Source organism: Halomonas sp. C22, from assembly GCF_007655045.1.
In the GTDB taxonomy this organism is placed as follows: Bacteria; Pseudomonadota; Gammaproteobacteria; order Pseudomonadales; family Halomonadaceae; genus Vreelandella; species Vreelandella hamiltonii.
The window spans coordinates 1-57,671 of the sequence record NZ_VBVC01000010.1; the positions used below are offsets into that span (position 1 = coordinate 1).

Here is a 57,671-nt window from a genome sequence, read left to right on the forward strand (position 1 = left end):
GTGTTGCCTCAGCGAGGAAGGCGTATTCTACGCATTCCGTGGTGTTTGTCAAGGGCTGTTTTCAGCGAGTGAAGCGAGCGATCAATCCAACCAACAGATGACGCTAACTTCCTGACAAACCGAAGGTTTTTCGACCTTCTTCACCGCTGGTAACGCTTGGCGTCCCCGGCAGCGGATGCGTACTTTACGGATTCGCTGCCGGGTTGGCAAGGGCTATTTTGAAAAAGTTTTCAAAAAGTTCAAGCAAGCGTCACACGAGCGTAACGTTTCTTGCCTGCCTGGATGACGTACACCTTACCGGTGGCCAGCATGGCATCTTGAGCAACGACCTCGCCATCGACCTTGACGCTGCCATTTTTCAGCATGTCCTTGGCCTGGGCGCTGTTCTTTGTCAGGCCGGAGCGATTCAGAACAGCGGCGATGGGCGCTTGCTCGCTGCCTTCGAAATCCACCGTCACTTCCGGCAGGTCTTCCGGCAGCTCACCCTCGGCCAGCTGGTTGCCCGCCGACTTATGCGCATTCGCGGCTGCTTCATCACCGTGGTAACGGGCGATAAGCTCACGCGCCAGCTCCATCTTCACATCCCGAGGATTGGCACCCTGCTCCACGCTGAGCTTCAGCGCGGCGATCTCTTCGTTGGTTTTCAACGAGAGCAATTCAAAGTAGCGCCACATCAAGCTGTCAGGCATGGAGACCAGCTTGTTGAACATCGACCCAGGCGCTTCGTCCACGCCGACGTAGTTGCCCAGCGATTTGGACATCTTCTGGACGCCGTCCAGCCCTTCCAGCAGCGGCATGGTAATGACGACCTGTGGCTCCTGGCCAAAATGCTTCTGGATTTCACGCCCCATCAGCAAGTTGAACTTCTGGTCGGTACCGCCCAGCTCGATGTCGGCTTCCAGCGCAACCGAATCGTAGCCCTGCACCAGCGGGTAGAGGAACTCATGGATGGCGATGGGCTGATTGGCCTTGTAACGCTTCTCGAAGTCGTCACGCTCCAGCATGCGGGCCACGGTGCTTTGGGCGGCCAGCTCGATCATCTTCGCGGCGGTCAGCTCACCGAACCATTCCGCATTGAAACGGACTTCGGTCTTTTCAGGATCGAGGATCTTGAAAACCTGCTCTTTATAGGTTTCCGCATTCGCTTTGACATCGGCTTCGGTCAGCGGCTTGCGGGTGACGTTCTTGCCGGTGGGATCACCGATCCGACCGGTGAAGTCACCAATCAGGAAGATCACCGTGTGCCCCAGGTCCTGGAACTGGCGCATTTTGGTGAGCAGCACGCTGTGGCCGAGGTGCAGGTCGGGGGCGGTAGGATCGAATCCAGCCTTGATGCGCAGCTTGCGGCCCGACGCCAGTTTCTTGCGCAGCTCGTCTTCTACCAGGATTTCATGCGTACCTCGCGACAGCAGCGCTAACGCCTGATCCACCTCACTCATTGCCTCTCTCCATGTACTATATGCCGTATATAGGCGATTAACCGTGATAGCGGGCGATATTACCACGCCCCAAGGCACTGGTTGAGCCTTCACCCCGTTTTGGATGCATGGCGATATGAAAACTTCACCTCTCGCGTTACCGACCTTGTATGTCGGGCTGATGTCGGGCACCAGCCTGGACGGCATCGATGCCGCCCTCGTCGAAATAACGCCCCATACTCCTCCATCCCTGATCGGTACCACGGCGGTTGCCATGCCCGATGCGCTGCATGGGCAGCTGCTGCATTTATGCCACTCGTCGTCGGTGACGTTTGCCGAGCTGGCCGCTGCCGAAGATGCCTTCTGCCGCTTGCAAGCACAAGCCGTCAACACCCTGTTGGCAGAGCATGGCGTCGCTCACCACCAGATAGCGGCCATCGGCAGCCACGGCCAGACCATCGAACATGCCCCCGAGGGGCACCAGGGCGGGCCACGCTATACCTGGCAACTGGACAACCCGAGCCTGCTGGCAGAACTGACCGGCTGCGCCGTCGTGGCGGATTTTCGCCGTCGAGACCTGGCCGCAGGAGGCCAGGCGGCGCCCCTGGCTCCGGCGTTTCATCAGGCACTGTTCGGAGCACGGGCAGGTGAACAGCTGGTGCTCAACCTGGGCGGCTTTGCCAACCTTACCTGGCTATCGAGCCAACCGGGGCAGGCGGTGGTGGGGTTCGATACGGGGCCGGCCAATGTGCTGCTGGATGCCTGGTTTGGCCAGCATCATGTCGGCCGATTTGACCAACAGGGTGCCTGGGCAGCGAGTGGCTGCGTGGACACCGCCCTGCTGGAGCGACTGCTGCAAGAGCCCTTCTTTCAGCAGCCACCGCCACGCAGCACGGGCCGTGAGCTCTTTCACCTGGATTGGCTACAGCGCCACCTCACCGGCCACGAAGCGCCCTGCGACATTCAGGCAACGCTGGCGGAACTCACGGTGGCCAGTATCGCGCAAGGCATCGCCCAACTGCCGCTGGGCGATCAAAAAGCGACCCTGCTGGTCTGCGGAGGAGGCGCCCATAACGGCCATTTGATGGAGAGGCTGGCGGCTCGCCTACCGCACATGGCGCTGGTATCACCGGCCACGCTGGGCTGGCCAGAAGACTGGATCGAAGCGGGTGCCTTTGCCTGGCTGGCCCATCAGCGCCTGCATGGGCTCCCCGGCAACCTGCCTTCCGTGACGGGTGCCAGCGGCCCGCGTGTACTGGGCGGTATTTACGCCGCCTGATACCGCGCCGCTACTCCTTGACCGACAGCGTTCCCTTGGCTCGGGCCTGAGCGTCGCCCAGTGTGACCACCCCCTCCTTGACCAACCGCGACAAGGAGGCATCCAGCGTTTGCATGCCCAGCGCGCCGCCGGTCTGAATGGCGGAGTAGATCTGAGCCACCTTGTCTTCGCGGATCAGGTTGCGCACCGCTGCCGTGGCAATCAGAATTTCGTGAGCTGCCACGCGCCCGCCCCCCTGTCGCTTGAGGAGCGTCTGCGAGATGACCGCCTGCAGCGACTCGGACAGCATCGAGCGCACCATGGACTTCTCTTCCCCGGGGAACACGTCGATGATCCGGTCGATGGTCTTGGCCGCCGACGTGGTATGCAGGGTGCCAAACACCAGATGGCCGGTTTCGGCGGCGGTCAGCGCCAGCCGAATCGTCTCCAAGTCCCGCAGCTCGCCCACCAGAATCACGTCCGGGTCTTCCCGCAGCGCACTGCGCAGCGCGCCAGCAAAGCTGTGGGTGTCACGATGCACCTCGCGCTGATTGATCAGGCAGCGCTTGCTGGTATGCACAAACTCCACCGGGTCTTCGATGGTCAGGATATGCTCGAAGCGGTGGTCATTGATGTAATCGATCATGGCCGCCAGCGTCGTGCTCTTGCCCGACCCCGTTGGCCCTGTCACCAGCACCAATCCCCGCGGCAGCATGGCAAGACGCTCGAACACCTCACCCATGCCCAGGGTCTGCATCGACAGCACGTCATTGGGAATGGTACGGAACACCGCCCCGGCCCCCCGCGCCTGGTTGAAGGCATTGACCCTGAAACGCGCAACGCCGGGCACCTCGAAAGAGAAGTCGGCTTCCAGATGCTCTTCATAGTCGCGGCGCTGACGATCGTTCATGATGTCGTAGATCAATCGCCGAACGTCACTGTTTTCCATGGCGGGCACATTAAGCCGACGGATATCGCCATCAACACGTATCATGGGAGGCAAGCCTGCAGAAAGATGCAGGTCGGACGCATTCTGCTTTGCCGAGAATGCCAGCAGTTCGGTAATATCCATCTCTCTTTTCCCAGCTGCGGTAAGGTGTTTGAGTATGACAGACAACGCGCTTCCCGAGTCACTGGCCGCTGCGCGCGAACGCCTGGGCCAGGCGCTCGTCCAGGCCGGGCGACCCGCGAACGGTGCAACGCTGCTGGCGGTGAGCAAAACCAAGCCCGCCAGCAGCGTGCGCCTGGCCTGGCAGCACGGCCAGCGGGCGTTTGGCGAAAACTACCTGCAGGAAGCGCTGGACAAGCAGGCGCAGTTGGCCGACCTGGAAGACATTGTCTGGCACTTCATTGGCCCGTTGCAATCCAACAAGACCCGGCCCGTGGCCGAACAGTTTGCCTGGGTCCACAGCGTCGACCGCCTCAAGATTGCCAAGCGCCTGAGCGAACAGCGCCCGGCCCACCTGCCACCGCTGAATGTCTGCCTGCAGGTCAATATCAGTCGCGAAGCCAGCAAATCCGGGGTACTGCCGGAAGATACGCTGGCCCTGGCCCGAGAAATCGCACCCCTGCCCGGCCTCGCCTTGCGGGGCCTCATGGCGATTCCTGCCCCGGCGGAAACGCTGGAAGCGCAGCGCAAACCGTTGGCTGAGCTACGGGCGCTGCTGGAAACGCTGCAGGCAGCCCTGCCCGATGCCCCTCTGGATACGCTCTCGATGGGCATGAGCGATGACCTCGAAGCCGCGATTCTGGAAGGTGCCACGCTGGTACGGCTGGGCACCGCCATTTTTGGCGCTCGGAGTTGACGGCAACCACCCGAACACGGCTTATTTTCTGCTGCACGTCGCAGCCATTTGCGAAAAAGGATCCCCCATGGCGAACAAGATCACCTTCATTGGCGCAGGCAACATGGCCAGCGCCATTATCGGCGGCCTGATCGACAGCGGTGTCGCGCCTGGCGACATCACCGCCACGGCCCCCAACGAGAGCGAGCTTTCAGCCCTGGCCTCGCGCCTGGGCATTCATACCCATACCGATAACAACGCGGCGGTGAGTGGCGCTGACGTGGTCGTCCTGGCCGTCAAGCCGCAAATCATGCGCGGCGTTTGTGAGGCCCTGCGCGATAGCGTCCAGCAGCAGGCACCGCTGGTCGTCTCGATTGCGGCAGGTCTGGACGCTGACACCATCGACCAGTGGCTAGGGGGTGGTAACGCCCTGGTACGCTGCATGCCCAACACGCCGTCCCTGGTCGGCATGGGCGCCAGCGGCCTCTACGCCAATCAGGCCGTCAGCGAGGCCCAGCGCGAACTGGCCACACAGATGATGGAAGCCGTGGGCATCGTCGAGTGGGTCGAAGAAGAGCACCTGCTGAATGCCGTCACCGCCGTGTCCGGCAGTGCACCGGCCTATTTCTTCCTGATGTTCGAAGCCATGGAAGCAGCCGCCGTGGCACAGGGGCTTTCGGCCACCACGGCGCGCCGGCTGGCCATCCAGACCGCGCTGGGTGCCGCCACCATGGCCAAGCACAGCGACAAAGACCCCGCCACGCTGAAACAGAATGTGATGTCGCCGGGCGGCACCACCGAACGCGCCATTGCCCACATGGAAGAGGCCGAACTGAGAACCATCATCGCCGATGCCATGCAAGCGTGCGCTCAGCGTGCCGATGCCATGGCCAAAGAGCTCGGCCAACACACATAATGCCTGCGTTACACACAGGATGACGTGCCTGATACGCCTTTAGCGTTTATTTTGCACACCAATACCAAGATCGAAGGAGAGGCAGCAATGGGAAGCCAACTGGGCAGCGCGGGGCTAATGCTCGTCAACACACTGATCAATATCTATCTGTTTCTGTTGATGCTGCGTTTCTTGCTGCAGGCGTCACGGGCCGATTACTACAACCCCCTGAGCCAGTCGGTGGTCAAGATCACCCAGCCGGTGGTAGGGCTGTTCCAGGGCTTCCTGGGCCCCGTGGCAGGTCGCTTCGACCTGGCCACCCTTGCGGCAGGGTTCGTCTTGAAGGTCGTCAGCATCGTGGCCATCTTCATGGTCATTGGTCTGGGCATGCCGCCGATTCCCGGCCTGTTGATTGCCGGGGTAGCGGCCCTGGCCAATGCCATCCTGAAGATTTACTTCTTTGCCATGATCGTCATGATCATCCTGAGCTGGGTGGCTCCCAATGCCAGTCATCCAGGCGCACTGCTGGTCATGCAGCTGGTAGAGCCCATCATGGCTCCCGTGCGCAAGGTCATCCCGCCGCTGGGCATGATCGACCTGTCGCCCATCGTGGTGTTCATCGCCATCAACCTGGTCGATGGGCTGGTGGTTGGCGCGCTGATCCGCGCGGCGGGAATCTCGGGCGCGCTGGTCGGCCTCTGAGGCTGGTCGTCGCGTCTTTTTGAGCAGGATCCATTTTGCAGGACTAGCGCTTTCGATGCCTGATTCAGACACTCTTGCTTTTGCTGACCGGCCAGCGGACTCCGTGGGTCTGGTCACACCACACGTTGCCAAATTTGATACGCCGCTACCGCTTGCCTGCGGCAAGACGCTGCCGGAATACGAGCTGATCTATGAAACCTACGGCACGCTCAACGCCGAGCGCTCCAACGCGGTACTGATCTGTCACGCGCTCTCCGGCCACCACCATGCGGCGGGCTACCACTCTGCCGAGGACCGCAAGCCCGGCTGGTGGGATGCCCATATCGGCCCGGGCAAATCCATCGACACCAACCGTTTCTTCGTGGTGTCGCTGAACAACCTGGGCGGCTGCCACGGCAGTACCGGCCCCGTCAGCCATAACCCAGACACCGGCCGCCAGTGGGGGCCCGACTTCCCCGTGATCACGGTCAACGACTGGGTGGCCAGCCAGGCACGCCTGGCCGACCACCTGGGCATCGTGCGCTGGGCCGCGGCCGTGGGTGGCAGCCTGGGCGGCATGCAGGTGCTGCAGTGGAGCATCACGTACCCGGAGCGGGTGGCCAATGCGGTCATCATTGCCGCCACGCCACGCCTGTCGGCCCAGAACATCGCCTTCAACGAGGTGGCTCGTCAGGCCATTCGCTCCGACCCGGAGTTCTTCGACGGCTGGTACGCAGAGCACGACACGGTGCCCAGGCGGGGCCTGAAGCTGGCGCGGATGGTCGGTCATATCACTTACCTCTCCGAAGACGCCATGGGCAGCAAGTTTGGCCGCGACCTGCGCAGCGACGACCTGAATTTCGGCTTCGATGTCGAGTTCCAGGTGGAGTCCTACCTGCGTTATCAGGGCGATACCTTCTCCACCGCCTTCGATGCCAATACCTATCTGCTGATGACCAAGGCGCTGGACTACTTCGACCCTGCCGCCAGCCACGGGGGCGACCTTGCCCAGGCGCTGGCCCCGGCCCAATGCCCTTTCCTGATCGTCAGCTTCACCACCGACTGGCGCTTCCCACCCTCGCGTTCTCGTGAGCTGGTGGATGCCCTGACCCAGGCGGGCAAATCGGTCAGCTATGCCAATATCGACTCCCCTCACGGCCACGACGCCTTCCTGCTGCCTGAACCCCGCTACCACGCGCTGTTCAGTGCCTTCATGGGCCGCGTCGCTCGCGAGCTGAAGATCGACGCCGTCGCCAAGAAGGAGGCTCGTTAATGCGCACCGACCTGGAATTGATCTATGACTGGGTGCCCCACGGCGCCCGTATCCTCGACCTGGCCTGCGGCGACGGCACGCTGCTGGAGCGGCTGGCCAACGAGAAACAGGTCTCCGGTTACGGGCTGGAGATCGACCCGGAGGGCATCACCCAGTGTGTGGCCAAGGGGGTCAGCGTGATCGAGCACAACCTGGACGACGGCCTGGCCAGCTTCGGCGACAACAGCTATGACCAGGTCATCATGACGCAGGCCTTGCAGGCACTGCGCCGCCCGGACAAGATGCTCGATGAGATGCTGCGGGTGGCGGAGGAAGGCATCATTACCTTCCCCAACTTTGCCTACTGGCGTCACCGCGTCCACCTGGGGGTGCGCGGTTACATGCCGGTATCGAAGTCGCTGCCCCACGCCTGGTACGACACGCCCAACATTCACCTGTCGACCTTCAATGACTTCGAGCATCTCTGTGGCGAGAAGGGGCTGGTGATCGTGGACCGCGCCGTGGGCGTGGGCGACCACAAAGGGCACTGGACATCCAAATGGTGGCCGAATCTGTTTGGCGAAATTGCCATTTTCAGGGTTCGCCGCCGCCCATCGTAGAGGAGAACCGCCATGGCGATGGCAAGACTGCGCCGCAGCCTCGCGCTGCTGACACTATTGGGTCTGCTGCTGATGTCGACACAGGCCACGGCAGAACAGTGGGTCGAAGTGGGCGATTATGAAATTCACTACAGCGCCATCGCCACGCGGCACCTGAGCTCGGAAGTCGCTCAAGCCCACCGCATCCAGCGCAGCGCCGGGCACGGGCTGGTCAACGTGGCCGTGCGCCAGCGCCAGCCCGATGGCACGACGCGCCCGGTCATGGCCAACGTCCAGGGCAGCGTCGGAGGACTGAATGACGCCGGGGAGTCTCTCGGCTTTCGCAATGTCCGCGACGGCGATGCCACCTACCACATCGCGCTGTTCACCCTGCGCCATGACGAACCCATGCGCTTCGACCTGGAAGTGCGCCACGACCGCAATGCGCCCCCGCAGCCGGTCAGCTTTATCCAGCGTTTCTACATCGAGCGTTAGGCCCGCACCGTCAGCGCCCGGTTCAAACGCGCAGTGAACGGCGCTGCGTCGCGCCACTCGAGACGAATGCCGTAGGCCAGCACATCGACGCCCGCCGCCATGGCCTCGGCCAGCGCGGTCGCGTAAACGGGGTCGATGTGGGCCGCTGGAGCCACGTCCTCGATCCCTTCATGGGCGACGCAAAACAGCAGCACCGCCCGTTCGCCCTGCTGGGCCAGCGCCGTCAGGTGATGCAAATGCCGCGTGCCACGCTCACTGACCGAATCCGGGAAATAGCCGTGGCCATCGTCCTCCTTGAGCGTTACCTGCTTGATCTCGACATAGGCCGCCCCCTTCACCGGGTCGTCGAGGCGAAAATCGAGCCGCGCATCGGCTACTTTCACCTCACGCTTCAGCGTGGCGTAGCCTGCCAGAGGGGGGATGTCTCCCGCCTGTATGGCCGACTCGACCAACCGATTGGCCCGCCCGGTGTGCACCGAGGCCAGCGCCAGCGCGCCGTCCGGCTGGGGCAGCGCAATCCACTCCCAGGTCCAGGCCAGCTTGCGTTTGGGGTTGTCGCTGGGCGATAGCCATACCCGAGCCCCCGGCACGTTGACCGCCTTCATCGAACCGGTATTGGGGCAGTGCGCCACCACCTCTTCGCCGCTGTCCAGCCGCACATCGGCCAGAAAACGCTTGTAGCGGCGCAGCAGCGTACCCGGCACCAGCGTGGGGTAGTGCATCATAAGCGACCTACGAAGCGGGCCAGGCGCTCCATGGCTTCCTGAAGCCTGGGCACTTCATTGGTGAACGCGATTCGCACATGGTGCTCTCCGCCCTGGACGGCAAAGTCGATCCCCGGTGTGATGGCCACGTTCTCCTCTTGCAGCAGGCGTTCGCAAAAGGCCTGGCTGTCGCGGCTGTAGCGAGAAATATCCAACCATACATAAAACGCCCCCTGGGGTGGCAGGTCCGGCGCCAGCCCCAGCGCCGCCAGGCCATCCAGCAACACCTGACGCCGCTGCTTGAGGGTGGCCCGACGGGTTTCGAGAATATCGCGACACTCCGGCGTGAAGGCCGCCAGCGCCGCATACTGGGAGGGCGTCGGCGCAGCCAGAAACACGTTCTGCGCCAGCCGCGTGAGTGGCTCGACCGCCTGCTCGGGCGCCACCAGCCACCCCAGCCGCCAGCCCGTCATGCCGAAGTACTTGGAAAAGCTGTTCACCACAAACGCATTCTCCGACAGCGACAGAGCCGACAGCGGGGCATCGTCGTAATTCAGCCCCTGATAGATTTCGTCGACGATGAGATCGCCGCCCTTGGCGGCCACCGTCTGCATGACCTCCCTTAGCGCGGTAGCGCTGAGCGTATGCCCGGTGGGGTTGGAAGGCGTGGCCAGCATCGCCAGCCGCGTATCGGGCTGCCAGTGACGTTCGACCAGCGGTGCGGTCAGCTGCCAGCCGCTGTCACGGCCCACCGGTACGCTGTCGATGTGGGCACCGGCCAGCGCCATGAAGTGGCGATTGCACGGGTAATTGGGGTCGGCCATCAGCACGCGCTGACCGCTTTCCACCAGCAGCTGGCTGGCCAGCAGCAGGGCACCGGACGCGCCGGGGGTCACCAGAATCCGCGCCGGGTCCACCGTTGCCCCAAAGTGCTGGGCATAATGGTCGGCAATCGCTTCACGCAGTGAGGCCAGCCCCGCCGCCGGTGTATAGCGTGTACGGCCTTCCGCCAGCGCCTGCTGCCCTGCCGCCACGATGGGGGCTGGCGTGGCAAAATCGGGCTCTCCTACCTCCAGGTGGATGACATCATGACCCGCCGCCTCACGCGCCTGCGCCATTTCCAATAAGTGCATCACGCGAAAAGGTGCGACGTGTTCCACACGCGTATTCCAGGCCATAACGGTTCCTTTTCCTAGCAGTAGTCAAAACATGACCCATGGCGTACAAGATGTAGGACCATGGTCGAAAACGCACTATTATGCTTGCATCGCAGCTAATTTTCAGCTAAACAAGCACCCCTTTGGCGTGCGATCGTGACACACGCACATGGTCGATCAGCAGTCACAACGTTCAGTAGTCACAACGTAAGGGGCACTCCCATGCCAGTAGCGGAAAAGAAATCGGAAGCGTCCAAGTCCTTCATCCCGTACGAGCCGGCACCGGGTGAAGAGTATATGAACGAGAAGCAGCTCGCGCACTTCCGCCAGCTGCTTCTGGACTGGAAACAGGACCTCATGGAAGAGGTGGATCGTACCGTACGCCACCTGCAGGAAGACGCCAATAACTACGCCGACCCCGCCGACCGCGCGACCCAGGAAGAAGGCTTTAGCCTGGAATTGCGCACTCGGGATCGTGAGCGCAAGTTGCTGAAAAAGATCAACGAAACCATCGAAAAGATCGATGAAGACGACTATGGCTTCTGCGAGGCCTGCGGGGTCGAGATCGGTATTCGCCGCCTCGAAGCACGCCCGACGGCCACGCTGTGCGTCGACTGCAAAACGCTGGCCGAGCTGAAAGAGAAGCAGCTGGGCGGTTGACACCGCGGCCACCGCAACATGAGTGACGGCCGCTGACGGGCACCCTTGAGGTGCCCGTTTTTGTTTGTCATCTTGTGTCTTTCCACGCTTGTGCTCTTTGATTGCCAGAAACGGGTTGCCATGACTGCTACCGCTTCCTATCGCGGGCGTTTTGCCCCTACGCCCTCCGGCCCTTTGCATCTTGGCTCACTGGTGGCCGCCCTGGGTAGCTATCTGGACGCCCGTGCCGCCGGTGGCCAATGGCTGGTGCGCATAGAAGACATCGACCCGCCACGCTGCCCAGACGGCGCCGACCGCACTATCCTGCAGCAGCTGGAAAGGTTCGGCTTGTATTGGGACGAAGCGGTCTGCTGGCAGCACACCCGCTCAGACGCCTATCAGCGGGCGCTGGAGCAGTTGGTCACTCAGCGCCTCGCCTACCCCTGCAGCTGTTCGAGAAAACAGTGGCAGGATTTCGACGTCTATCCTGGCTGGTGCCGAGACGGCGTGCGCGACACGACCAAACCCATCGCCTGGCGGCTGCGCAGCGACCTCGGCCAGCGCCCTGTCGTCTGGCAGGACCGCCTGTTTGGTCGCCAGCAGTTCGACCCGGCGGCGCTGGGCGACGTGGTGCTCAAGCGCAAGGATGCCTTGTGGGCCTATCAGCTGGCGGTCGTGGTCGATGATGCAGACCAGGCCATCACCGATATCGTGCGCGGCTACGACCTGCTCGACAACACCCCCTGGCAGCGCCAGCTGCAAGCGGCACTGGGCTATGCCACGCCGCGCTACCTGCACCTGCCGCTGGTGGTATCTGCGGATGGTCAGAAGCTCTCCAAACAGAACCTCGCCCCGCCGCTGGCGGATGCACCAGACGCCGTGCGCCGCCAGCTCCACCAGGCGCTCACGCTGCTCGACCAGGCGCCCCCGGCAACCCTGGCAAGCGAGCCAGTCGACACTCAGCTGCAGTGGGCCATTGCCCACTGGTCGCCCGAGCGCCTGACGCCCCACGCCCACCGGCCCACGCCCGAGGAGCCCTGACATGTACGTTTACCGCATCATGCTGTTTCTGGTGTTTGGCGGCTATCTGCTATCGCCTCTGTTCATGAACGGCTGGGGCGACCCGGACACGGCCTGGTATCGCCCTTTCGCCATCTGGGGTGGCCTGATCGCCCTGACCCTATGGCTCGAACAGAAGAGGAAGCTGGATGAGCGTTGAGCTAGCGGGGGTTGCCCTGCTGGGCCTGGGCTATCTTGGCCTGCTGCTGGCCTGCGGCATGGCCGTCGAGCGCGGCTGGGTACCTATTCGGGTCACTCGTCACCCCATGGTCTACACCCTGGCGCTAGGGGTCTATGCCAGCGCCTGGGCGGTCTACGGCAGCGTCGAGATGGCTTCCAAGGCCGGTTTCGGCTACCTGGCCTACTACCTGGGCGCGGCCGGTGCCTTCTTGCTGGCACCGGTACTGCTGGTGCCCATCCAGCGTATCACCCGCACTTACCAGCTCTCCTCTCTGGCCGACCTGTTTGCGTTCCGCTATCGGTCACGCTGGGCCGGTACGCTGGTCACGCTGCTGAGCCTGGCGGCCGTCCTGCCCTTGCTGGGCATTCAGGTGCAGACCCTCAGCGACACCATTGCGCTGCTCTCAGGCAGCCATTACAGCGGGGCCGTCACGCTGCTGCTCTGCGCCGCTATCGCTGCCTGCGCGGTGCGGTTTGGCGCCCGCCACAGCCACCGCCACCGCCACGATACGCTGCTGACCGTGATTGCCTTCGAATCGGTGATCAAGCTGCTGGCCATGCTGGGGCTTGGCGTGATTGCGCTGTGGTGGGTGTTCGATGGCCCCCAGGACCTGCAGCGCTGGCTGGAAGGCCCGGGGGCCGCCGTGCAGGCCGCTACCCCGCAGCTGGACGCGCCCCAATGGAGAACCCTGCTGCTGCTGTTTTTTGCCGCCGCCTTCCTGATGCCGCACCTGTTTCAGATCACCTTCGCCGAAAGCCTCTCACGGCACACCCTGCTTCAGGCCAGCTGGTCACTGCCACTGTTTCTGCTGCTGATGGCGCTGCCCGTCCCGCTGATCTTATGGGCAGCCCAATCGACCCAGCCCGACGTTCCCGTCGCGGCCTACGCCGCCTATCTGATGACCGAGCACTGGTGGGTCGGTGCGCTGGCTTTCATCGGCGGCCTGGCCGCAGCCAGCGGTACCATGATGATGATTGCGCTGGCGCTGTCGGGCATGGTGCTGAATCACCTGGTGCTCGTAGCCCGGCCGCCGGAAGCGCGCAGCGACCTCTATGGCTGGCTGCTGTGGCTACGTCGCGCGCTGGTGGTCGCGGTGATTGCCGGTGGCTGGCTGTTCGCCGAAAGCCTGGGCCGCTATCACTCCCTCACCAGCCTGGGGCTGGCCGCCTTCGTGGGCATGGCCCAGTGCCTGCCGGGCATGCTGGCGCTGCTCTACTGGCCCGGCGCCAATCGCAAGGGCACCCTGGCGGGATTGGTCGGCGGCATCGTCATCTGGCTGTGGGGGCTTTGGCTGCCCCTGCTGCTCAACACCCCGCTGCCCGCCCTGCCCTTCACCCCGCTGATGAGCGCAGATGACCCTGCCTGGTTCAGCGTCACGCTGATCTCGCTGGCCATCAATATCGTTCTGCTGATGGTGGTATCGCTGTTCACGCGCATGTCCGAAGGCGAAAGCTCGTCTGCCGAGGCCTGCTCGGTGGACGCGGTCATCCGTTCCAAGCGCCTGCCGCTGGAGGCCGCCACCGCCGGTGATTTCACCGCACACCTGGCCCAGGCGCTGGGCGAGGAAGCCGCTGGCCGTGAGGTCAGTCGTGCCCTGAAGGCGCTCAACCTGACACCTCAGGAGCGCCGCCCCTACGCACTGCGCCGCCTGCGTGATCGTATCCAGGCCAACTTGTCCGGGCTCATGGGGCCTTCGGTGGCGCGCGACATCGTGGACCGCTACCTGCCCTATCGCCACGACGATGCGCCGGTCACCGACGACATTCACTTCGTCGAAAGCCGCCTGGAAGCCTATCGTTCACGGCTGACCGGGCTGGCCCGCGAACTGGACGGTTTGCGCCGCCACCACCGCCAGACGCTGGCGTATCTCCCCGTCGGGCTCTGCGTACTGGGTGACGACGACGAACTCCTGATGTGGAATCAGGCGCTGTCGCAGCTCTCGGGTATCAGTGGAGACAGCGTGATCGGCTCACGCCGCGACAGCCTGCCCGCACCCTGGCCGGAACTGCTGGGCAGCGTACTGGAAGCAGACCAGACCCCGCTTTACAAACAGGCCGTCTCGCTGCACGGCAAGGATTACTTTCTCACCCTGCATAAAGCGGTTCTGAGTGGCCATGACAGCCGTGGCGGCAGCGTGGTGCTGGTCGAAGACCACACCGAAATGAAGTGGCTGGAAGAGGAACTCGTGCACGCCGCGCGGCTGGCCTCGATTGGCCAACTGGCCGCCGGCGTGGCCCATGAAATCGGCAACCCCATTACCGGCATCTCATCGCTGGCCCAAAACCTGCGCTACGACACCGAGGACCCAGCACTGCTGGAAACCGCCGACCAGATCCAACAGCTGACCCAGCGCGTAACCCGCATCGTCAACTCGCTGGTCGGCTTTGCCCATGGCGGCCGAGCGGCCCTGCCCCAGCCCGCCGCTCCGGTCGCCCTGGCCAGCGTCAGCGACGATGCCTTGCACTTGATCCACCTGGCCCGCTCAGGGGAGGATGTGCGCTTTACCAATGCGTGCGCGGATGACATTGTGGTGCGTGGTGACGCCCAGCGACTGACCCAGGTGATGGTCAATCTGCTGAGCAATGCCAAGGATGCCTGTGCCCCGCAAGGCAGCGTGGTGATCGAGGCTGGCCACCAGGCCAACCACGCCTGGTGGCGCGTGACCGACGACGGTCACGGCATCGACGACAGCGTCAAACACCGGCTGTTCGAACCGTTCACCACCACGAAACCGGCAGGCGAAGGTACCGGGCTTGGGTTATCGTTGGCGTATCAAATCATCAATGAGCACCAAGGCAACATAGAAGTGGCTTCGCCACCTCCCGGACAGCCTCGCGGCACGGCCATCACGCTATGGCTCCCGCTTTACCGACAGGATGATCACTTGCCCCATGCCCCGGATACTGATTGTTGAAGATGAAGCGATTATTCGCAGCGCCCTCAAGCGCCTGCTGGAGCGGCATGACTATCGCGTCAGCGAGGCCGCCAGCGTCGAGGAAGCCCGCGAGCTCCCCCCCAGCGACTTCGATCTGGTAATCAGCGATCTGCGCCTGCCAGGGGAACCGGGCACGGCGCTGATCGCCCTGGCCGCCCCGGCCCCGGTGCTCATCATGACCAGCTATGCCAGCATGCGCTCGGCGGTGGATGCCTTGAAGCAGGGCGCCGTGGATTACGTGGCCAAGCCCTTTGACCATACCGAACTGCTGGAAACCGTCGAGCGCATTCTGCACAAGCAATCCATGCAGCAAGGTACTCCCCCGGACATTACCGACGATGGCGGTGGCAGGCAGACGATGATTGGTGATTGCAGCGCCATGCAGCAGGTCTATACGCGCATTCGCAAAACGGCGCCCGCCGATGTCACCGTGCTGATCCAGGGCGAGTCCGGCACCGGCAAGGAGCTGGTCGCCCGCGCCATTCATCAACAAAGCAAGCGTGCCAAGGCACCGTTGATCTGCGTGAACTGCGCGGCGATCCCCGAAACTCTGATCGAGTCCGAGCTGTTTGGCCATGAAAAGGGAGCCTTTACCGGCGCCAGCGCCGCCCGCACCGGGTTGGTGGAAGCCGCGGACGGCGGGACGCTGTTTCTGGATGAAATTGGTGAACTGCCGCTGGACGCCCAGGCCAGGCTCTTGCGGGTGCTGCAAGAGGGCGAAATCCGCAAGATTGGCTCGGTCGAAACACGCCACGTGGATGTGCGCCTGATTGCCGCCACCCACCGGGACCTGCGCGCCCTCTCCAAGAGCGGCGAATTCCGGCTCGACCTCTACTACCGCCTGAACGTCATGCAGATCGCGCTGCCGCCGCTGCGGGAGCGCGAGGATGACGTGCTGAAGATTGCCGACATTCTGCTGGAGAAAGCTTGCAAGCGACATGAGCGGCCGGGGCTGCGGCTTTCACGGGCGGCACGCCAGGACCTGCGCGACTACCCATGGCCCGGTAACGTCCGCGAGCTGGAAAATGCCCTGGAGCGCGGTGTCATTCTGGCCGAGGGGCATCTGATCCACCCTGACGACCTGGGCCTTGGTCCAGTGACCAATCGCCCGGCGCCGCCCCCCACCGCCAACGTCACACCCACGGCTCCTGCCAGCGACGGCGAACCGGAACCCAACGAGGACGACCTCTCTCTGGAGGACTATTTTCAGCACTTCGTGCTGGAGCATCAGGACCAGATGAGCGAAACGGAGCTGGCACAGAAGCTGGGCATCAGCCGCAAGAACCTCTGGGAAAGGCGTCAACGGCTAGGGATTCCCCGTAAAAAAACGACACGCCGATAAACTTAAGTCGACAATAAGACTAACGTCCAATAGATTGATTTGCATAAGAATTATCCAAAAACCGTTACCCCTTCACTGTTACCTTCCCACACAACGACTCGGCAAAAAGGGCAATTTCGGGGTAACACTTCCTGTGCGGATAAGTTCCCCGACCCGCCTGAAAATTGCCAAGCGCATGAAAACTAAAAGTTATCTGATAGGTGGCACAGCGAGTGCAATATTACTCAGCAAGAAGAACAAACTGGGCCACGCGGCAGTCGCCAACAAAAACAACATGACGCCGCCCCGACCTGAGCCACAACAAGAACAACAGGGCCAGGCAGAGATAACGGTACTAACAAGAACAACAGGCTTGAGTCTCACTACTTGTAAGCACAGGGTTTGCAAACACGGCGCAGCCCCTGATGCAACAACAAAAACAACAGCAATCTACAAGTGCCCAAAAAGGACGCGACGTACACAACAAGCTGCACCCCAACAACAATAACAGCAGCATAGGTGTACACCCCCGGAGCCAATAACAATTCGCCGGGAGAGAAAAGTTCGCGGTTGGATTATTGTTTTGAATACGAGGCGGTCGGAATCAGAGTGGTTCTTACGCCTACCGACTGCGGTGCGTATTCAGGGCGATGTGCCATCATGAATAAAAACAGCAGCATGGATGCTGATTGTCTGCTTAGTAGGGGGAGGCTCATGTAGCCTCCCCTTTCCGCATTTGTCACCTGTTACCGTCCAAACGCCGCCTCGGCGCTTTGCAAGCTATCGGGGGTCGGATACACTCAACGCCTTGATCGATACCCCTGCGAGTCGACATCGCCGCATGTTTAAAGGATTTACCCGTTTATTACATAGTCCGGGAGAGCACTTGAAATCACTGCTCGATTCCCCAGAGAGCGCTGACAACGCGCTCAGCCCACGCATTATTCCGCGCTCCGAGCACCCCGTTTCTCGTCAGCAAATCAGTGAGGCCGCGCTGAAGGTGCTCTATCGCCTCAATGGTGCTGGCTACGATGCCTACCTGGTGGGTGGCTGCATTCGTGATGCGCTGCTGGGCAAGATGCCCAAGGATTTCGACGTGGCCACCAACGCCACGCCGGAGCAGGTGCGTGACCTGTTTCGCAACTCACGTCTGATCGGCCGTCGCTTCCGTATCGTGCATGTGCGCTTTGGTCGTGAGGTCATCGAGGTGACTACCTTCCGCGGCAAGCCGCAGGACGAGCACGGCGATCACATTGCCCATCAGTCCGACGATGGCTTGCTGCTGCGCGACAACGTATGGGGCAGTATCGAGGAGGATGCGCTACGGCGTGACTTCACGGTCAATGCGCTCTATTACAACATTGCCGACTTCACCATTCACGACTTCGCCAACGGCGCTCAGGACATCGATTCACGCACTCTGCGCCTGATCGGAGACCCTGCCACGCGCTATCGGGAAGACCCGGTGCGCATGCTGCGGGCGATCCGCTTTGCTGCCAAGCTCGACTTCACCATCGAACCGGCCACCGAAGCGCCGATGTACGACCTGGCGCCGCTGCTGCTGAACATTCCTCCGGCACGCTTGTTCGACGAAGTGCTCAAGCTGTTCATGTCCGGCCATGGGCTGATTACCTTCCGCCTGCTGAGCCACTACAACCTGTTCGGCATGCTCTTCCCGGAAGCCGAAGAGGCCATGGCCGATGCCGCCTGGGCAGAGGAGTTGATCGAGCAGGCGCTGATCAATACCGACAAGCGCATTGCCGAAGACCGCCCGGTCACGCCTGCGTTTCTGCTGGCGGCGTTCCTCTGGGCACCGGTGGTACATCGCCAGGCAGAGCTAGAACGCGAGGGCATGCCTTCAGTACCCGCACTGCAAACCGCCGCCCAGCAGGTCGTTTCTCGTCAGTTGCAGCATACGTCGATTCCCAAGCGCTTCGGTATTCCCATGCGGGAAATCTGGGAGCTGCAATCGCGCCTGCCCATGCGGCGGGGCAAGCGCGCCTTCCAGACCCGTGAGCATCCACGTTTTCGGGCAGCCTACGACCTGCTGTTGCTCCGTGAGCAGGCAGGCGAGATCCCGCGTGGTCTGGGCGACTGGTGGACGGCCTTCCAAAAAGGGGACGAACACGAACAGCTGCGCCTGCTGCAAAAAGTCGGCAGCGACCCGGCAAGCCAGGGCGACCGGCGGCGCAAGAAAAAGCGTAAATCTCGCAAGGGCGAAGCGTGAGCCCGGTACGCGCCTATATTGGCCTGGGCAGCAATCTGGACGACCCCAAGGGGCAGCTCACTCGGGCCCTGGAGGCGCTGGCAACGCTGCCCCTGTGCCAGATGCTGGGGCACTCTTCGCTCTACGCCACCCCGCCGATAGGCCCCCAGGACCAGCCTGACTTCATCAATGCCGTGGCCTGCCTGGAAACCCGCCTCTCGCCGCTGGCTCTGCTGGATCAGCTACAGGCGCTCGAGCAGCGCCATCGGCGGCGGCGCTTGCGCCACTGGGGCCCCCGCACCCTGGACCTGGACCTGCTGCTCTACGGGTCGCAGCACTGCCAGTGGCCGCGCTTGACCGTGCCCCATGCACAGATGCACCTGCGCGCCTTCGTACTGGTGCCACTGGCGGAGCTTGCCGGCACGCTGGAGCAACCACTCACCTTGCATGGGCAGCCGCTCGATCACTGGGCATCGACCCTCCCGCTGGACGACATCCGCCGCTTACCCAACACGGCCACCCTCTCGACTGCTACCGTCTGACACAAATCTCGACACCATGCCCGCATTCAGGTAACAATTGCCGGTTACACCCCTTCGCACATGCAGGGATGCCGCGATAATAATGGTCGAGCAGCGCTGACGTTCAGCCATGCCATCGACCCCATGAAGAAACAACGAGAGCACGCCATGAAAACCGTTACCCTGAGCACGCTGCAAGCCTATAAGCGCGCCGGCGAAACGTTCAGTTGCCTGACCGCCTACGATGCCTCTTTTGCCCATGCCGCCAGCGCCGCTGGTGTCGATGTGCTGCTGGTCGGTGATTCGTTGGGCATGGTGCTGCAAGGTCACAGCAGCACGCTCCCCGTCACCATCGACGACATCTGTTACCACACCCGCTGTGCCGCGCGGGGCAAGGGTCACAGCCTGCTCATGGTCGACCTGCCCTTCATGAGCAATGCCACCACCACGCAACTGCTGCAGGATGGCGCGGCGCTGATGCGCGCCGGTGCCGAGCTGGTCAAGGTGGAAGGCGAAGCCTGGATGGCCGACGGCATTCGCGAGCTGACACGCCGGGGCGTTCCGGTATGCGCCCACCTGGGCCTGACCCCGCAAACCGTCTATCAGTTGGGCGGCTACAAGGTGCAGGGCCGCGAAGCCGAACAGGCGGCGCAGATCATCGAGGATGCCAAGGTGCTGGTAGAGGCCGGTGCCTCGGTCATTTTGCTCGAGTGTGTGCCTGCCAGCCTTGGCAAAGCCGTCACCGAGGCGCTGGATGTGCCCGTCATCGGCATTGGCGCAGGGCCGGACACCGATGGTCAGATTCTGGTGATGCACGATGTATTGGGGGTTACCCATGGCCGCACGCCGCGTTTCGTGAAGAATTTCATGAGCGAGGCCAGCTCCATTCAAGGGGCCTTCGAAGCGTACCATCAGGCGGTCAAGCACCGCACTTTCCCCGCCACGGAACACTGCTTCTAAGCGAGTCATTGCGAATTTCCTATGCGCACTTTGCGAGATATCAACGAGCTACGCGCCATGCTGCGCGAATACCGGCTCCAGGGGCAGCGTATTGCGCTGGTGCCCACCATGGGCAACCTGCATGCCGGTCACCTGGCCCTGGTGGCCACTGCCCGGCAGCACGCGGACGTGGTGGTCTCCAGCCTGTTCGTCAACCCGATGCAGTTTGGCCCGGGTGAAGACCTGGATGCCTACCCGCGCACCTTCGAGGCGGACCAGGCCCAGCTCACCGAGGCAGGCTGCCATGTTCTGTTCGCCCCCACGGTGAGTGCGCTCTACCCCAATGGCCTGACGGCACAAACCCGTGTCCACGTACCGGTGGTAGGCGAAGGACTGTGCGGCGGGTCACGCCCTGGGCACTTCGATGGCGTCTCGACGGTGGTCAGCATGCTGTTCCACCTGGTTCAGCCCGATGTCGCCTGCTTTGGCGAAAAGGACTATCAGCAGCTGGCGGTGATCCGCAAGCTGGTCGCCGACCTGCACATGCCCATCGAGATTCTGGGCGTGCCCATCGTGCGTGCCGAGGACGGTCTGGCCCTGTCATCACGCAATGGCTACCTCAGTGCCGAAGAGCGCGCCCAGGCACCTGCGCTATATCGCACGCTGTGCGCATTACGCGAGGCGCTGGGGCAAGGCGAGCCTATCGAACAGGTACTACAACGCGGCAAGGCTGCGCTGTATGATGCCGGCTTTACGCCCGACTATCTGGAGCTGCGTGACACCGAACTCGGCCCGGTCACGCCGTCCACCCACCAGGCCGTTCTGCTGGCAGCTGCCAAACTCGGCCCGGCAAGGCTTATCGACAACATCAGTGTGCAGCTACCCAAAGCTGCCCAGGGCTAGCCGTCGGGCTGGCTCGTCATCCAGGAGTTTTCATGCACACCATCATGCTCAAGGCCAAGCTGCACATGGCCCGCGTCACCCACGCCGTGCTCAACTACGAAGGCTCCTGTGCCATCGACGGCGAGCTGCTGGACATGGCCGGGATCCGCGAAAACGAACAGATCCAGATCTACAACGTGGAGAACGGCGAGCGCTTCACCACTTACGCCATTCGCGGTGAAGAAGGCTCGCGGCTGATCTCCATCAACGGCGCGGCGGCGCATCTGGCCTCGCCTGGGCACCGCATCATCATCTGCAGCTACGCCCACTACTCCGAAGCCGAAGTGGAGCAGCACCAGCCCGCGCTGGTCTACCTGCAGGAAGGCAACCACGTCAGCCACACCAGCAATGCCATTCCGGTACAGCTGGCGTAAGACGCACGCGTTGCAAACACGCCGTTTCCAGCGGGCCGTTGATCGGCCCGTTTTTATTTGCAAAAAAAGCGTATTGCCGCAACGCACAACCTTCCCCTATGCTGGTAGCCAAGCCTGACACGACACGCAGTAACGACGCTAACAACAAGAGATAGGCGGCTCGTCTATCTGCGATGCATCTATCTGCGATGAATTTACCTGCGATGAATTTATCTGCGATAGAAACGATGCAACACTCACTCAAGGAGTCAATGTATGCAAGACGTGGTCATTGTGGCGGCTCGCCGCACTGCTGTAGGCTCATTTGGCGGTTCACTTGCCGGTATTCCTGCCAGCGACCTGGGCGCGCTGGTCATCAAAGACATCATGGCATCGACGGGCGTGGCTCCTGAACAGATCGATGAAGTGCTGCTGGGTCAGGTACTGACCGCAGGCGTCGGCCAAAACCCCGCTCGCCAGGCCGCCATCAAGGCAGGCCTGCCAGAGAGCGTGCCAGCCATGACCATCAACAAGGTCTGTGGCTCCGGCCTCAAGGCGCTGCACCTGGCCACTCAGGCCATTCGCTGTGGCGATGCCGAGATCATTCTGGCAGGCGGCCAGGAAAACATGTCGGCCTCCCCGCACATCCTGCCGAATTCGCGTAACGGCCAGCGCATGGGCGACTGGAAAGCCATCGACTCCATGGTCCACGACGGCCTGTGGGACGCGTTCAACAACTACCACATGGGCATCACTGCCGAAAACCTGGCCGAAAAATACGCCATCACCCGGGAAGAGATGGACGAATTTGCCGCCGCTTCGCAGCAAAAAGCTGCGGCTGCCATCAAAGAGGGCAAGTTCAAAGGCCAGATCGTGCCGGTGGAAGTCCCCCAGCGCAAAGGCGACCCGGTGGTTTTTGATACTGACGAAAACCCGCGCGAAGTGTCTGCTGACAAGCTGGGCGGCATGCGCCCTGCCTTCAAGAAAGATGGCACCGTGACAGCAGGCAACGCTTCATCGCTCAACGACGGTGCTGCCGTGGTCATGCTGTGCTCCGCTGAAAAAGCCAAAGAGCTGGGCCTGGAGCCGCTGGCACGCATTGCCGCATATGCCAATGCAGGGGTCGATCCGGCCATCATGGGCATTGGCCCGGCACCGGCTACCCGCCGCTGCCTGGAAAAAGCGGGCTGGAGCCTGGATGACCTGGACCTGGTCGAAGCCAACGAAGCCTTCGCGGCTCAGGCGCTGTCGGTCAACAAGGAGCTGGGCTGGGATACCTCGAAGGTCAACGTCAACGGCGGCGCCATTGCCATTGGCCACCCCATCGGTGCCTCCGGCTGCCGCGTGCTGGTCACGCTGCTCCACGAAATGATCGCCCGCGATGCCAAGAAAGGCTTGGCCACGCTATGTATCGGTGGTGGGCAAGGGGTGGCGCTGGCCATCGAGCGCCCCTGATACCGCGCTCTCGCGCCGTGATGACTGCCCCCGCACACGCGGGGGCATTTTTTTGCCTGACGGCTAGCGGTGCTTTTCCCCCACGATGCGCGCGGGGGTGCGCCATACCAGCAGCATCCCCAGCAGGAACAGTCCTGCCGATGCCCACATGGTCACCGGTAGGCTGGTGCTGTCCACCACCTGACCGCCCACCATGGCGCCCAGGCCAATCGACATATTGAAGACAAACGCCATCAGCGCCGTGGCGGCTTCGGTATTGGGGGCCGTGCGCAGAATCCAGGTCTGGATGCTGACCGAAACGCTGCCAAACACGGCGCCCCACAGCATCAGCAGCAGCACACCACTGGTCGGTTGCACGCCCAGCAGCGGAAACAGCCCGACTACCACCAGCAGCAGGCTGGGGATGACCAACACCGCCCGATAAGGATGGCGCCCGGCAAAGGCCCCAGCGGCGATATTGCCCAGAATGCCTGCCGCCCCATAGAGCAGCAGCAGGCTACCCACATGCCGCTGGGCCACGCCGCTGATCTCCTGCAGGATCGGGCTGATAAAGGTGTACGCCACGAAGTGCCCGACCACCACCAGCCCGGTGGTCAGCACGGCGACCCGAACGCCTCGGTTTTGCAACTGCTGCGCCAGCATGCGCAAGCGCACCGGCTCACGGGGTGGAAGCGGCGGCAACCACACCCATAGCGCCACGGCGGTGAGCAGGCTCAAGCCGCCAAGGGCGCCGAAGGCCACCCGCCAGTGGCTGGCATCCCCCAGCAGGGTCCCCAAAGGCACGCCCAGCACCGAGGCTGCCGCCACGCCACCGAAGATGATGGTCATGGCACGGGCCACCTGATGCGCCGGCACCAGGCGCGGCGCAATGCTGCCAGCAATGGCCCAGAAACCGCCAATACTCATCCCCACCAGCACCCTGGCGGCCAGGAGAAAGATGAAGGTCGTGGCCAGGGCCGACAGCAGGCTGCCAATGACCATCACCACCATCATCAGCGTCAGCATGATGCGGCGGTCCAGACGGCCGACGGCCACCGGCAGCAAGGGGGCGGAAAACGCCGCCACCACTCCCGGCACGGTGACCATCAACCCGGCCATGCCGGGGGTCACGCCCATGTCTGCAGCAACCTGCGAGAGCAGCCCAATGGGCAGCTGTTCGGCGGTTACCAGTAAAAAGATGCCGATCATCACGGCGACCACCGCCCACCAGCGCGGTGACTCCTGCTGCTCCATGCTGCTTCCTCTGTATGGGTCTATCAAAATACGTGGGGCTTCAAATATGCGGGGCTACCAAACGACACCGCCCCCACAGCCAGGGGCTGCAGGGGCGGTGGTCACACGCGGGTGGCCGATTAGCCTGCGATATCCGCCTCGGCAGCGGCAAACGCGGCCTTCTCTTCCTCGGTGATCTCTTTGATCGAGAGCTTCACGCGGTTGCGGTTGTCGATATCCAGCACCTTCACGACGACATCGTCACCTTCGTTGAGGAAATCGCGCACGTTGTTGACGCGCTCGGCGACGATTTGCGAGATATGCACCAGGCCATCGGTACCCGGCATGATGTTCACGAAAGCCCCGAAGTCGGCGATGCGCACGACCTTGCCCTGGTAGAGCTTGCCGATTTCCGCTTCTGCCGTGATGGCCAGTACGGTATCGATGGCCTTCTTGGCCGCAGCCTTGTCTTCGGCATAGATGCGCACGGTGCCGTCGTCATCGAGGTCGATGGACGCGCCGGTGTCTTCGCAAATCTTGCGGATGGTAGCGCCGCCCTTGCCGATGACGTCACGGATCTTGTCCGGATCGATCTTGATGGTGGCCATGGAAGGCGCATTCTCGGAGACATCGGTACGGCTTTGGCTGATCACGGCGTTCATCTGCGCCAGGATACCGATACGCGCATCGTGAGCCTGCTGCAGCGCAGTTTCCATGATCTCTTCGTTGATGCCTTCGATCTTGATGTCCATCTGCAGGGCAGTAACACCCTCTTCAGAACCCGCCACCTTGAAGTCCATGTCGCCCAGATGGTCTTCGTCACCCAGGATGTCGGTCAGCACCGCGTAGCCGTCTTCGTCCTTGACGAGACCCATGGCAATACCCGCCACCGGGGCTTTCAGCGGAACGCCTGCATCCATCAGCGCCAGCGAGGAGCCACAGACCGAGGCCATGGAGCTGGAACCATTGGATTCGGTGATTTCCGACACCACGCGAATGGTGTAGGGGAAATCTTCTTCGGAGGGCAGCATGGCCTGGACGCCACGACGAGCCAAACGGCCGTGACCGATTTCACGACGCTTCGGGCCACCCATGAAGCCTGCTTCACCCACCGAGTAGGGAGGGAAGTTGTAGTGCAGCATGAAGCGGTCTTTACGCTCGCCTTCCAGCGACTCGATCAGCTGCGAGTCGCGCAGCGTACCCAGTGTCGCCACGGCGATGGCCTGGGTTTCACCACGGGTGAAGATGGCAGAGCCGTGAGTCTTGGGCAGCACGCCGACTTCGATGGCCAGCGGGCGCACGGTGACGTTGTCGCGGCCGTCGATGCGCGGCTCGCCCTTGACGACGCGAGAGCGCACCACGCGCTTCTCCAGCGCCGCAAAGGCCCCCTTGACGTCATCGGCACTGAACTTGCCTTCCGAGGAGTCACCTTCTTCAGCCACCAGCTGGGCCAAAGCAGCCTCTTTCAGCTCGGCCAGCGCATCCTGACGCGCCATCTTGTCGGTAATGCGGTACGCATCGCCCACTTTGGCTTCGAACGCATCGGCCATGGCGGTTTTCAGCGCCACATTTTCGGCGGGCGGCTGCCAGTCCCAGCGCGGCTTGCCTGCTTCAGCAGCCAGTTCCTTGATGGCGTTGACCGCCACCTGCATCTCCTGGTGGCCGAACAGTACGGCACCCAGCATTTCGTCTTCCAGCAGCTCCTGAGCTTCCGACTCCACCATCAGCACGGCGTTTTCGGTACCGGCCACCACCATGTCCAGCTCGGAGGTGGTCAGCTCTTCGACGGTGGGGTTCAGGAAGTAGCCCTGCTCTTCGTTGAAGCCAACGCGCGCAGCGCCAATCGGGCCATTGAACGGAACGCCTGAGATGCTCAGCGCTGCCGAGGTGCCCAGCATGGCCGCAATATCCGGATCATGGTTGCGGTCAGTCGACAGAACGGTACAGATCACCTGCACTTCGTTCATGAAGCCCTTGGGGAACAGCGGGCGAATGGGGCGGTCGATCAGCCGTGACGTGAGGGTCTCTTTCTCGGTGGGGCGACCTTCACGCTTGAAGAAGCCGCCAGGAATCTTGCCGACCGCGTAGGTCTTTTCCTGGTAGTGCACCGAAAGCGGGAAGAAGGATTGGGCGGGATTGACGTCTTTCTTCGCCACCACCGTACACAGTACGACGGTCTCGTCCATGGTGACCATGACGGCACCAGTGGCCTGGCGAGCGATACGCCCAGTTTCGAGGGTGACGGTGCTACGACCGTATTGGAACGTTTTTTTGACCGGATTCACGGCGACTTCCTTTAACATTAATAGCTACTTGTCTTTTCGCTTGGGTCGTTTTGACTCGCCACCATTCTAGGCGTTGACGCGGCTGACGGCTACCTCAAACAAAAAAACGGGCAGCTCGCAAGGAGCTGCCCGTTTTGAATCGTTGCCGTTACTGCTTAGCGACGCAGACCCAGTTTCTGGATCAGAGACTGATAGCGCTCGAAATCCTTACGCTTCAGGTAGTCCAGCAGCTTACGACGCTGGTTTACCATGCGGATCAGACCACGACGAGAGTGGTGATCCTGCTTGTTGGTCTTGAAGTGGTCCTGCAGGCCATTGATGTTGGCGCTCAGCAGTGCAACCTGCACTTCAGGGGAACCGGTGTCGTTGTCGCCGCGGCCGTATTCGTTGACGATTTCGGCCTTTTTCTCAGCGGTTAATGCCATCTGTCTCTCCAGTAAGCAATATGCCTAAAAATGAATGGGTGAGACCACGCATATTTGCAGTCTCAAGCTACTATTTTCGCGCAAATCGCCGCATCCTTGCAACGTTTTCACGGCGAAATTACGAACGAGCGACCGTACTCAACAGTCGCTTGGGAGCCACTTCCTGCGGCCCTTTTACAACGCCAAGACCGATAAAGGTCTCGGCGTGATAAAGTCGTGCCAGCGCATCTGCTGCCAACTCGCCACTGGCCAGCTGCACCGACTGCCCGTGGGCCAGCCTGTCATAGGCAGCATCGTCCACGCTGAGCGATGGCAGATGATCCACCAGCACATCGACGGGCATCAGTTCCGCCTCGCGATGAGCCTGACTTGCCAGCGCTTCCAGCGCCTCCAGGGTCCACATGGCGTCGCCACCGAAGGGGCCGGTCTTGAGCCTGCGCAGTTGACTGATGTGGGCACCACACCCCAGCGCCAGGCCAATGTCTTCGGCCAGGGTTCGGATGTAGGTTCCCTTGCTGCAACTGACTTCCAGCTCGAAGGCATGACCCTCGAACGCCAGCAGGCGCGCATCATACACGCTAACCCGCCGTGCTGCACGTTCAACCTGCTTGCCCTCGCGCGCTAGCTCGTAGAGCTTCTTGCCCTGGTGCTTCAACGCCGAATACATGGGCGGCACCTGGTCGATCTCGCCACGAAAGCGGACCAGCACGGCCTCCACATCCTCGGCGGTGAGGCTTGGCACCTCACGCCGCTCGATGACGTTACCCTCGGCATCGCCGGTGTCGGTGATCACGCCCAGTTCGACCCGGGTGCGATACATCTTGTCGGCTTCCAGCAGGTGTGCGGAAAACTTGGTGGCCTCCCCCAGGCAAATGGGCAGCAAGCCCGTTGCCATGGGGTCCAGCGTGCCGGTATGCCCGGCTTTCTGCGCCTCGAACAGACGGCGCACACGCTGGAGTGCATGGTTGCTGGAAATACCCTTGGGCTTGTCCAGCAGCACCACGCCATTCACCGGTAATCCGCGACGGCGACGAGCCATTAGCGCGTCTCCTCACCCTGGGCGTCGGTGTCGTCCTCGTCATCTGATTGGCGGGCACGGTCGGTAGAGACCGCCTCGTCGATCAGCGATGAGAGGTGCTGGCCACGCACCACGCTTTCATCGTAATGAAAACGCAGCTCGGGCACGTGGCGCAGCTTGATGCGCTTGGCAATCTGGCTTCTCAGAAACCCAGAGGCGCGCTTGAGCACCTGCAGGTTTTCCTTGATACGCTCGGGCTCCTGTTCACCCAGCAGGGTGACATAGATATCGGCGTAGCCCAGGTCACGGCTGACGGCAGCGCCGCTCACCGTGATCATGCCAAGACGCGGGTCTTTTACTTCCCGCTGGATCAGTACCGCCAGCTCCTTCTGGAGCTGGTCGGCTACCCGGTCGGTACGCTTGAATTCGCGCATGTTGACTCCTCGCTGCCTTACAGGCTGCGCTCGACCTTCACTTGGTCAAAGACTTCGATCTTGTCGCCGACCTGAACATCGTTGTAGTTCTTCACGCCGATGCCACACTCCATGCCGTTACGCACTTCTTGTACGTCGTCCTTGAAGCGGCGCAGCGATTCGAGTTCGCCTTCGTAGATGACCACGTTGTCACGCAGAACGCGGATACGCTTGCTGCGGGAAACCGTGCCTTCGACGACCATACAGCCGGCCACCGCACCGATCTTCGGCGCGCGGAAGACGTCGCGTACTTCGGCCACACCCACGATCTCTTCTTTCCACTCGGGGGCAAGCATACCGCTCATCGCCTGCTTGACCTCGTCGATCAGCTGGTAGATGACGCTGTAGTAGCGCAGATCCAGACCTTCACGCTCGATGATCTCACGGGCTGCGGCATCGGCACGTACGTTGAAGCCGACCACGATGGCTTCAGACGCCAGCGCCAGGTTGGCGTCGGTTCCGGTGATACCACCCACGCCGGAGGAGACCACTGCCACTTGCACTTCGTCGGTGGAGAGCTCTTCCAGAGCGCCCTTGATGGCTTCCAGTGACCCCTGAACGTCGGCTTTGAGGACGATGTTGACCTTGGCCACTTCGTCCTGGCCCATCTGGCTGAACATGTTCTCCAGCTTGGCTTTCTGCTGACGCGCCAGGCGCACTTCGCGGTATTTGCCTTGACGGAAGTTGGCCACTTCACGGGCTTTCTTCTCGTCGGCCACGACCATGAAGTCGTCACCGGCATCCGGCGTGCCGTCGAGACCCTGGATCTCGACCGGCATGGCGGGGCCAGCGGTATCGACCTGTTGACCCAGCTCATTGGTCAGCGCACGAACGCGACCGTAGTGCAGGCCTGCCAGCACGATATCACCCTTCTTCAGCGTACCGTTCTGAACCAGCACGGTAGCCACCGGGCCACGGCCTTTGTCCAGGCGAGACTCGACAACGACACCTTTGCCAGGCGCCGACGGAACGGCCGTCAGCTCAAGCACTTCGGAGGCCAGCTGGATCGCTTCCAGCAGGTCTTCCATGCCTTCGCCGGTTTTGGCGGACACGTGAACAAACTGCGTGTCACCGCCCCACTCTTCGGAGATCACGCCGTGCTGTGACAGCTCGTTACGAATGCGGTCGAAGTCCGCGCCCGTTTTATCGATCTTGTTCACCGCCACGACCATGGGCACTTCAGCCGCTTTGGAGTGCTCGATCGCTTCAACGGTTTGCGGCATCACGCCATCGTCAGCAGCCACGACCAGGATGACCACGTCGGTGGCTTTGGCACCACGAGCACGCATGGCGGTAAACGCCGCGTGACCGGGGGTATCCAGGAAGGTGACGCCGCCGTGGTTGTCTTCCACGTGGTAAGCACCGATGTGCTGGGTAATACCGCCCGCTTCGCCAGTCGCGACCTTGGCACGACGGATGTAGTCCAGCAACGAGGTCTTGCCGTGGTCAACGTGACCCATGACCGTCACGACGGGTGAGCGGGTGATCTCTTCGCCTTCGTAGGAGATGCCTTCCAGCATTTCCGTTTCCAGTGCATCGTCCTTCACCAGCTTGACCTTGTGACCCATCTCTTCCACGACGATCGCCGCAGTGTCCTGGTCGATGGTCTGGTTGATGGTCACCGCCGCGCCCATGGTGAACATGGCCTTGATGACTTCGTTGGCCTTGATCGACATCTTGTCGGCCAGCTCGGCAACGCTGATCGATTCAGGGATCGAGACTTCACGCACGATCGGCTGAGTCGGCTTCTGGAAGCCGTGCTTGCCGTTGCCGCTCTGGCTTGCGCCGCCACGACGGCCACCACGGCGCTCGGCACGCTTGACCTTCTTGCCGCCACCGCCACGCTTGCGCTCTTCGCGATCACCGCGATCGTCGTCATCGTCGCGGCCTTTTTTCTTGGCAGCCGTCTTCTTGGGCGGTGCCGTGCGACGGTCGGTACGGCCTTCCTTCGGCGGTGCAGGCGGCAGGTCTTCACCCGTCGGTGCATCGTCGATTTCCAGGTCAGGCACGTCGATGTCCGGCACTTCTGCCGCCTTGGCCTTGGCTTGCTCTTCCGCCGCCTTGCGTGCAGCGTCTTCAGCAGCCTTGGCTTTTGCGGCTACGGCTTTCTCTTCTGCCGCCTGGGCTTCCTGCGCCTTGCGCTCGGCTTCCGCTTCGGCCATATCGCCTACCAGCTGGCGCGGGCCAGAGTGCTGGGGCTCGGCAGCCTTGGGCTTCTCTTCTTCACGCTTGACGTAGGTCTTCTTCTTGCGCACCTGAACTTCGATGGTTTTACCGCGCTCGCCGGTCTTGATGCGGCTACGGGTTTTACGCGTCAGGGTGATGCGGTTCTTGCTCGGCTCGTTGTCGCTGCCGCCGTGGCTCTTCTTCAGAAAGCTCAGCAGCGTCTGCTTGTCTTCTTCAGATACGGCGTCGCTTTCCGAGGCGTGCTGCAAACCGGCTTCTTTCATCTGTTCCAATAGGCGGGGCACATCGCGGCCCACCTTCACTGCAAAATCTTTAACTGTCATATCCGACATAGTGACCCTCCTCAGCCCGTGACCTGTTTACTGTGTGTTCGAATCCGATGTGTCGTCGGTTTCGAACCAGGGCGCACGGGCAGTCATGATCAGTGCCGCTGCGCGCGCTTCGTCCAACTCCTCGATATCGACCAGATCGTCGACAGACTGCTCGGCGAGATCTTCCATTGTGACAATGCCGCGGCTGGCGAGAATGAAGGCCAGGTGGCGCTCCATACCGTCCATTTCCAGCAGGTCATCCGCTGGTTGGGCACCGTCCAGCGCTTCTTCCGAGGCAATCGCCATCGTCAGCAGCTCGTCTTTTGCGCGTGCACGCAGCTCTTCCACCAGCTCTTCATCGAACTCTTCGATTTCGAGCATCTCTTCCAGCGGCACGTAGGCAACTTCTTCCAGGGTGGTGAACCCTTCTTCAACCAGCAGGCGGGCAACGTCTTCGTCCACTTCCAGGTGCTGAACGAAAGAGTCCACCAGGCTGTCGATCTCCTGCTCGCGCTTGGATTCCGCCTCGTCTTCGGTCATGACGTTGATACGCCAGCCAGTCAACTCGGACGCCAGGCGCACGTTCTGGCCGCTGCGACCAATGGCCTGGGCCAGGTTGTCCTGGGCGACCGCCACGTCCATCGCGTGGGCGTCTTCGTCCACCAGAATAGACGCCACATCGGCAGGCGCCATGGCATTGATGACCAGTTGCGCCGGGTTGTCATCCCACAGCACGATATCGACGCGCTCGTTCTGCAGCTCGGAAGAGACCGCCTGCACCCGAGAACCACGCATACCCACACAAGCGCCCACCGGGTCGATACGGCGGTCGTTGGTTTTCACCGCGATCTTGGCCCGAGAGCCGGGGTCGCGAGCCGCCCCTTTGATTTCGATCAGCTGCTCGGCAATTTCCGGCACCTCGATCTTGAACAGTTCGATGATGAACTCCGGGCAGGTACGCGACAGCTGCAGCTGTGCACCACGGGCATCCGGGTCCACCTTGACCAGCAGCGCACGCACTCGCTCGTTCATGCGGTAGCGCTCGCCGTGAATCATCTCGTTGCGCGGCAGGAACGCTTCGGCGTTCTCGCCCAGGTCGATGATCAGGCCATCACGGGTGGTCTTCTTGACGATACCGGCCACCAGCTCGCCTTCACGGTCTGCGTATTGACGCACGACTTCAGCGCGCTCGGCTTCGCGCACTTTCTGGACGATGACCTGTTTGGCGGTTTGTGCGGCAATACGGCCGAACATGGCGTTTTCGATCTTCTGCTCGACCACATCGCCCAACGCCAGCGGCGGATCCCGCTGCTCGGCGATGCTCTGCTTGATTTCGTAGTCAGGCGTCTCGAACTCGTCGTCTTCCACGACGGTCCAGTAGCGGAAGGTGTCGTAGTCGCCGGTTTTACGGTCGATACGCACCCGCACATTGGCTTCTTCGTGCTCGAAACGCTTGCGCGACGCGCTGGCCAGCGCGGCTTCAACCGCTTCGAAAATTACATCACGGGGGACGCCTTTTTCGTTGGAGATCGCGTCCACGACCATTAAGATTTCTTTACTCATGCGTATGCCTCGCCAGAAAACCTGTCCTTTTGTGCGTCGACCCGGCATCTACCGGAAGCCGCCACCCGTTATTCTTCGAACTGCGGGACAACGTGCGCAGCATCAATGCTTTCAATGGGAAAGCAGTACTCTTCGCCTTCCATTTGCAGCAGCACTTCGTCTCCTTCGACCCCAGCCAACAACCCCTGGAACTTGCGTCGGCCATCGAAAGCGAGGCGTAGCTTCAGCGCCACCTGATGGCCCTGGTAGCGAGTGAAGTGATCCAGAGAATAAAGGGGGCGTGCCATACCGGGTGACGAGACCTCCAGGCGATACTCGCCAGGAATCGGATCTTCCACATCCATCACGGCACTGACTTGACGGCTGATATCGGCGCAGTCTTCCACGCTGACGCCGCTCTCACGCTCGATATAAATGACCAGCCGCGAATGCTTGCCCTGGGAAACATGCTCGATGCCCCAAAGCTCGAAGCCCATGGCGGCAACGATGGGTTCGATCAGCGCATGAAGCGCAGCGTGTTTTGTGGCCACAGACAAAGCTCCTATAGCCGTTGCATCAGGCGCCTGGCCAGGAGTCTTGATAAAAGCCAGGAGGCTGATTGGCATTACCTGGGAATGTGTCTCTGGCTACTGAACAACGTCCGCGCGTGAGACACTCTTGGCTCGCAAAAAAGCTACTAACAAAAAGCCCCTTCACAGGAAGGGGCTTTTCGAAAGAAACCTGTAATACCATTTTAGCAACATGTTGCGATCTTTTCGCTGCCTTGAAACAAATTGCGAACTGCTTCACGACACTGCAATGTTGCTAAATAAATGGTAGCGGGGACCGGATTTGAACCGATGACCTTCGGGTTATGAGCCCGACGAGCTACCAGACTGCTCCACCCCGCATCAATCTAGGTCGACGATAATAGACACTTAAACTACTGACGTCAAGTGCTGTTTTCGTCTCAGGTGCCAACCCTGACTTTCTTTGGCAAATACTCTGGGAAGCTGGCGAGCCAGCGAAACAGATGGTGCCGAAGGCGGGACTTGAACCCGCACGACCATACGGTCACTACCCCCTCAAGATAGCGTGTCTACCAATTCCACCACTTCGGCATCAGGGGAGGCCAAAGAAAACGCGGCTGATTACTCTCCGCTTTCCTCAAGCACTGGCGCGGTATTATCCATACTTGCAGGGCTGTCGTCAAGCGTAGGAATGCTGCGCTGCTGCTCGATCAGGCGTGCGTCGGGAATGCCCGCTTCCGGTGCCTGGCCTGCCTGGGTAGCAAAGTACGCCAGCGCCATGGAGGTGACGAAAAAGCCCGCCGCCAGCACACCCGTGGTGCGAGAAAGGAAGTTACCGCTACCCCGCGAACCAAACACCGTTTGCGATGCGCCGCCACCGAAGGCAGCCCCCGCTTCAGCGCCTTTACCCTGCTGAAGCAGGATGAGTACTACCAGGGCGACCGCAATCACCACATGAACCATAAGAATTGCAACTTGCATGGCGTTATCCTGCTGACTGACAAATGGCGTAGAAATCGTCGGTTTTAAGCGAGGCACCGCCCACCAAACCGCCGTCGATATCCGGCTGAGCAAGCAGCTCTGCCGCATTACTTGCATTCATGCTGCCGCCGTAAAGCAGCTTCAACTGCTCGGCCAGCGACGCATCGAACCCTGCCTGGTAGGCACGAATACCTGCCATCACTTCTTGTGCCTGCTCCGGCGAGGCCGTGCGCCCGGTGCCGATGGCCCAGACAGGCTCGTAGGCAATCACCACCTGACGACGCTGCTCTGGCTCCAGCCGCGCCATGACGTAGCCTACCTGGCGCAAGACGACGTCCATGGTCTGGCCGGCATCACGCTCCTCGAGGGTCTCGCCGACACACAGAATCGGCGTCAAGCCGACATCCAGCGCGGCTACCAACCGGTTGAATACCTGCTCGTCGCTTTCACGATAGAGCTGGCGACGCTCGGAGTGGCCCACCAGCACGTAGCCAACGCCAAACTCCTTGAGCATGCGTCCACTGACTTCACCGGTGTGGGCGCCGGAATGCTGAGGATTGAGCGTTTGCGCGCCCAGCGCCAAAGGCGTATCACCAAAGGCATGACGCGCCATGTCCAGGTACGGAAAAGGCGGAATAATGACCACCTCGACACCTTTCGGCAGCGTGGCGGAGGCAAACGTTTTACCAAACGACTCGATCAATGCCGCCGAACCGTTCATTTTCCAGTTACCGGCAATCAAGGGCGTGCGCATGGGTGATCCTCAATCCAGGTGGAGCGAAATGGTATAGGAGCCGCCTTGTCAAGACAACCGCTGTGACGAGTCCTGCGTTATTTGCCGGCGTCGTCACCCAGCAGCGCCTGCACCTGCTGTGCCAGCCGATTCGCCAGACGGTCGACATCCAGATGGGCACGGCCTTCCACCATGACCCGAATCAGTGGCTCCGTCCCCGAGGCGCGCAGCAGCACGCGCCCCTGATCGCCCAGCTCGGTTTCCAGCGCCGCCACGGCGTCCTGCAAGGGCGGCGCTGCCATTACCTGGCGGGCATCGGAGCCTGCCGGTAGCCGCACGTTGACCAGCGACTGAGGGACTTTTTCGAGCCCCTTGAGCAGGGCAGGCAGCGGCTTCTGCTCGCGAACCATCAAGGCCAGCACCTGCAGCGCGGACACGATGCCGTCGCCGGTGCTCTGCACATGACCACACACGATATGCCCCGAAGCCTCGCCCCCCAGCTCCCAACCGTTGGCAGCCATCATCTCCATGACGAAGCGGTCGCCCACTTTGGCGCGCTGAAAGGGAATACCCAGCCGCTCCAGCGCCATGGCCAGCCCAAAATTGCTCATCAGGGTGCCCACCACGCCACCTTCCAGCAGGCCACGCTCGAAACGGTCACGGGCGATCAGGTAAAGGATGTCATCGCCATCTACTTCCCGGCCGTCGGCATCCACCAGCAGCACGCGGTCGCCGTCGCCATCGAAGGCTACGCCCAGGTCGGCCCCTTGCTGAATGACCGCGGCACGTAGCGCAGCGGGATGGGTGGACCCCACCTGTTGGTTGATATTCAATCCGTCGGGGGACGCCCCAATCACGCTGACATCGGCCCCCAGCTCGCGGAATACGCTGGGGGCGATATGGTAAGTGGCCCCATGGGCGCAATCCAGCACCACTTTCAGGCCATGCAGGCTTAGCCTGTCCGGCAGCGTGGATTTACAGAACTCGATATAGCGGCCCGCTGCATCGTCGATACGCGTCGCCTTGCCCAGCTGCGCGGCCTCGGCCGTGGTCAGCGGCGCTTCCAGCATGGCTTCGATACGGTCTTCGATCTCATCGGGCAACTTCTTACCTTCGGCAGAGAAAAACTTGATGCCGTTGTCATCGAAGGGGTTGTGCGAGGCCGAAATGACGATCCCGGCATCCGCCCGGAAAGTGCGCGTCAGGTAGGCAATACCCGGCGTGGGCATCGGCCCCAGCAGCGACACGTCCACCCCGGCGGCAGACAGCCCCGCCTCCAGCGCCGACTCGAACATATAGCCGGAAATACGCGTGTCCTTGCCGATCAACACCCGGGTGCGGCCCTTTTCGCGACGCAACACCTGCCCGGCGGCCCAACCCAGTTTGAGCATGAAATCAGCCGTAATCGGCGCCTGTCCTACCGTGCCACGAATACCATCGGTACCAAAATAACGACGCGTCATGTCAAGACTCCTTCTTCACGAGCGGCTCACAGCCTTCTTGCAGCACGGCCCAGGCCATATTCACGGCATCCACCGTGGGCCCTACATCGTGCACCCGAATCACTTTGGCTCCGCGCTCCACCGCCATGGCAGCTAGCGCCAGCCCTCCCGCCAGGCGCTCTTCCACAGGACGGCCCAGCACCTTACCAATCATGCTCTTGCGCGACATGCCCACCAGCAGCGGCAAGCCCAGCTCGTTCAGCGAGGCCATGTGCTTCAACAGCTGCAGGTTATGCTCGACGGTTTTGCCAAAGCCAAAACCGGGGTCCAGCAGCAGCCGATGACGACGCAGCCCCACCGCTTCGCAGGCCGCGATCCGCTCCGCCAGGTAGGCCGCCACGGCCTGCTCCACCGGCACATCGTAGCCAGGCGAGTGCTGCATGTCCTGCGGCTCACCCTGGCGATGCATCAGACATACCGGCAGGCCACTGCTGGCCGCCGCCATCAGAGCGCCATCGCGCTCCAGGGCACGTACATCGTTGATCATGCCCGCTCCCAGCGCGCTCACCTCGCGCATGACCAGGGCGCTGCTGGTGTCCACCGACACCAGCGCATCCAGCTCACGCACCAGTGCCTCCACCACCGGAGCCACCCGGTCCAGCTCCTGCTGTTCGGTGACCGGCGTGGCACCTGGGCGGGTCGACTCTCCCCCCACATCGATCATCGCCGCGCCTTCCGCCAGCATGCGCTCGGCATGGCGCAGCGCATCATCGAGGGCCACATGCTGCCCACCGTCGGAAAACGAGTCCGGAGTAACGTTCAATATGCCCATCACCCGTGGAAACGAGAGATCGAGCGAATGGCGACCACAGCGCAGGTGAAACGCATCTGCCGGGACGTGCGGAGCCGAGATAGGGTCAACGATCGGGTTCATCTTGCCGCCTGAAATCCAAAAAATTCACTGTCATTGGCCACAGGATAACAAAAAGGCGCCCCGCTGGGGCGCCTTTGCTGGTTGGCGTGATGGCCTGGCTCACGAGCCCGCCGACCCACCCAGCGGGTCCGAAGGGCGACGACGCGGCTCGTCATCGTCTTCTTCGCTACCGCCTTCCGAGGAAGCTTCAGGCTCTTCTGGTTTCGCTTCCGGCTTGTCGCCACCTACTGGAGAGCCGCCACCCGAAGAGTCACCGTCACCCCAGCCTTCCGGCGGGCGAGGGTCACGCCCTTCCATGATGTCCTTCAGCTGCTGCGCATCGATGGTCTCGTACTTCATCAACGCTTCGGCCATGGCATCCAGCTTGTCGCGGTTGTCATGCAAAATCTGGCGCGCCTGCTCGTAGCACGAGTCGATGATCTTGCGCACTTCCTTATCGAGGCGCGTGGTGGTTTCGCCGGACTTCAGCTTGCCGCCACCCTGGCCCGGGCCACCGAGGAACTGGTGAGACTCGTCCTCGTCGTACATGATCGGACCCATTTCGTCCGAAAGCCCCCACTTGGCCACCATGTTATGGGCCAGCTCCGTGGCGCGCTTGATGTCGTTGGAAGCACCCGTGGTGACACCGTTGGGCCCCAGCGTCATCTCTTCGGCAATACGACCACCGAACAGTGAGCAGAGCTGGCTGATGATCTGCTGGCGCGACAGGCTGTAACGATCCTCTTCCGGCAGGAACATCGTCACACCCAGAGCGCGGCCACGGGGAATAATCGTGACCTTGTAGACCGGGTCGTGCTCGGGCATGACCAGACCAATGATCGCGTGACCTGCCTCGTGGTAAGCGGTATTGAGCTTCTCTTTATCGGTCATGACCATGGATTTGCGCTCGGCGCCCATCATGATCTTGTCCTTGGCCAGCTCAAGCTCTTCCATGCCTACCAGGCGCTTGTTACGACGCGCCGCAAACAGGGCAGCCTCGTTCACCAGGTTGGCCAGGTCGGCACCGGAGAAGCCAGGCGTACCACGGGCAATCAGCTGCGGCTTCACGTCATCGGCCAGCGGCACCTTGCGCAGGTGAACGCCCAGGATATGCTCACGGCCACGGATATCCGGCAAGCCCACGGTTACCTGACGGTCGAAGCGGCCTGGGCGCAGCAGCGCGGGGTCGAGTACGTCCGGACGGTTGGTGGCCGCAATCACGATGATGCCTTCGTTGGCTTCGAAACCGTCCATTTCGACCAGCAGCTGGTTCAGCGTCTGCTCGCGTTCATCGTTACCGCCACCCATGCCGGTGCCGCGCGAGCGACCCACGGCATCGATCTCGTCGATGAAGATGATGCAGGGCGCCTGCTTCTTGGCCTGCTCGAACATGTCGCGCACGCGGGACGCACCCACGCCCACGAACATCTCGACGAAGTCGGAACCCGAGATGGAGAAGAACGGTACCTTGGCCTCACCGGCAATGGACTTGGCCAGCAGCGTCTTACCGGTACCGGGAGGACCGACCATCAGCACGCCACGGGGAATGGTGCCCCCCAGACGCTGGAATTTGGTTGGGTCGCGCAGGAAGTCGACCAGCTCTTCCACCTCTTCCTTGGCCTCGTCACAGCCCGCCACGTCAGCAAAGGTGGTCTTGATCTGGTCTTGCGAGAGCAGCTTGGCCTTCGACTTGCCGAAGCTCATCGGGCCACCCTTGCCACCACCGGCACCGCCTTGCATCTGGCGCATGAAGAACATGAAGATCGCCAGGATCAACAGGATCGGGAAACTGGCAATCAGCAGCCGCGTCCAGATGCTTTGCTGTTCAGGCTCCTTGCCGACCACCGTGACATTGTTGCTCAGCAGGTCGTCGATCAGCTTGGGATCTTCTGCGGCAGGGCGGATGGTCTGGAACTGCGAACCATCGGTCCGCTCACCGGTGATGGTATACCCATCGATGGTGACGCTGCGGATCTGCTGATTTTGCACCTGCTGCACAAACTGGGAGTAGTTGGTGCTTTGCGGCGCGCTTTCCGTACTGAAATTGTTGAACACTGTCAGCAGAACGGCCGCGATGACCAACCACAGAATCAGGTTCTTCGCCATATCGTTCAAGGGGCTACCCTCATTACAAGAATCCGTCAGTTAACCGTTAGTACTCAGACCTTACACTAGAGTTTAACGTTCAACCATTGCCAAAGCGCATAACGCCCTGGGCCATCTGTGTCACGCTCGTCCAATGTGCATAATGTGACACACCTTACGCCTGCCTGTCTGGCAATCGTGGTGATAAATCGTCGCTATCGTGGCCATGCACGCGGTCACTTGCTAACCGCGAAAGCCTTCGGCCAGAAAATAGACTTCTCGTGAACGGGCCCGTGAAGCATCCGGCTTACGGGTCACTACGCGCTGAAAGCTGCCGCGCAGCTCCTTCAAATAGGTGTCGAAGCCCTCCCCCTGAAACACTTTGACCAGAAAACGCCCCTTGGGCGAGAGCGTTTCACGCGCCAGCTCCAGAGCAAGCTCGACAAGGTACATGGCCTGTGGCTGGTCGATGGCGGCCATACCACTCATATTGGGGGCCATGTCGGACATAACAAGGTCTACCGGTCGATTTCCCAACCGCTCGAGAATCGCATTGAGTACACATTCTTCGGTAAAGTCGCCCTGAATGAAGTCGACCCCTGCCAGGGCGTCCATCTCCAGAATGTCGGAGGCGATCACGACACCTTCCGGGCCAACCTTCTCGGCGGCGATCTGACTCCACCCGCCAGGCGCTGCACCCAGGTCGATCACCGTCATGCCATTGCGAAACAGCTTGTCCTTCTCATCCAGCTCCAGCAGCTTGTAGCTTGCCCGGGAGCGATAGCCATCCTGCCAGCTCTGTTTCACGTACTGGTCGTCGAAATGTTCTTTCTTCCAGTTGTTGCTGGTTTTACTCACTGAATGTTTACGGCTTGGAGGCTTTTGCTGCATAGGGGCATCTGACGCTGGAATAAGAGATGGGCGCATTGACGGGATTGCTTTCACTTGACGGCATTTCACCGTAAGATGGAACGTTAAGCGCTAACCGGGATACCGCAAGATACCATGAGCTTGTCACAGGCACAAAAGAAAGCATTTCGTAGCATTGGCCACCATTTGAACCCCGTGGTCACCGTTTCTGAGAACGGCGTCTCCGAAAACCTGCTCGCAGAACTCAGCCGCGCGCTCAACGACCACGAGCTGATCAAAGTGAAGCTCGCCCTGCCCGAGCGGGATGATCGCGCCGCGATGATCAACGAGCTGCTGGCTGACAGCAAGGCCGAGCTGGTACAAACCATCGGCAAGATGGCGCTGCTGTACCGTCGCAACCCCAAGGCCAACCCCAAGCTCTCCAACGTGACCCGCTTCGAGAACCACCACGGGCGGCACTGACGCAGGACCGTTTGGCTGAGCGGACGCTTGGCTGAGCGGATCTGGCGCCCACCATAAAACAGCGCCAGACGAAAAGGCCCGATGCAGGAAACTGCACCGGGCCTTTTTCATGGCGCTAGCGGAACGTGATCAGAGGTGCTCGACGCTCTCGATTTCGTACTCCACGTCGCCACCGGGGGTTTTCACCACCACCACGTCGCCCTCTTCCTTGCCGATCAGCGCGCGGGCAATGGGCGATGTCACGGAAATGCGCCCGGCCTTGATGTCCGCTTCGTCTTCACCCACGATGCGGTACGTCACGCTGGCGTCGCTGTCCAGGTTCAGCAGTGACACGGTGACGCCAAAGATCACCTTGCCGGTTTTCGGCAGCTTGGTGACGTCGATCACCTGGGCACCGGAGAGTTTGCTCTCGATTTCCTGAATACGGCCTTCGATGAAGCCTTGCTGTTCGCGCGCAGCGTGGTACTCGGCGTTCTCCTTGAGATCGCCGTGCTCACGCGCTTCGGCGATGGCGGCAATCACCTGAGGGCGAGCTTCGCTCTTCAGATGGTTGAGCTCATCGCGAAGGCTCTTCTCTCCCGCAACCGTCATCGGGACCTTGTTCATTGCGTTGCTCCTGCGTGCAGATCCTGAAGGCGCCGCACCGTAATCTCCCTACCGTACTCCAGCGCCATGCAAACAGCATTAGCGCCCGCCAAGGTGGTCGCATAGGGCACCTTGCGCGCGAGAGCAGTACGGCGAATGATCGAAGAGTCGTTGATTGCCTGACGACCTTCGGTGGTATTCACGATGTAGGCGATTTCGTCGTTCTTCAGCAGATCGACGATATGGGGACGGCCTTCATTGACTTTATTGACGTGCTCCACGGGCAGCCCGGCGGCTTCGAGGGCCGCAGCGGTACCGCGTGTTGCACATAGCGTGAAGCCCAATGTTAGCAGAGAACGAGCCACTTCGATAATCCCCTGCTTGTCCGGCTCGCGTACCGACAGGAACGCCTTGCGGTCGCCTTCCAGCGCCGGAATCGCCTCACCCGCGCCCAGCTGCGCCTTGAAGAAGGCTTCGGCGAAGGTATCGCCCGAGCCCATGACTTCACCGGTGGACTTCATTTCCGGCGAGAGGATCGGGTCCACGCCCTGGAACTTGTTGAACGGGAAAACGGCTTCCTTGACGCTATAGAAGTGCGGCACGATTTCACGCTCGAAGCCCTGCTCCGCCAGGGTCTTGCCTGCCATGCAGCGGGCGGCAATCTGCGCCAGCGAGGTGCCGATGCACTTGGAAACGAAAGGCACGGTACGCGAAGCACGCGGGTTGACCTCGATCACGTAGATCTCGCCATCCTGCCAGGCCAGCTGCACGTTCATCAGGCCTTTCACGCCCAGCTCGACGGCCATTTTCTTGACCTGTGCGCGCATCTCGTCCTGCACGTCGGCGGGCAGCGAGTAGGGTGGCAGCGCACAGGCAGAGTCGCCAGAGTGAACGCCTGCCTGCTCGACGTGCTGCATGATGCCGCCGATGACCACCTGATGACCATCGGAGACCGCGTCGATGTCCACTTCCACTGCCGCGCTGAGGAAGTGATCCAGCAGTACCGGCGAGTCGTTGGAGACCTTGACCGCGTTGGTCATGTAGTTTTCGAGCTCGGAGGCGTCGTAGACGATCTCCATGGCACGGCCACCCAGTACATAGCTGGGACGCACGACCAGCGGGTAGCCGATCTTCTCGGCCTTGGTGAAGGCTTCTTCGAAGCTGCGGGCCGTGGCGTTGGGCGGCTGCTTCAGACCGAGCTTGTCGATCATCACCTGGAAGCGCTCGCGGTCTTCGGCGCGGTCGATGGCATCCGGCGTGGTACCGATGATCGGCACGCCTGCCGCTTCCAGCTCACGGGCCAGCTTCAGCGGCGTTTGGCCGCCGAACTGGACGATGACGCCCACCGGCTTCTCCTTGTCGGCGATTTCCAGCACGTCTTCCAGCGTCACCGGCTCGAAGTAGAGGCGGTCGGAGGTGTCGTAGTCGGTGGAGACGGTTTCCGGGTTGCAGTTGACCATGATGGTTTCATAGCCGTCGTCGCGCATGGCGAAGGCGGCGTGCACGCAGCAGTAGTCGAACTCGATACCCTGTCCGATACGGTTCGGGCCACCGCCCAGCACCATGATCTTCTGGCGATCCGACACGTCCGCCTCGCACTCCTCTTCATAGGTGGAGTACATGTAGGCGGTATCGGAGGCAAACTCGGCGGCACAGGTGTCGACGCGCTTGTAGACAGGACGAATCCCTGCTGCCTGACGCGTCTTGCGGAACTCCTTCTCGGAGACGCCCAGCAGCTTCGCCAGCCGCGCATCGGAGAAGCCCTTGCGCTTGAGCTGGAACAGCTCACGCGCCGAGAACTCTGCCAAGGCGCGCTTGGACACGGCGGCTTCGGTGAGAATCAGGTCTTCCATTTGCACCAGGAACCAGCGGTCGATGTTGGTCAGCGCAAAGATCTCATCCACGCTCATGCCCGCACGCATGGCGTCGGCGACGAAGAAGATGCGCTCGGCACCCGCTGCCTGCAGCTCGCCCTTGATCTGGGCCATGGCTTCGTCGGTGAACTCGGTGATGATCGGGTCGAGGCCATCGTTGCCGGTTTCCATGCCGCGCAGCGCTTTCTGCAGCGACTCCTGGAAGGTACGGCCAATGGCCATCACCTCGCCCACCGACTTCATCTGGGTGGTCAGGCGGTCGTTGGCCTGGGGGAACTTCTCGAAGGTGAAACGCGGAATCTTGGTGACCACGTAATCGATGGAGGGCTCGAACGAGGCCGGGGTCTGGCCGCCGGTGATGTCGTTCTGCAGCTCGTCCAGGGTGTAGCCCACCGCCAGCTTGGCAGCGATCTTGGCAATCGGGAAACCGGTAGCCTTGGACGCCAGCGCCGAGGAACGCGACACCCGCGGATTCATCTCGATCACCACCATGCGACCGGTTTTCGGGTCCATACCGAACTGCACGTTCGACCCCCCGGTTTCCACGCCGATCTCGCGCAGCACGGCCAGAGAGGCGTCGCGCATGATCTGGTACTCTTTATCGGTCAGCGTCTGGGCAGGCGCGACGGTAATCGAGTCGCCGGTGTGTACGCCCATGGGGTCGAAGTTTTCGATGGCGCAGACGATGATGCAGTTGTCGTTGCGGTCACGCACCACTTCCATCTCGTACTCTTTCCAGCCCAGCAGCGACTCGTCGATGAGCAGCTCGTGGTTGTTGGAAAGCTCGAACCCACGGGTACAGATCTCTTCGAACTCTTCCTTGTTGTACGCCACGCCGCCGCCGGAGCCGCCCATGGTGTAGGAAGGACGAATGATGGTCGGAAAGCCCAGCTCTGCCTGAATCTCCCAGGCCTCGTCCATGGTGTGCGCCACTTTGGCCTTGGGGCACTCCAGGCCGATGTTCTTCATCGCCTTGTCGAACAGGTCGCGGTCTTCGGCCTTGTTGATGGCATCGGCGTTGGCACCGATCATCTCGACGCCGTACTTGGCCAGCACGCCGTGCTTGTCGAGGTCCAGCGCGCAGTTCAGCGCCGTCTGGCCGCCCATGGTGGGCAGAATCACATCCGGGCGCTCGGCTTCGATGATCTTCTCTACCGCCTGCCAGGTGATCGGCTCGATGTAGGTGGCATCGGCCATGGCCGGGTCGGTCATGATGGTGGCCGGGTTGGAGTTCACCAGAATGACCCGGTAGCCCTCCTCGCGCAGCGCTTTACAGGCCTGGGCGCCGGAGTAGTCGAATTCGCAGGCCTGGCCGATGACGATCGGACCAGCGCCAATGATGAGAATGCTGTTGATATCGGTACGCTTAGGCATAACGGTTCCCGCAAAAAGTGGTGACGATGAGCATCGAGGCGACGTAACTGGGCAATGAGCGGCAGCGCGGCTGACTTAGCGGCGCGCCTGCATCATCGCGATGAAGCGATCGAACAGCGGCGCTACATCGCGCGGGCCGGGGCTGGCTTCCGGGTGCCCCTGAAAGCTGAAGGCCGGGCGGTCGGTGCGCTCGATTCCCTGCAAGGTGCCGTCGAAAAGCGAACGGTGCGTGGCGCGCACATTGCTGGGCAGGGAGGCTTCATCGGCGGCAAAGCCATGGTTCTGGCTGGTGATCATCACCGTGCCGGTGTCCAGGTCTTGAACCGGGTGGTTGGCGCCGTGGTGGCCGTGGCCCATCTTGACGGTTTTCGCGCCAGAGGCCAGCGCCAGCAGCTGGTGGCCCAGGCAGATACCAAACACCGGGGTGTCGGTTTCCAGCACTTCCTGGATCGCCTTGATGGCATAATCGCAGGGCTCGGGGTCGCCGGGGCCGTTGGCCAGGAAGACGCCGTCCGGGTTCATGGCCAGCACGTCTGCCGCAGGGGTTTGCGCAGGCACCACCGTCAAGCGGCAGCCACGAGCCGCCAGCATGCGCAGGATGTTGAATTTCACGCCGTAATCGAAGGCCACCACATGGTAGGGGCGCTCACCCTGGCTGGCATCCGCGTAACCTTCGCCTAGGGTCCACTCGCCTTCCGACCACTCATAGGCCTCCTTGCAGGAGACTTCTTTCGCCAGGTCCATGCCCTTCAGGCCCGGAAACGCCTTCGCCGCCGCCAGCGCACGCTCGACGGCATCATCACCTTCGGCCTCGGCACCTGCCAGAATCGCCCCGTTCTGGGCGCCCTTGTCACGCAGAATGCGCGTCAGGCGGCGTGTGTCGATATCGGCAATACCCAGCACGTTCTGGCTGACCAGATAATCGGAAAGGCTCTGTTCGGAACGGAAGCTGCTGGCCAGCAGGGGGAGATCGCGAATCACCAGGCCCGCCGCCGCAATGGACGCGGACTCGATGTCTTCGGAATTGATGCCGGTATTGCCGATATGCGGGTAGGTCAGAGTGACGATCTGGCGGGTATAAGAGGGGTCGGTGAGAATTTCCTGATAGCCGGTCATGGCTGTATTGAACACCACCTCACCGCTCGTGATTCCCTCCGCGCCGATGGCCGTTCCATGAAACACACTGCCATCTTCCAGGGCCAATATCGCGGGTTTGCTCAATGCGGGGTTATTCAAAACACGTTCTCCCATGCTGGTGGGAGCCTGTGGGCGCAGGCTCGGCGATCCGGTTACGGCGTTTGCGTACAAACGTCGGGTCGTAAAAAAGCGGGACGAAGCCGACAATAAAAAAATCGGTTTCATCCCGCTTGTTGTTCTCTTTCCGTGGCCTTCATAACGGTGTTGGCCATGGCGCAGCATGTCGCTGACTACTTTTCCCACTTGACGACCAGTGCAACAAGCGCGGTGCTCTTTCGACAGCTTGGTGCTTGACTGCCGATATGGTGCTGCTTTTTGCAGCCACTGGGCCAAAATTTTTGGAATGTTACAGCATTTACCAGAAAAAAACACCCCCGTTGACACATCAAAATAATACAGTGACTATAGGTACCCGAAGAGGTTTCGAAGAGGAAACTAGATATGGGTACCCACATCAGCATCGACGATGCCGCAACAATACTTGGTATAAGCCCCCAGTACACACGCCGCCTTTGCCGCCAACAGATACTCAAGGCAGAAAGAATTGGCAATACTTGGGCTGTCGATTCTGAAAGCGTTACACGCTATAAAACTAGAACAGGTCATGCTGTCGCAGAGGATCATCCAGCATATATAGATGCTTCAGCCGACCCTAACAAGCCTATCGCGCTGAGTTTTTTTTCTGGCGCAATGGGCTTTGATTTAGGCATTGAAAAAGCAGGATTTGATATCCGTTTGGCTTGTGAATTCGACAAATACTGCCGCGAAACAATATTACTCAACCGTCCTAACACCGCCTTGCTTGGTGATATCAACGCTTACTCAGCATCGCAAATTACCGAAGCTGCGCAGGTAGATATCGGCAGCATCGACTTAATGATAGGAGGCCCACCCTGCCAAGCATTCAGCACTGCAGGAAAGCGGAAAGCTTTTAATGATGACCGTGGCAATGCTTTTCTCACATTTATCAATTTAGCTATCAAGCTGAAGCCACGATATCTCGTCATTGAGAATGTCCGCGGACTACTTTCATGCCCTATGGACCACCGACCTCACAGTCAACGCGGCCCAGGCTTTCCCGATCTATCACTCGATGAAATGAAAGGCGGCGCCCTCAATTTTATTTTATGCCTGCTAAAAAAAGCCGGTTACGCATGCACATTCAATCTTTATAATTCTGCTAACTTTGGCACACCTCAAACACGTGAAAGAGTAATTATAGTGTGTTCCCGCGACGGAAATGCAGCACCCTTCTTACAACCAACTCACTCTCATGAAGGAACCCACGGATTACCTAAGTGGAAAACTTTCAGAGAAGCAGTTGCTGGCTTAAAGAGCCATACACACTTAAACTTCCCAGAGAAACGCCTCAAGTATTATCAGCAAATAAAAGCCGGGCAAAATTGGCGCTCACTACCCACTAGCATGCAAAAAGAAGCATTAGGAAAATCATTTTTCTCTGGCGGAGGAAAAACTGGATTTTTGAGACGACTTAGTTGGGACAAACCTGCTCCGACACTCGTTACTCACCCAGCCATGCCCGCTACAGACCTTGCTCACCCAGAAGAAAATCGGCCTCTATCAATAGAAGAGTATAAACGAGTCCAGGAGTTTCCCGATAGCTGGCAGATAGCTGGGCCATTGGTGCAACAGTACAAGCAGATTGGCAATGCAGTGCCTACCAGCCTAGGTTACGCCGTCGGCATATTAATAAAAAATCTGCTAGACGATAAGGCAACATTACCACCGGATGACTTTAAGTTTTCAAGATATCGTGAGACTTCTCACTATGAGTGGCGCCAAGCATTTGAGCGTCAACAAGAAACGACGCTATCGTTATTCTAGTCAATGAAGAAAAAAAGTGGGGGGGGGGGAGCCCCCCATAAAAATGAATCACCCCGCCAAAGAGGAATTTAATTTTATTAGCCGCGCCCAGTCAATATCACCACTTTCCAAACAAAAATCAGCAATAAATTCTTGCGTGAACTTATTTACCATTCGACTATAAGCTTCTTGAAATTCATCATTTCGCTCGCGCGCTTTATGACCAAGAGGCTCTATCAGCTCAACATATAAATCAGCATCACCGGAGATAAACTCCCAAAATCGCTGGCCACAATACTTAACATAATCACCCTTATCAGGATTATTATCTCTCCCATAACAACAGCCGTTAACAGCAATGATATTAAGACCAGACTGGCTAGTTCTCAATGTTCGTTGCGCGGTTCTAAAATTTGACTTCATCTGACCTATTTGTGAACTATTCGCCCAGTTAGGCCCTGACTTTATTGCAACAATGTAACGCCGACCATCATGATCAAACTCAAGATCCACACCAGGTATACCTGATTTCCAGCCACCGTATGTCTGTCCATTAATAAATATAGCCAACCCTTCCAGCCAATCACCAAACAGGGTTTCTTCATTTGATGAAATATGCGCCTCCAAAATCCCCCTCACAATTTGCTCAGCTGTTTGAGCATTTTTTGCTCTAAAAAGATAAGGGTTCTTCCTTTTTAACACACCTTTAAGCTTGAGACGCGCAAGACGATCAATCCTCTTTTTATGAAATGACCCAATATTTTCCGAAACATAATCTGCAACGTCATCAAGACTCAAAGATTTCATAATTCACTCTCATGTAAGCTACTAATTAAGACTCAACACATCCTGCATATCATAACAGTCGTTATTTTTATCAGAGACCCAGCGTGCCGCCCGCACGGCCCCTTTGGCGAAGGTCATGCGGCTGGACGCCTTGTGGGTAATTTCGATGCGCTCGCCTTCGGTGGCGAACATCACCGTGTGCTCACCGACGATATCGCCTGCCCGCACGGTAGCAAAACCGATCTCTTTATCGGTACGCGGGCCGCACTGCCCCACGCGCTCGAAAACGCCGTGCTCCTTCAAGGTGCGCCCCAGGCTCTCCGCCACCACTTCGCCCATCTTGATGGCCGTTCCGGACGGCGCATCGACCTTATGGCGGTGGTGAGACTCGATCACTTCGATGTCGTAGCCTTCGTCGCCCAACGCCTTGGCCGCCGTTTCCAGCAGTTTCAGGGTCAGGTTCACGCCGACGCTCATGTTGGGTGCAAATACCATCGCTACGCGGTCGCGGTAGCTGTCCAGCTCGGCCAGCTCGTCATCGTTCATGCCGGTCGTACCGATCACGATGCGCTTGCCGTGCTCGGCACAAAACGCCAGGTTCGCCAGCGTCACCTTGGGCGCCGTGAAGTCGATCAGCACGTCGAAGTCGTCCACGATGGCCGCCAACGAGTCCACCGCCACCACTCCCCGCTTGCCTACGCCTGCCAGCTCGCCGATATCCGCCCCCGCCAGCGAACTGCCCGGCTCGACGATTCCCCCGGCCAGCTGGGCACCGGCATCCTGTTCTATGGCGTTGACTAAGGTGCGGCCCATACGGCCAGCTACGCCCACAATGGCAATTCGGGTCATGGGAACTCCTGTGCGTGTGCCGTTCGGCATCAGCGAGAAACAAAAAAGGTGGCCGCGATTATAGCAGACCACCTGACGGGATGCGGTGCTGACGGAAGCACGGCGGATGGCGCTCAGTTCTCCCAGACGATCTCCAGCGGCTCATCTTTCGCCATGCGCACCAGATGGCTTTCCACCACGCCTTCCAGCTGGTCCAGATGCTCTTCTTCGAGGGTTTCGATGGAGACGACCAGGCGCTCGGGCTCCGCGTGCATCAGGCAGGTGCCGCTGGCAAACACGATTTTGGCATGCTGCTCGCCCTGCTCCACCTCCAGCTTGTGGGCCCAGTGCTTGCACAACCGGTTGATCAATCTTGCCCCAGACGGGGTGGCAATCTCGGCGCGAGATAACGGCATACGCCCTACTCCTGTTCGATGACGGCTCAGCTCCCAAGCCTAAAGCCCGCCCTGCCAACCGCCAAGTGACCAATGAGAATTTACTGCAACGATACGTTCGCTTTCCTGCAAGCGCTGCCGCCTAACGCTGCCAACGCTTCGCCCCTCGGCGCCCCTCCAGTGTGGCCAGGCCCACGCCGCCCAGCAAAAAGGGCAAGGCCATCAGGAAGCCGCTGGACACGGGCAGCCCGAACAGCCACGCATCGGCCAGCACCGGCCAGGCCAGCGCGATGTATTCGAACGGGGCCAGCCGCGACACTTCGGCGTAACGCAGCGCCAGCGTCATGGCGATATGCGCCGCGCCGCCGAACAAACCGGAAAGCACCAGCAGCCCGAACTGCCGTGTATCCAGCGCCGCCCACCCCAGCGGCAGGGTCAGCAGCCCGGCCAGCGCCGAGACCACGATAAAATAGAACGCGATGGACGCCGCCGTTTCCGTGCGGGAAATACGCCGTACCGTGAGCAGAGCCCCCGCCGTCAGCAGCGCGCTCAGCGCCCCCAGCCCATACCCCAACAGCGAGCCCTGCCCACTACTCCCCAGCACCTGGGGCATTACCAGCACGCCCACCCCGCAAAGCGCCAGACCAAACGCCCCAGCACGATAGAACGAAAAGCGCTCCCCCAGCAGCAGCACTCCCCCCAACGCCATGAAGACCGGCGTCAATTGCGCCAGCAGTGTGGTTTCCGCCACCGGCAGCAGCGCCACCGTGGCAAACGAAGCAAACATGGCCGCCGCCCCCAGCCCTGAGCGCAGCGCGTGCCCCAACGGCCGCCGCGTCGCCAGCCCGCGCGGAAACTCATGGCGCAGCACCAGAAACACCACGATGGGCAGCAACGCAAACAGCGAGCGAAAAAACACCGACTGCCCCACGGGCACCGCATCACTGACGGCCTTGATGCACACCAACATGCCGGTGAACAGCACCCCCGACAGCACCCGCAACACGATCCCCAAACCAGGGCGATCCATGGCCTCCGTGGTCATCCGGCTACATTCCTTTTTCGTTAGGCTGGCGGCAAACATCTTCGTTTGAGCCATTCTGACCCAACCCGCCATTAGCTGGCTAATAAAATACCGCGTGCTCAGGGCATGCAAAAGAGCCAGAGCGAACGCTTCTGAAGCCAGAGGCAGATACAAAGACGCCCCGGCACGTTACCGTGCCGGGGCGTCCCTGGTCGTCAGGCCGTCATCTTTACGGTTTCATATCTTCGAAGAACTTCTTCACGCTGTCGAAGAAGCCGGTCTTCTTCGGTGAGTGGCTGTGGCTGTTGCTGCCATCGAAGCTCTCTTGCAGCTGGCGAAGCAGGTCTTTCTGCTCGTCGTTGAGGTTGACGGGCGTTTCCAGCACTACCTTGCACAGCAGGTCGCCGGGGGCGCCGCCACGAACGGGCTTCACGCCCTTGCCGCGCAGGCGGAAGAGCTTGCCGGTCTGGGTTTCCGGCGGGATCTTCAGCTTCACGCGTCCATCCAGCGTCGGCACTTCCAGCTCGCCTCCCAGCGCGGCGTCCACGAAATTGATCGGCACGTCGCACTGCAGGTGTTTGCCATCGCGGCGGAAGATATGGTGAGGCTTGATGGACACCTGTACGTACAGGTCGCCCGCTGGGCCGCCATTCACGCCGCTTTCGCCTTCGCCATTGAGGCGAATGCGATCACCGGTATCGACACCCGGCGGAATTTTCACCGAGAGAGTACGGGTTTCGCGTACACGCCCTTCGCCATTACATTTGTGGCACGGCACTTTGATGTGCTGGCCGCTACCATGGCATGTGGGGCAGGTCTGCTGAACCGCAAAGAAGCCCTGCTGCATGCGTACCTGGCCATGGCCGTGACACGTGGGGCAGGTTTCCTTGGAGGAGCCTGGCTCGGCACCGCCACCGTCACAGCGGTCACATTCGATATGGCGCGGAACGCGAATATCCACCGTGGTACCGGACACGGCGCTTTCGAGGTCCAGCTCCAGATTGTAGCGCAGGTCGGACCCTCGCGCGGGCGCATTGGGGCCCCGCCGACGGCCACCGCCGCCCCCGAAGATGTCGCCGAACACATCGCCAAAAATGTCGCCAAAATCACCGGCTCCACCGCCGAAGCCGCCGCCGCCAAAGCCACCGCCCTGGCCATCCACACCGGCATGACCAAACTGGTCATAGGCGGCGCGCTTTTCGCCGTCGCTCAAGACTTCGTAGGCTTCAGACACCTCGCGGAATTTTTCCGCTGCGGTGTTATCGTCCGGGTTTCGATCAGGGTGGAATTTTTGCGCCAGACGGCGATAGGCCTTTTTGATCTCTTTCTGATCGGCCCCTTTTTCGACACCCAGGACTTCGTAATAATCGCGCTTGGACATGGGTCCTACGCCTCCTGGTTAGCTACGCACTATTGGCGTCTCGGCCGCGGAAACAGCAACGCGGGAGTTGCCTCCCGCGTCACCGCTTTCCTTGGCAGAAAGAGGTGGGTTACTGCTTCTTCTGCTCGTCGTTGACTTCTTCGTACTCGGCGTCAACCACGTCGTCGTCCTGCTTGGCGTTGGTGCTTTCCGCGCCTTCTGCGCCTGCCTGCTGGGCAGCGTCTGCCTGCTCGGCGTACATCTTCTGCGCCAGTTGGCCGGAGGCTTCGGTCAGCGCATCCAGTTTCTTCTGGATGTTGTCCTGGTCATCGGTCTTGACCGCTTCTTCCAGTTCGGCGATGGCCGTCTCGATGGCTTGTTTCTCGTCATCGGTGGCCTTGTCGCCCGCTTCCTGCACGGTCTTGCGAGTGGCGTGAATCATGCCGTCCGCCTGGTTGCGCAGTTGCACCAGCGCTTCGAACTTCTTGTCTTCGTCGGCGTGGGCTTCGGCGTCGCGAACCATCTGCTCGATCTCTTCGTCCGTCAGGCCGCTGGACGCCTTGATCACGATGGACTGCTCTTTGCCCGTCGCCTTGTCCTTGGCCGATACGTTCAGGATACCGTTGGCATCCAGATCGAAGGCCACTTCGATTTGCGGTACGCCACGCGGTGCCGGCGGAATGTCGGAGAGGTCGAAACGACCCAGCGACTTGTTCTGCGACACTTGCTTGCGCTCGCCCTGCACGACGTGAATGGTCACCGCCGTCTGGTTGTCATCCGCCGTCGAGAAGGTTTGAGTCTTCTTGGTGGGGATGGTGGTGTTCTTGTCGATCAGCGGCGTCATGACGCCACCCATGGTTTCGATACCCAGGGTCAACGGCGTCACGTCCAGCAGCAGAACGTCTTTCACGTCGCCGCCCAGTACGCCACCCTGAATCGCGGCACCTACGGCGACGGCTTCATCGGGGTTGACGTCTTTACGGGCTTCTTTACCGAAGAAGTCTGCCGCTTTCTTCTGAACCATCGGCATGCGGGTCTGGCCGCCGACCAGGATCACTTCGTCGATTTCAGACGCGGACAGGCCAGCATCTTTCAGAGCCGTTTTGCATGGCTCGAGAGAGCGCTGCACCAGGTCTTCTACCAGCGACTCCAGCTTGGCGCGGGTCACCTTGACGTTCAGGTGTTTCGGGCCTGTGTTGTCTGCCGTGATGTACGGCAGGTTGACGTCGGTCTGCTGAGCGCTGGAAAGCTCGATCTTGGCTTTCTCGGCGGCTTCCTTCAGACGCTGCATGGCCAGGTTGTCGCCCGACAGGTTGATGCCGCTGTCGGTTTTGAACTGGTCGACCAGATAGTTGATCAGCGCCAGGTCGAAATCTTCACCGCCCAGGAAGGTGTCACCGTTGGTGGCCAGTACTTCGAACTGGGTTTCACCATCGACATCGGCGACTTCGATGATGGAGATATCGAAGGTACCGCCGCCCAGGTCGTAGACCGCGATGGTCTTGTCACCACGAGACTTGTCCATGCCGTAGGCAAGCGCTGCGGCAGTCGGCTCGTTGATGATGCGCTTGACGTCCAGACCGGCAATACGGCCCGCATCTTTGGTGGCCTGACGCTGGCTGTCGTTGAAGTAGGCCGGAACGGTGATGACCGCTTCGGTCACCGGCTCGCCGAGGTAGTCTTCGGCGGTCTTCTTCATCTTCTTCAGCACTTCGGCGCTGACCTGCGGGGGAGCCATCTTCTTGCCTTTGACTTCTACCCACGCGTCACCGTTGTCGGCTTCGGCAATCTTGTACGGCACCATCTTGATGTCTTTTTGAACGACGTCGTCCTTGAAACGACGACCGATCAGACGCTTGATGGCGTAAAGGGTGTTTTCCGGGTTGGTCACGGCCTGACGCTTGGCCGCCTGACCTACCAGCGTTTCGCCGTCATCGGTGTAGGCAATGATGGAAGGCGTGGTACGACCGCCTTCGGCGTTTTCAATGACTTTAGCGCTGTCACCATCGAGCACGGCTACACAAGAGTTAGTGGTGCCCAGGTCGATACCAATAATGCGTCCCATAGCAAAAACCTCGAATTCGGTTGAAACAAAAAACTAGTGGTTTACGCCGTCAAAACTGTTTAAGGCGTTTGCGAGCATTCTCGCGAGTTGCCCTTTATTTGGGGGCCGCCTGGCGCATTTCAAGGGCTTTTTTTCTGCAATGCGTCATCCCATCAACCGGCTTTCTGGCTGACCACCACCATCGCGGGACGCACCAGACGGCCATTCAGGGAGTAGCCCTTCTGCATGACGTCCATTACCGTGTTGGGCTCCAGCTCGGGATTGGGCACCATGGCCATGGCTTCATGCATCTGCGGGTCGAAGGGTTCGCCCTGAGGCTCGATGCTTTCGACGCCAAACTTGGCCAGCACGCCCAGCTGCATCTTCAGAGTCATGGAGACGCCTTCACGATGCACGTCGGAAGCGTCTTCCTGCATGCTTTCCAGGGCTTTCTCCAGGCTGTCCACGACGGGCAGCAGTTCCTTGACGAACTTCTCCAGCGCAAACTTGCGCGCCTTTTCGGCCTCTTGCTCGGCGCGACGGCGCACGTTCTGTGCTTCAGCGGCGGCGCGCAGGGCCTGGTCCTTGGCCTGGGCCAGGCTCTGCTCCAGCTCTTCTACCTGGGCGGCCAGCACGTCGGCTTCAGGGTTGCCTACGCTGCCATCGAGCACTGCTTCGTCTTCGATCAGCCCTTCCAGCTCGCCTTCTACCAGGCGCTCTTCTGCCGTTTGCTCCGTGACTTCGGCTTCCTGCTCCTGACGCGCCAGCTCTTCATCCAACGGGGTTTGCGGTTCTTTAGCCATGCCTTGCTCCTGAAATACGTAGCGGTGCCGTTGGCGGCCACCTGAGTTGATTCGCGGGATTTAGACCACGGATAAAAGCTATATGGGGGCCATCAAAGCCATCTCAAGAGGGGCATTGAAGTGAGTTATCGACTACTGTATAAAACAACAATTATTGGATAAGCATCCAGCATTCGGGATGCACCGCCTCAGGAGGCCTCATGCTGACACAGCTAGCGATCCAGGATTACGCGATTGTTGACCGCCTTGAACTCGACCTCAGCCGTGGCATGACCGCTATCACGGGGGAAACCGGGGCGGGTAAATCCATCTTGCTGGGCGCGCTGGGGCTCTGCCTGGGCGAGCGTGCCGACGCAGGCAGCGTGCGCCACGGCTGCGAGCGCACCGACCTTTCCGCCCGCTTCGACATTCAACACCTGCCTGCCGCCATCGAGTGGCTGCAGGCCCGGGAACTGCCTACCGACGAGTGCCTGTTACGCCGCGTCGTTACCGCCAGCGGGCGCTCCAAAGCATGGATCAACGGCCACCCGGCCACCATTGCCGACCTGAAATCGCTGGGCGAACAGCTGATTCAAATCCATGGCCAGCACGCCCACCAGGCGCTCATGCGCGAAGAAACCCACTTGGCGCTGCTGGATGACTACGCCGGGCTTCGCGAGCGCAGCCAGCAGCTGGCCGAGACTTACCGTGAATGGCGCAATGCCCGTCGTCGGTTGAAAAAGCTCAGTGAAGAGGGCAGCGAGGTAGAGGCCAAGCGCCAGCTGTTGCGCTATCAGGTGGAAGAGCTCGACCAGCTGGGCCTCGCCGAAGGCGAACTGCAAACCCTGGAAGAAGAGCAGCACACGCTGGCCCACGCGGAAGAGACCCTGCGAGAAACCCAGTTTGCCGCCGACTGCTGTGAAAGCGATGAGGGCGGTGCGCTGTCGTTGCTGAATCAGGCCTACGCACACTTGAGCGCCCTGCCCGGCAGCGACAAGGGTACGCTGGCCAACACCCTGGCCATGCTCAGCGATGCGCGCATTCAGGTAGAAGAAGCCGCCAGCGAGCTTCAGCGTCTGGCCAGCACCACCGAACTGGACCCCGAGCGCTTGGCCTGGGTCGAGGAGCGCATGGGCGACGTGCACCGCATTGCGCGCAAGCACCATGTCGCCCCGGAGGAAATCTGCGCTCTGCATGCCCAGCTACGCCAGGAAGTGGCCCAGCTGGAAGCCAGCGATGATGACCTGGAGGCCCTAAGCAGCCAGGTGGCCGACTACCGCGAGCGCTACCGCAGCGATGCCAAGCTGCTCAGTGACGCTCGCCAAAAAGCGGCGGTACGGCTGGGCAAGGAAGTTCAGCAGCAGCTGGCCTTTCTGGCCATGGGCAAGGCGCGTTTCGATGTCGACGTTACCCCTCGCGACACACCCACCCCAGAAGGGTTGGATCACGTACAGTTCCTGATCAGTGCCAACCCTGGCCAGCCTGCGCGCCCGCTGGCGAAAGTGGCATCCGGCGGTGAACTGTCGCGTATCAGTTTGGCCATTCAGGTCGTGGCGGCCTCGCACTCCACCATTCCCAGCCTGGTCTTCGATGAAGTGGACGTGGGTATTTCCGGTGCGACGGCCGAAATCGTCGGCCAGCTGCTGCGCAAGCTGGGCGAAAACGGCCAGGTGATGACCGTGACCCACCTGCCGCAGGTGGCCGCCCAGGCGCATCAGCATCTGCATATCGAAAAACGCGCCAAACGCGATACCACCTTGACCCACATGGCACTACTGGACGAGCGAGGCCGCATCAGCGAGCTGGCCCGCATGCTGGGCGGGGTTACGCTTTCCGACCAGACCCTGGCCCATGCCCGCGAGATGCTGCACGCCAGCCAGCGCCCTCCTCACTAAGCTCAACCAAACTCAACCAAACCCACGCCAAGCCTTTGCCCTTCGCCGGGCGAAGGCAGCGCTCGGCCATCACGCGACCTACAAAAACGCCCCTGAGGCGCCAGATGAACTGCTCTGGCACCCCAAGGGCGTTTTCATGTGGCAGCGGACTACTTGCGGTTCGTGGGGCCACTGTCCTGGCGCGTGACGTCCGACCCACGGGGGCGTACGTACAGCACCAGAGCGTGGTCCACTAGCTCGTAGCCGTGCTCTTCGGCGATCTCTTGCTGGCGACGCTCGATGATGTCATCGACGAACTCGATGATTTCACCGCTTTCCAGACACACCATGTGGTCATGGTGGTCTTCTTGGGTCATCTCGAAGACCGCATGGCCACCGTCGAAATTGTGACGAATCACAAGGCCTGCCGACTCGAACTGAGTCAGCACGCGGTAGACGGTCGCCAGACCAACATCCTCGCCCGCATCAATCAGTGTTTTATACACTTCTTCTGCGCTAAGGTGGTGTTGGCCCGAAGCATTTTCGAGAATCTGCAGGATCTTGACGCGCGGCAGGGTCACTTTCAGCCCGGCTTTGCGTAGTTCATGGTTCTGATCGGCCATGGTTGCTCTTCGCAGTAACAGGTTAGGTCGGGTATCATCGACCGAAACCACGATAGTGAAGAACAGGCTCAAATGCAAAAATTGACTCGTATCATTACTCTTTCCGTTGCCCTGACCGTCGTTAGCGGCTGCAGTTACGTCGGCGTGTACAAGCGCGACATCCCCCAGGGCAACCTGGTCACCCAAGAGATGGTCAGCCAGCTCCAGCCGGGCATGACCCAGGAACAGGTTACCTACGTGATGGGCAGGCCGCTGCTGGAAGCGCCCTTCGACGCCCGCCAGTGGGACTACGTGTACCGCCTGGACAAGGCATACGGGGGTGTCGAACAGCGCCGCGTCACGCTCACGTTCGATAATTCAGGCCGCTTGGTGAACGTCGAGCAGCAAGGTGATCTGTCCGGCGACCTGCCGATCAGCTCCGACCGTGGCATGGGCCCTGCCGTAGAGGGCACCGAGCCCATGGACAGAACGCTGCCGACCCAACAGGCTCCCACCCCTGAGACCGCGCCAGAACCGCAGCCGGTGCCCATCAGCCAATAGCGGTCACTGGCCGCTGGCCTGACGTTTGGCCCGCTCCAGGCGGGCCGCTTTGGGGTCGATCTGCAGCGGCCGGTAGACTTCTACCCGGTCGCCTTCGCGCAGCGGCTCCTTATCGGGGTGGCGCAACGCCTTGCCGAAGATGCCCAGCGGCGCCTGCTCGAAGGTCTTGGCGGGCAGTTCCTGAAACAGGCTGGGCAGGTCGGCCATGGCAACGGCTGCTCTGGCAGTGGTGCCGCTGGGTACCTTCAGCGCGACGATACGCTGCTTGTGAGGCAGCGCGAAGGCTACCTCGACAGCA

Annotated in this window: 52 protein-coding genes and 2 tRNA genes (1 of these 54 running past the window's edge); 22 read left to right on the forward strand and 32 right to left on the reverse strand. The window is 60.9% G+C overall.

From position 1 onward, the window contains the following. Positions 1–239: 239 nt before the first annotated feature. On the reverse strand, positions 240–1,439 hold the full coding sequence (tyrS, locus tag FEU76_RS15795) for a tyrosine--tRNA ligase (RefSeq protein WP_039181301.1): 1,200 nt from the start codon (positions 1,437–1,439) through the stop codon (positions 240–242). Between the two features lie 115 nt (positions 1,440–1,554). Between tyrS and FEU76_RS15800 the strand changes: the two genes are divergently transcribed. Continuing rightward, positions 1,555–2,697, forward strand: coding sequence for an anhydro-N-acetylmuramic acid kinase (locus tag FEU76_RS15800; protein WP_144984231.1), 1,143 nt, complete (start codon positions 1,555–1,557; stop codon positions 2,695–2,697). Between the two features lie 10 nt (positions 2,698–2,707). Here the strand turns inward: FEU76_RS15800 and FEU76_RS15805 are convergent, their stop codons facing one another. Further along, on the reverse strand, positions 2,708–3,748 hold the full coding sequence (locus FEU76_RS15805; RefSeq protein ID WP_144984234.1) for a type IV pilus twitching motility protein PilT: 1,041 nt from the start codon (positions 3,746–3,748) through the stop codon (positions 2,708–2,710). Positions 3,749–3,782: 34 nt separating this feature from the next. Between FEU76_RS15805 and FEU76_RS15810 the strand changes: the two genes are divergently transcribed. The 6 genes from FEU76_RS15810 (at position 3,783) to FEU76_RS15835 (ending at position 8,382) form a co-directional block, all read left to right on the forward strand. After that, the gene (locus tag FEU76_RS15810; protein ID WP_144984237.1) at positions 3,783–4,481 is read left to right on the forward strand and encodes a YggS family pyridoxal phosphate-dependent enzyme; all 699 of its coding nucleotides are present in this window, start codon (positions 3,783–3,785) and stop codon (positions 4,479–4,481) included. A gap of 67 nt (positions 4,482–4,548) precedes the next feature. After that, a complete protein-coding gene (proC, locus tag FEU76_RS15815) occupies positions 4,549–5,376 on the forward strand; it encodes a pyrroline-5-carboxylate reductase (RefSeq protein ID WP_144984240.1) in 828 nt (275 codons plus the stop codon). 87 nt (positions 5,377–5,463) lie between these two features. After that, the gene (locus tag FEU76_RS15820) at positions 5,464–6,057 is read left to right on the forward strand and encodes a YggT family protein (RefSeq protein WP_144984243.1); all 594 of its coding nucleotides are present in this window, start codon (positions 5,464–5,466) and stop codon (positions 6,055–6,057) included. Between the two features lie 55 nt (positions 6,058–6,112). Further along, a complete protein-coding gene (gene metX / locus FEU76_RS15825; RefSeq protein ID WP_144984246.1) occupies positions 6,113–7,309 on the forward strand; it encodes a homoserine O-succinyltransferase MetX in 1,197 nt (398 codons plus the stop codon). Next, the gene (gene metW, locus FEU76_RS15830; protein ID WP_016915945.1) at positions 7,309–7,908 is read left to right on the forward strand and encodes a methionine biosynthesis protein MetW; all 600 of its coding nucleotides are present in this window, start codon (positions 7,309–7,311) and stop codon (positions 7,906–7,908) included. Before metX ends, metW begins: the two co-directional genes overlap by 1 nt. A 12-nt stretch (positions 7,909–7,920) precedes the next feature. Beyond that, the gene (locus FEU76_RS15835; RefSeq protein ID WP_144984249.1) at positions 7,921–8,382 is read left to right on the forward strand and encodes a DUF4426 domain-containing protein; all 462 of its coding nucleotides are present in this window, start codon (positions 7,921–7,923) and stop codon (positions 8,380–8,382) included. Here FEU76_RS15835 and sfsA read toward each other — a convergent pair. Then, complete coding sequence (sfsA, locus tag FEU76_RS15840; protein WP_144984252.1) at positions 8,379–9,107, reverse strand: DNA/RNA nuclease SfsA; 729 nt, start codon at positions 9,105–9,107, stop codon at positions 8,379–8,381. The genes FEU76_RS15835 and sfsA overlap by 4 nt on opposite strands. After that, positions 9,104–10,264: an aminotransferase class I/II-fold pyridoxal phosphate-dependent enzyme gene (locus FEU76_RS15845; RefSeq protein WP_144984255.1), complete on the reverse strand. Its 1,161-nt coding sequence runs from the start codon at positions 10,262–10,264 to the stop codon at positions 9,104–9,106. The genes sfsA and FEU76_RS15845 overlap by 4 nt, the downstream gene beginning before the upstream one ends. A 201-nt stretch (positions 10,265–10,465) precedes the next feature. Between FEU76_RS15845 and dksA the strand changes: the two genes are divergently transcribed. From dksA to FEU76_RS15895, 11 genes are all read left to right on the forward strand, one after another. Further along, the gene (gene dksA / locus FEU76_RS15850) at positions 10,466–10,903 is read left to right on the forward strand and encodes an RNA polymerase-binding protein DksA (RefSeq protein WP_016915941.1); all 438 of its coding nucleotides are present in this window, start codon (positions 10,466–10,468) and stop codon (positions 10,901–10,903) included. Positions 10,904–11,023: 120 nt separating this feature from the next. Then, positions 11,024–11,923: a tRNA glutamyl-Q(34) synthetase GluQRS gene (gene gluQRS / locus FEU76_RS15855; RefSeq protein ID WP_144984258.1), complete on the forward strand. Its 900-nt coding sequence runs from the start codon at positions 11,024–11,026 to the stop codon at positions 11,921–11,923. A 1-nt stretch (position 11,924) separates the two neighbouring features. Then, positions 11,925–12,101, forward strand: coding sequence for a hypothetical protein (locus tag FEU76_RS18620; RefSeq protein WP_016915939.1), 177 nt, complete (start codon positions 11,925–11,927; stop codon positions 12,099–12,101). Continuing rightward, positions 12,091–15,036 (forward strand): ATP-binding protein, encoded by a 2,946-nt coding sequence (locus FEU76_RS15860; protein WP_144984261.1) that lies wholly within the window; start codon positions 12,091–12,093, stop codon positions 15,034–15,036. The genes FEU76_RS18620 and FEU76_RS15860 overlap by 11 nt, the downstream gene beginning before the upstream one ends. Continuing rightward, the gene (locus tag FEU76_RS15865) at positions 15,014–16,399 is read left to right on the forward strand and encodes a sigma-54-dependent transcriptional regulator (protein WP_039181336.1); all 1,386 of its coding nucleotides are present in this window, start codon (positions 15,014–15,016) and stop codon (positions 16,397–16,399) included. The genes FEU76_RS15860 and FEU76_RS15865 overlap by 23 nt, the downstream gene beginning before the upstream one ends. Before the next feature lie 820 nt (positions 16,400–17,219). Then, the gene (pcnB, locus tag FEU76_RS15870; protein ID WP_144984264.1) at positions 17,220–18,605 is read left to right on the forward strand and encodes a polynucleotide adenylyltransferase PcnB; all 1,386 of its coding nucleotides are present in this window, start codon (positions 17,220–17,222) and stop codon (positions 18,603–18,605) included. Beyond that, on the forward strand, positions 18,602–19,126 hold the full coding sequence (gene folK, locus FEU76_RS15875; protein WP_096921572.1) for a 2-amino-4-hydroxy-6-hydroxymethyldihydropteridine diphosphokinase: 525 nt from the start codon (positions 18,602–18,604) through the stop codon (positions 19,124–19,126). Before pcnB ends, folK begins: the two co-directional genes overlap by 4 nt. 147 nt (positions 19,127–19,273) lie before the next feature. Next, positions 19,274–20,065: a 3-methyl-2-oxobutanoate hydroxymethyltransferase gene (gene panB / locus FEU76_RS15880; protein ID WP_096923345.1), complete on the forward strand. Its 792-nt coding sequence runs from the start codon at positions 19,274–19,276 to the stop codon at positions 20,063–20,065. 21 nt (positions 20,066–20,086) lie between these two features. Then, positions 20,087–20,947, forward strand: a complete 861-nt coding sequence (gene panC / locus FEU76_RS15885; RefSeq protein WP_144984267.1) for a pantoate--beta-alanine ligase — start codon at positions 20,087–20,089, stop codon at positions 20,945–20,947. A 32-nt stretch (positions 20,948–20,979) separates the two neighbouring features. Further along, entirely contained in the window at positions 20,980–21,360 is a 381-nt protein-coding gene (gene panD, locus FEU76_RS15890; RefSeq protein ID WP_016915932.1) for an aspartate 1-decarboxylase, read from the forward strand. Positions 21,361–21,615: 255 nt separating this feature from the next. Next, complete coding sequence (locus FEU76_RS15895) at positions 21,616–22,794, forward strand: acetyl-CoA C-acetyltransferase (protein WP_039181351.1); 1,179 nt, start codon at positions 21,616–21,618, stop codon at positions 22,792–22,794. A gap of 63 nt (positions 22,795–22,857) precedes the next feature. On the opposite strand, the gene FEU76_RS15900 is transcribed toward FEU76_RS15895, so the two are convergent. The 16 genes from FEU76_RS15900 to rlmE all read right to left on the reverse strand — a co-directional run bounded on the left by FEU76_RS15900 (position 22,858) and on the right by rlmE (position 39,822). Next, entirely contained in the window at positions 22,858–24,027 is a 1,170-nt protein-coding gene (locus FEU76_RS15900; protein ID WP_016915930.1) for an MFS transporter, read from the reverse strand. Positions 24,028–24,146: 119 nt separating this feature from the next. Further along, positions 24,147–26,309 carry a polyribonucleotide nucleotidyltransferase gene (gene pnp / locus FEU76_RS15905; RefSeq protein WP_081193556.1) on the reverse strand — a complete coding sequence of 721 codons (2,163 nt, stop codon included), beginning with the start codon at positions 26,307–26,309 and terminating at the stop codon, positions 24,147–24,149. Between the two features lie 137 nt (positions 26,310–26,446). After that, positions 26,447–26,716, reverse strand: coding sequence for a 30S ribosomal protein S15 (gene rpsO, locus FEU76_RS15910; RefSeq protein WP_016915928.1), 270 nt, complete (start codon positions 26,714–26,716; stop codon positions 26,447–26,449). 118 nt (positions 26,717–26,834) lie between these two features. Next, complete coding sequence (gene truB / locus FEU76_RS15915; RefSeq protein ID WP_016915927.1) at positions 26,835–27,755, reverse strand: tRNA pseudouridine(55) synthase TruB; 921 nt, start codon at positions 27,753–27,755, stop codon at positions 26,835–26,837. Continuing rightward, positions 27,755–28,168: a 30S ribosome-binding factor RbfA gene (gene rbfA, locus FEU76_RS15920; RefSeq protein WP_016915926.1), complete on the reverse strand. Its 414-nt coding sequence runs from the start codon at positions 28,166–28,168 to the stop codon at positions 27,755–27,757. The genes truB and rbfA overlap by 1 nt, the downstream gene beginning before the upstream one ends. 17 nt (positions 28,169–28,185) lie before the next feature. Beyond that, positions 28,186–30,726 (reverse strand): translation initiation factor IF-2, encoded by a 2,541-nt coding sequence (gene infB / locus FEU76_RS15925; RefSeq protein WP_039181363.1) that lies wholly within the window; start codon positions 30,724–30,726, stop codon positions 28,186–28,188. Positions 30,727–30,753: 27 nt separating this feature from the next. Beyond that, entirely contained in the window at positions 30,754–32,268 is a 1,515-nt protein-coding gene (gene nusA, locus FEU76_RS15930) for a transcription termination factor NusA (protein ID WP_039181366.1), read from the reverse strand. A gap of 68 nt (positions 32,269–32,336) precedes the next feature. Beyond that, positions 32,337–32,798, reverse strand: coding sequence for a ribosome maturation factor RimP (gene rimP / locus FEU76_RS15935; protein WP_081138051.1), 462 nt, complete (start codon positions 32,796–32,798; stop codon positions 32,337–32,339). A gap of 283 nt (positions 32,799–33,081) precedes the next feature. Continuing rightward, positions 33,082–33,158 (reverse strand) — tRNA-Met (locus FEU76_RS15940). 123 nt (positions 33,159–33,281) lie between these two features. Then, a tRNA-Leu gene (locus FEU76_RS15945) sits at positions 33,282–33,368 on the reverse strand. A gap of 30 nt (positions 33,369–33,398) precedes the next feature. Further along, positions 33,399–33,758, reverse strand: coding sequence for a preprotein translocase subunit SecG (gene secG, locus FEU76_RS15950; protein WP_016915922.1), 360 nt, complete (start codon positions 33,756–33,758; stop codon positions 33,399–33,401). Between the two features lie 4 nt (positions 33,759–33,762). Next, positions 33,763–34,512: a triose-phosphate isomerase gene (tpiA, locus tag FEU76_RS15955; protein ID WP_039181373.1), complete on the reverse strand. Its 750-nt coding sequence runs from the start codon at positions 34,510–34,512 to the stop codon at positions 33,763–33,765. A gap of 77 nt (positions 34,513–34,589) precedes the next feature. Beyond that, complete coding sequence (gene glmM / locus FEU76_RS15960) at positions 34,590–35,954, reverse strand: phosphoglucosamine mutase (protein ID WP_039181377.1); 1,365 nt, start codon at positions 35,952–35,954, stop codon at positions 34,590–34,592. A gap of 1 nt (position 35,955) precedes the next feature. Continuing rightward, positions 35,956–36,867, reverse strand: coding sequence for a dihydropteroate synthase (gene folP / locus FEU76_RS15965; RefSeq protein ID WP_144984270.1), 912 nt, complete (start codon positions 36,865–36,867; stop codon positions 35,956–35,958). 99 nt (positions 36,868–36,966) lie between these two features. After that, complete coding sequence (gene ftsH / locus FEU76_RS15970; RefSeq protein ID WP_144984273.1) at positions 36,967–38,961, reverse strand: ATP-dependent zinc metalloprotease FtsH; 1,995 nt, start codon at positions 38,959–38,961, stop codon at positions 36,967–36,969. Positions 38,962–39,174: 213 nt separating this feature from the next. Continuing rightward, positions 39,175–39,822, reverse strand: coding sequence for a 23S rRNA (uridine(2552)-2'-O)-methyltransferase RlmE (gene rlmE, locus FEU76_RS15975; protein WP_144984276.1), 648 nt, complete (start codon positions 39,820–39,822; stop codon positions 39,175–39,177). 114 nt (positions 39,823–39,936) lie between these two features. Between rlmE and yhbY the strand changes: the two genes are divergently transcribed. Beyond that, positions 39,937–40,263, forward strand: a complete 327-nt coding sequence (gene yhbY, locus FEU76_RS15980; RefSeq protein WP_016915916.1) for a ribosome assembly RNA-binding protein YhbY — start codon at positions 39,937–39,939, stop codon at positions 40,261–40,263. Between the two features lie 129 nt (positions 40,264–40,392). Here the strand turns inward: yhbY and greA are convergent, their stop codons facing one another. From greA to carA, 3 genes are all read right to left on the reverse strand, one after another. Beyond that, positions 40,393–40,869, reverse strand: a complete 477-nt coding sequence (gene greA, locus FEU76_RS15985) for a transcription elongation factor GreA (RefSeq protein ID WP_039181387.1) — start codon at positions 40,867–40,869, stop codon at positions 40,393–40,395. Further along, the gene (carB, locus tag FEU76_RS15990) at positions 40,866–44,096 is read right to left on the reverse strand and encodes a carbamoyl-phosphate synthase large subunit (protein WP_144984279.1); all 3,231 of its coding nucleotides are present in this window, start codon (positions 44,094–44,096) and stop codon (positions 40,866–40,868) included. The genes greA and carB overlap by 4 nt, the downstream gene beginning before the upstream one ends. Positions 44,097–44,171: 75 nt before the next feature. After that, positions 44,172–45,317, reverse strand: a complete 1,146-nt coding sequence (carA, locus tag FEU76_RS15995; protein WP_026001950.1) for a glutamine-hydrolyzing carbamoyl-phosphate synthase small subunit — start codon at positions 45,315–45,317, stop codon at positions 44,172–44,174. Positions 45,318–45,734: 417 nt separating this feature from the next. Between carA and FEU76_RS16000 the strand changes: the two genes are divergently transcribed. Further along, positions 45,735–47,138: a DNA cytosine methyltransferase gene (locus FEU76_RS16000; RefSeq protein ID WP_144984282.1), complete on the forward strand. Its 1,404-nt coding sequence runs from the start codon at positions 45,735–45,737 to the stop codon at positions 47,136–47,138. A gap of 48 nt (positions 47,139–47,186) precedes the next feature. Here the strand turns inward: FEU76_RS16000 and FEU76_RS16005 are convergent, their stop codons facing one another. The 7 genes from FEU76_RS16005 to grpE form a co-directional block, all read right to left on the reverse strand. After that, positions 47,187–47,924, reverse strand: coding sequence for a PmeII family type II restriction endonuclease (locus FEU76_RS16005; protein ID WP_144984285.1), 738 nt, complete (start codon positions 47,922–47,924; stop codon positions 47,187–47,189). A 21-nt stretch (positions 47,925–47,945) separates the two neighbouring features. Beyond that, on the reverse strand, positions 47,946–48,752 hold the full coding sequence (dapB, locus tag FEU76_RS16010; RefSeq protein ID WP_144984288.1) for a 4-hydroxy-tetrahydrodipicolinate reductase: 807 nt from the start codon (positions 48,750–48,752) through the stop codon (positions 47,946–47,948). A gap of 113 nt (positions 48,753–48,865) precedes the next feature. Beyond that, entirely contained in the window at positions 48,866–49,147 is a 282-nt protein-coding gene (locus tag FEU76_RS16015; protein WP_096921578.1) for a DUF2218 domain-containing protein, read from the reverse strand. Positions 49,148–49,268: 121 nt separating this feature from the next. Continuing rightward, positions 49,269–50,171 carry a DMT family transporter gene (locus FEU76_RS16020; protein WP_096921579.1) on the reverse strand — a complete coding sequence of 301 codons (903 nt, stop codon included), beginning with the start codon at positions 50,169–50,171 and terminating at the stop codon, positions 49,269–49,271. A 208-nt stretch (positions 50,172–50,379) separates the two neighbouring features. Further along, positions 50,380–51,531: a molecular chaperone DnaJ gene (gene dnaJ / locus FEU76_RS16025; protein ID WP_144984291.1), complete on the reverse strand. Its 1,152-nt coding sequence runs from the start codon at positions 51,529–51,531 to the stop codon at positions 50,380–50,382. Positions 51,532–51,640: 109 nt separating this feature from the next. Beyond that, the gene (gene dnaK / locus FEU76_RS16030) at positions 51,641–53,575 is read right to left on the reverse strand and encodes a molecular chaperone DnaK (RefSeq protein WP_096921580.1); all 1,935 of its coding nucleotides are present in this window, start codon (positions 53,573–53,575) and stop codon (positions 51,641–51,643) included. Positions 53,576–53,727: 152 nt separating this feature from the next. After that, positions 53,728–54,357, reverse strand: a complete 630-nt coding sequence (gene grpE / locus FEU76_RS16035; protein WP_144984294.1) for a nucleotide exchange factor GrpE — start codon at positions 54,355–54,357, stop codon at positions 53,728–53,730. A 200-nt stretch (positions 54,358–54,557) separates the two neighbouring features. Here grpE and recN point away from each other — a divergent pair, with 200 nt between their 5' ends. Beyond that, positions 54,558–56,231 (forward strand): DNA repair protein RecN, encoded by a 1,674-nt coding sequence (recN, locus tag FEU76_RS16040; protein WP_039181427.1) that lies wholly within the window; start codon positions 54,558–54,560, stop codon positions 56,229–56,231. A 149-nt stretch (positions 56,232–56,380) separates the two neighbouring features. Here the strand turns inward: recN and fur are convergent, their stop codons facing one another. Next, complete coding sequence (gene fur / locus FEU76_RS16045; RefSeq protein ID WP_016915905.1) at positions 56,381–56,833, reverse strand: ferric iron uptake transcriptional regulator; 453 nt, start codon at positions 56,831–56,833, stop codon at positions 56,381–56,383. Between the two features lie 72 nt (positions 56,834–56,905). On the opposite strand from fur, the gene FEU76_RS16050 reads away from it, so the two are divergent. Further along, positions 56,906–57,373, forward strand: a complete 468-nt coding sequence (locus FEU76_RS16050; protein ID WP_039181432.1) for an outer membrane protein assembly factor BamE — start codon at positions 56,906–56,908, stop codon at positions 57,371–57,373. A 3-nt stretch (positions 57,374–57,376) separates the two neighbouring features. Here FEU76_RS16050 and FEU76_RS16055 read toward each other — a convergent pair whose 3' ends face one another. Further along, positions 57,377–57,671, reverse strand: partial view of an RnfH family protein gene (locus FEU76_RS16055; RefSeq protein ID WP_144984297.1) — the 3' portion only. It continues 17 nt past the right edge of the window; the window shows 295 of its 312 coding nt (coding positions 18–312); its start codon lies beyond the right edge, outside the window — the gene reads right to left on this strand; the stop codon is at positions 57,377–57,379.

Coding starts and splice junctions, on each gene's coding strand:
- tyrS (WP_039181301.1), bottom strand. CDS start 1,439: ATGAGTGAGGTGGATCAGGCGTTAGCGCTGCTGTCGCGAGGTACGCAT.
- FEU76_RS15800 (WP_144984231.1), top strand. CDS start 1,555: ATGAAAACTTCACCTCTCGCGTTACCGACCTTGTATGTCGGGCTGATG.
- FEU76_RS15805 (WP_144984234.1), bottom strand. CDS start 3,748: ATGGATATTACCGAACTGCTGGCATTCTCGGCAAAGCAGAATGCGTCC.
- FEU76_RS15810 (WP_144984237.1), top strand. CDS start 3,783: ATGACAGACAACGCGCTTCCCGAGTCACTGGCCGCTGCGCGCGAACGC.
- proC (WP_144984240.1), top strand. CDS start 4,549: ATGGCGAACAAGATCACCTTCATTGGCGCAGGCAACATGGCCAGCGCC.
- FEU76_RS15820 (WP_144984243.1), top strand. CDS start 5,464: ATGGGAAGCCAACTGGGCAGCGCGGGGCTAATGCTCGTCAACACACTG.
- metX (WP_144984246.1), top strand. CDS start 6,113: ATGCCTGATTCAGACACTCTTGCTTTTGCTGACCGGCCAGCGGACTCC.
- metW (WP_016915945.1), top strand. CDS start 7,309: ATGCGCACCGACCTGGAATTGATCTATGACTGGGTGCCCCACGGCGCC.
- FEU76_RS15835 (WP_144984249.1), top strand. CDS start 7,921: ATGGCGATGGCAAGACTGCGCCGCAGCCTCGCGCTGCTGACACTATTG.
- sfsA (WP_144984252.1), bottom strand. CDS start 9,107: ATGATGCACTACCCCACGCTGGTGCCGGGTACGCTGCTGCGCCGCTAC.
- FEU76_RS15845 (WP_144984255.1), bottom strand. CDS start 10,264: ATGGCCTGGAATACGCGTGTGGAACACGTCGCACCTTTTCGCGTGATG.
- dksA (WP_016915941.1), top strand. CDS start 10,466: ATGCCAGTAGCGGAAAAGAAATCGGAAGCGTCCAAGTCCTTCATCCCG.
- gluQRS (WP_144984258.1), top strand. CDS start 11,024: ATGACTGCTACCGCTTCCTATCGCGGGCGTTTTGCCCCTACGCCCTCC.
- FEU76_RS18620 (WP_016915939.1), top strand. CDS start 11,925: ATGTACGTTTACCGCATCATGCTGTTTCTGGTGTTTGGCGGCTATCTG.
- FEU76_RS15860 (WP_144984261.1), top strand. CDS start 12,091: ATGAGCGTTGAGCTAGCGGGGGTTGCCCTGCTGGGCCTGGGCTATCTT.
- FEU76_RS15865 (WP_039181336.1), top strand. CDS start 15,014: ATGCCCCGGATACTGATTGTTGAAGATGAAGCGATTATTCGCAGCGCC.
- pcnB (WP_144984264.1), top strand. CDS start 17,220: ATGTTTAAAGGATTTACCCGTTTATTACATAGTCCGGGAGAGCACTTG.
- panB (WP_096923345.1), top strand. CDS start 19,274: ATGAAAACCGTTACCCTGAGCACGCTGCAAGCCTATAAGCGCGCCGGC.
- panC (WP_144984267.1), top strand. CDS start 20,087: ATGCGCACTTTGCGAGATATCAACGAGCTACGCGCCATGCTGCGCGAA.
- panD (WP_016915932.1), top strand. CDS start 20,980: ATGCACACCATCATGCTCAAGGCCAAGCTGCACATGGCCCGCGTCACC.
- FEU76_RS15895 (WP_039181351.1), top strand. CDS start 21,616: ATGCAAGACGTGGTCATTGTGGCGGCTCGCCGCACTGCTGTAGGCTCA.
- FEU76_RS15900 (WP_016915930.1), bottom strand. CDS start 24,027: ATGGAGCAGCAGGAGTCACCGCGCTGGTGGGCGGTGGTCGCCGTGATG.
- pnp (WP_081193556.1), bottom strand. CDS start 26,309: ATGTTAAAGGAAGTCGCCGTGAATCCGGTCAAAAAAACGTTCCAATAC.
- rpsO (WP_016915928.1), bottom strand. CDS start 26,716: ATGGCATTAACCGCTGAGAAAAAGGCCGAAATCGTCAACGAATACGGC.
- truB (WP_016915927.1), bottom strand. CDS start 27,755: ATGGCTCGTCGCCGTCGCGGATTACCGGTGAATGGCGTGGTGCTGCTG.
- rbfA (WP_016915926.1), bottom strand. CDS start 28,168: ATGCGCGAATTCAAGCGTACCGACCGGGTAGCCGACCAGCTCCAGAAG.
- infB (WP_039181363.1), bottom strand. CDS start 30,726: ATGTCGGATATGACAGTTAAAGATTTTGCAGTGAAGGTGGGCCGCGAT.
- nusA (WP_039181366.1), bottom strand. CDS start 32,268: ATGAGTAAAGAAATCTTAATGGTCGTGGACGCGATCTCCAACGAAAAA.
- secG (WP_016915922.1), bottom strand. CDS start 33,758: ATGCAAGTTGCAATTCTTATGGTTCATGTGGTGATTGCGGTCGCCCTG.
- tpiA (WP_039181373.1), bottom strand. CDS start 34,512: ATGCGCACGCCCTTGATTGCCGGTAACTGGAAAATGAACGGTTCGGCG.
- glmM (WP_039181377.1), bottom strand. CDS start 35,954: ATGACGCGTCGTTATTTTGGTACCGATGGTATTCGTGGCACGGTAGGA.
- folP (WP_144984270.1), bottom strand. CDS start 36,867: ATGAACCCGATCGTTGACCCTATCTCGGCTCCGCACGTCCCGGCAGAT.
- rlmE (WP_144984276.1), bottom strand. CDS start 39,822: ATGCAGCAAAAGCCTCCAAGCCGTAAACATTCAGTGAGTAAAACCAGC.
- yhbY (WP_016915916.1), top strand. CDS start 39,937: ATGAGCTTGTCACAGGCACAAAAGAAAGCATTTCGTAGCATTGGCCAC.
- greA (WP_039181387.1), bottom strand. CDS start 40,869: ATGAACAAGGTCCCGATGACGGTTGCGGGAGAGAAGAGCCTTCGCGAT.
- carB (WP_144984279.1), bottom strand. CDS start 44,096: ATGCCTAAGCGTACCGATATCAACAGCATTCTCATCATTGGCGCTGGT.
- FEU76_RS16000 (WP_144984282.1), top strand. CDS start 45,735: ATGGGTACCCACATCAGCATCGACGATGCCGCAACAATACTTGGTATA.
- FEU76_RS16005 (WP_144984285.1), bottom strand. CDS start 47,924: ATGAAATCTTTGAGTCTTGATGACGTTGCAGATTATGTTTCGGAAAAT.
- dapB (WP_144984288.1), bottom strand. CDS start 48,752: ATGACCCGAATTGCCATTGTGGGCGTAGCTGGCCGTATGGGCCGCACC.
- FEU76_RS16015 (WP_096921578.1), bottom strand. CDS start 49,147: ATGCCGTTATCTCGCGCCGAGATTGCCACCCCGTCTGGGGCAAGATTG.
- FEU76_RS16020 (WP_096921579.1), bottom strand. CDS start 50,171: ATGACCACGGAGGCCATGGATCGCCCTGGTTTGGGGATCGTGTTGCGG.
- dnaJ (WP_144984291.1), bottom strand. CDS start 51,531: ATGTCCAAGCGCGATTATTACGAAGTCCTGGGTGTCGAAAAAGGGGCC.
- dnaK (WP_096921580.1), bottom strand. CDS start 53,575: ATGGGACGCATTATTGGTATCGACCTGGGCACCACTAACTCTTGTGTA.
- grpE (WP_144984294.1), bottom strand. CDS start 54,357: ATGGCTAAAGAACCGCAAACCCCGTTGGATGAAGAGCTGGCGCGTCAG.
- recN (WP_039181427.1), top strand. CDS start 54,558: ATGCTGACACAGCTAGCGATCCAGGATTACGCGATTGTTGACCGCCTT.
- fur (WP_016915905.1), bottom strand. CDS start 56,833: ATGGCCGATCAGAACCATGAACTACGCAAAGCCGGGCTGAAAGTGACC.
- FEU76_RS16050 (WP_039181432.1), top strand. CDS start 56,906: ATGCAAAAATTGACTCGTATCATTACTCTTTCCGTTGCCCTGACCGTC.